The 57,671-nt window shown below is 41.4% G+C and carries 47 protein-coding genes, 1 pseudogene and 1 riboswitch (2 of these 49 running past the window's edge); of the genes and pseudogenes, 14 read left to right on the top strand and 34 right to left on the bottom strand.

What is annotated here, in order from left to right:
• The 7 genes from KR50_RS16440 to KR50_RS16470 form a co-directional block, all read right to left on the bottom strand.
• Positions 1 to 415, bottom strand: the start of a protein-coding gene (locus KR50_RS16440) for a cell wall-binding repeat-containing protein (protein WP_052477181.1). The gene continues 1,829 nt to the left of window position 1, outside the view; 415 of the gene's 2,244 nt are visible here — the first part of the coding sequence; the start codon lies at positions 413 to 415; its stop codon lies off the left edge, out of view.
• A 282-nt stretch (positions 416 to 697) separates the two neighbouring features.
• Positions 698 to 5,329, bottom strand: coding sequence for a cell wall-binding repeat-containing protein (locus KR50_RS16445; RefSeq protein WP_041061215.1), 4,632 nt, complete (start codon positions 5,327 to 5,329; stop codon positions 698 to 700).
• 370 nt (positions 5,330 to 5,699) lie between these two features.
• Entirely contained in the window at positions 5,700 to 7,043 is a 1,344-nt protein-coding gene (locus tag KR50_RS16450) for a cell wall-binding repeat-containing protein (RefSeq protein ID WP_052477182.1), read from the bottom strand.
• Between the two features lie 178 nt (positions 7,044 to 7,221).
• Positions 7,222 to 7,863 carry a hypothetical protein gene (locus tag KR50_RS16455; RefSeq protein ID WP_041061220.1) on the bottom strand — a complete coding sequence of 214 codons (642 nt, stop codon included), beginning with the start codon at positions 7,861 to 7,863 and terminating at the stop codon, positions 7,222 to 7,224.
• Between the two features lie 247 nt (positions 7,864 to 8,110).
• Entirely contained in the window at positions 8,111 to 8,881 is a 771-nt protein-coding gene (locus KR50_RS16460; RefSeq protein ID WP_041061223.1) for a tyrosine-protein phosphatase, read from the bottom strand.
• A gap of 16 nt (positions 8,882 to 8,897) precedes the next feature.
• Entirely contained in the window at positions 8,898 to 9,599 is a 702-nt protein-coding gene (locus KR50_RS16465) for a CpsD/CapB family tyrosine-protein kinase (protein ID WP_041061226.1), read from the bottom strand.
• Positions 9,589 to 10,335, bottom strand: coding sequence for a YveK family protein (locus KR50_RS16470; protein WP_041061229.1), 747 nt, complete (start codon positions 10,333 to 10,335; stop codon positions 9,589 to 9,591). The genes KR50_RS16465 and KR50_RS16470 overlap by 11 nt, the downstream gene beginning before the upstream one ends.
• A gap of 196 nt (positions 10,336 to 10,531) precedes the next feature.
• Here KR50_RS16470 and KR50_RS16475 point away from each other — a divergent pair, with 196 nt between their 5' ends.
• From KR50_RS16475 to KR50_RS16490, 4 genes are all read left to right on the top strand, one after another.
• Positions 10,532 to 11,362, top strand: coding sequence for an SGNH/GDSL hydrolase family protein (locus tag KR50_RS16475; protein WP_041061231.1), 831 nt, complete (start codon positions 10,532 to 10,534; stop codon positions 11,360 to 11,362).
• Between the two features lie 27 nt (positions 11,363 to 11,389).
• Complete coding sequence (locus KR50_RS16480) at positions 11,390 to 12,418, top strand: C40 family peptidase (protein WP_041061234.1); 1,029 nt, start codon at positions 11,390 to 11,392, stop codon at positions 12,416 to 12,418.
• Positions 12,419 to 12,614: 196 nt separating this feature from the next.
• Positions 12,615 to 13,883 (top strand): helix-turn-helix domain-containing protein, encoded by a 1,269-nt coding sequence (locus KR50_RS16485; protein WP_041061235.1) that lies wholly within the window; start codon positions 12,615 to 12,617, stop codon positions 13,881 to 13,883.
• Positions 13,867 to 14,049 carry a hypothetical protein gene (locus tag KR50_RS16490; protein ID WP_041061238.1) on the top strand — a complete coding sequence of 61 codons (183 nt, stop codon included), beginning with the start codon at positions 13,867 to 13,869 and terminating at the stop codon, positions 14,047 to 14,049. Before KR50_RS16485 ends, KR50_RS16490 begins: the two co-directional genes overlap by 17 nt.
• 248 nt (positions 14,050 to 14,297) lie before the next feature.
• On the opposite strand, the gene KR50_RS16495 is transcribed toward KR50_RS16490, so the two are convergent.
• Both KR50_RS16495 and KR50_RS16500 read right to left on the bottom strand, forming a co-directional pair.
• The gene (locus KR50_RS16495) at positions 14,298 to 14,753 is read right to left on the bottom strand and encodes an IDEAL domain-containing protein (protein WP_041061239.1); all 456 of its coding nucleotides are present in this window, start codon (positions 14,751 to 14,753) and stop codon (positions 14,298 to 14,300) included.
• A gap of 421 nt (positions 14,754 to 15,174) precedes the next feature.
• The gene (locus tag KR50_RS16500; protein WP_041061242.1) at positions 15,175 to 16,059 is read right to left on the bottom strand and encodes a 3D domain-containing protein; all 885 of its coding nucleotides are present in this window, start codon (positions 16,057 to 16,059) and stop codon (positions 15,175 to 15,177) included.
• A gap of 220 nt (positions 16,060 to 16,279) precedes the next feature.
• On the opposite strand from KR50_RS16500, the gene serC reads away from it, so the two are divergent.
• Positions 16,280 to 17,392, top strand: a complete 1,113-nt coding sequence (serC, locus tag KR50_RS16505) for a 3-phosphoserine/phosphohydroxythreonine transaminase (protein WP_041061245.1) — start codon at positions 16,280 to 16,282, stop codon at positions 17,390 to 17,392.
• Positions 17,389 to 18,576: a phosphoglycerate dehydrogenase gene (locus KR50_RS16510; RefSeq protein WP_041061248.1), complete on the top strand. Its 1,188-nt coding sequence runs from the start codon at positions 17,389 to 17,391 to the stop codon at positions 18,574 to 18,576. Before serC ends, KR50_RS16510 begins: the two co-directional genes overlap by 4 nt.
• A 179-nt stretch (positions 18,577 to 18,755) precedes the next feature.
• Here KR50_RS16510 and KR50_RS18780 read toward each other — a convergent pair whose 3' ends face one another.
• The gene (locus KR50_RS18780; protein ID WP_232304302.1) at positions 18,756 to 18,860 is read right to left on the bottom strand and encodes a putative holin-like toxin; all 105 of its coding nucleotides are present in this window, start codon (positions 18,858 to 18,860) and stop codon (positions 18,756 to 18,758) included.
• A 292-nt stretch (positions 18,861 to 19,152) separates the two neighbouring features.
• On the opposite strand from KR50_RS18780, the gene tagU reads away from it, so the two are divergent.
• Positions 19,153 to 20,076, top strand: coding sequence for a polyisoprenyl-teichoic acid--peptidoglycan teichoic acid transferase TagU (gene tagU / locus KR50_RS16515; RefSeq protein ID WP_041061250.1), 924 nt, complete (start codon positions 19,153 to 19,155; stop codon positions 20,074 to 20,076).
• A gap of 42 nt (positions 20,077 to 20,118) precedes the next feature.
• Here tagU and KR50_RS16520 read toward each other — a convergent pair whose 3' ends face one another.
• The 4 genes from KR50_RS16520 to KR50_RS16535 all read right to left on the bottom strand — a co-directional run bounded on the left by KR50_RS16520 (position 20,119) and on the right by KR50_RS16535 (position 26,095).
• A complete protein-coding gene (locus KR50_RS16520) occupies positions 20,119 to 21,036 on the bottom strand; it encodes a hypothetical protein (protein ID WP_041061253.1) in 918 nt (305 codons plus the stop codon).
• 452 nt (positions 21,037 to 21,488) lie between these two features.
• A complete protein-coding gene (locus KR50_RS16525; RefSeq protein WP_041061256.1) occupies positions 21,489 to 22,013 on the bottom strand; it encodes a VanZ family protein in 525 nt (174 codons plus the stop codon).
• 501 nt (positions 22,014 to 22,514) lie between these two features.
• A riboswitch (cyclic di-GMP riboswitch) is annotated at positions 22,515 to 22,600 on the bottom strand.
• A 197-nt stretch (positions 22,601 to 22,797) separates the two neighbouring features.
• Positions 22,798 to 24,732 (bottom strand): bifunctional metallophosphatase/5'-nucleotidase, encoded by a 1,935-nt coding sequence (locus tag KR50_RS16530; protein WP_041061259.1) that lies wholly within the window; start codon positions 24,730 to 24,732, stop codon positions 22,798 to 22,800.
• 208 nt (positions 24,733 to 24,940) lie between these two features.
• Entirely contained in the window at positions 24,941 to 26,095 is a 1,155-nt protein-coding gene (locus KR50_RS16535; protein WP_041061262.1) for a glycerate kinase family protein, read from the bottom strand.
• 284 nt (positions 26,096 to 26,379) lie between these two features.
• Here KR50_RS16535 and KR50_RS16540 point away from each other — a divergent pair, with 284 nt between their 5' ends.
• The 3 genes from KR50_RS16540 to KR50_RS16550 all read left to right on the top strand — a co-directional run bounded on the left by KR50_RS16540 (position 26,380) and on the right by KR50_RS16550 (position 30,470).
• Positions 26,380 to 27,366, top strand: coding sequence for a LacI family DNA-binding transcriptional regulator (locus tag KR50_RS16540; protein WP_041061265.1), 987 nt, complete (start codon positions 26,380 to 26,382; stop codon positions 27,364 to 27,366).
• A gap of 192 nt (positions 27,367 to 27,558) precedes the next feature.
• On the top strand, positions 27,559 to 28,956 hold the full coding sequence (locus tag KR50_RS16545) for a sucrose-specific PTS transporter subunit IIBC (protein ID WP_041061267.1): 1,398 nt from the start codon (positions 27,559 to 27,561) through the stop codon (positions 28,954 to 28,956).
• A 62-nt stretch (positions 28,957 to 29,018) separates the two neighbouring features.
• Positions 29,019 to 30,470 carry a sucrose-6-phosphate hydrolase gene (locus KR50_RS16550; protein ID WP_041061269.1) on the top strand — a complete coding sequence of 484 codons (1,452 nt, stop codon included), beginning with the start codon at positions 29,019 to 29,021 and terminating at the stop codon, positions 30,468 to 30,470.
• A gap of 46 nt (positions 30,471 to 30,516) precedes the next feature.
• Here the strand turns inward: KR50_RS16550 and KR50_RS18090 are convergent, their stop codons facing one another.
• The gene (locus tag KR50_RS18090) at positions 30,517 to 32,958 is read right to left on the bottom strand and encodes a cell wall-binding repeat-containing protein (protein WP_052477184.1); all 2,442 of its coding nucleotides are present in this window, start codon (positions 32,956 to 32,958) and stop codon (positions 30,517 to 30,519) included.
• A gap of 321 nt (positions 32,959 to 33,279) precedes the next feature.
• Here KR50_RS18090 and KR50_RS16560 point away from each other — a divergent pair, with 321 nt between their 5' ends.
• Entirely contained in the window at positions 33,280 to 33,744 is a 465-nt protein-coding gene (locus tag KR50_RS16560) for a hypothetical protein (protein ID WP_041061271.1), read from the top strand.
• A gap of 74 nt (positions 33,745 to 33,818) precedes the next feature.
• Here KR50_RS16560 and KR50_RS16565 read toward each other — a convergent pair whose 3' ends face one another.
• The 7 genes from KR50_RS16565 to KR50_RS16595 all read right to left on the bottom strand — a co-directional run bounded on the left by KR50_RS16565 (position 33,819) and on the right by KR50_RS16595 (position 41,025).
• Positions 33,819 to 34,718, bottom strand: a complete 900-nt coding sequence (locus KR50_RS16565; protein WP_041061273.1) for an ROK family protein — start codon at positions 34,716 to 34,718, stop codon at positions 33,819 to 33,821.
• A gap of 72 nt (positions 34,719 to 34,790) precedes the next feature.
• A complete protein-coding gene (locus KR50_RS16570; protein WP_041061274.1) occupies positions 34,791 to 35,885 on the bottom strand; it encodes a Gfo/Idh/MocA family protein in 1,095 nt (364 codons plus the stop codon).
• A 33-nt stretch (positions 35,886 to 35,918) separates the two neighbouring features.
• The gene (locus KR50_RS16575) at positions 35,919 to 36,518 is read right to left on the bottom strand and encodes an SGNH/GDSL hydrolase family protein (protein WP_041061276.1); all 600 of its coding nucleotides are present in this window, start codon (positions 36,516 to 36,518) and stop codon (positions 35,919 to 35,921) included.
• A 172-nt stretch (positions 36,519 to 36,690) separates the two neighbouring features.
• Positions 36,691 to 37,644, bottom strand: coding sequence for a type I phosphomannose isomerase catalytic subunit (locus KR50_RS16580; RefSeq protein WP_041061278.1), 954 nt, complete (start codon positions 37,642 to 37,644; stop codon positions 36,691 to 36,693).
• Positions 37,645 to 37,841: 197 nt separating this feature from the next.
• Positions 37,842 to 38,651 carry a carbohydrate ABC transporter permease gene (locus KR50_RS16585; RefSeq protein WP_041061280.1) on the bottom strand — a complete coding sequence of 270 codons (810 nt, stop codon included), beginning with the start codon at positions 38,649 to 38,651 and terminating at the stop codon, positions 37,842 to 37,844.
• Between the two features lie 16 nt (positions 38,652 to 38,667).
• Positions 38,668 to 39,549, bottom strand: a complete 882-nt coding sequence (locus tag KR50_RS16590) for a carbohydrate ABC transporter permease (RefSeq protein ID WP_232304303.1) — start codon at positions 39,547 to 39,549, stop codon at positions 38,668 to 38,670.
• 222 nt (positions 39,550 to 39,771) lie between these two features.
• Positions 39,772 to 41,025 carry an ABC transporter substrate-binding protein gene (locus KR50_RS16595; protein WP_156969565.1) on the bottom strand — a complete coding sequence of 418 codons (1,254 nt, stop codon included), beginning with the start codon at positions 41,023 to 41,025 and terminating at the stop codon, positions 39,772 to 39,774.
• Between the two features lie 799 nt (positions 41,026 to 41,824).
• Here KR50_RS16595 and KR50_RS16600 point away from each other — a divergent pair.
• Positions 41,825 to 43,261: a carbon starvation CstA family protein gene (locus tag KR50_RS16600; RefSeq protein ID WP_041061289.1), complete on the top strand. Its 1,437-nt coding sequence runs from the start codon at positions 41,825 to 41,827 to the stop codon at positions 43,259 to 43,261.
• A gap of 480 nt (positions 43,262 to 43,741) precedes the next feature.
• Here the strand turns inward: KR50_RS16600 and splB are convergent, their stop codons facing one another.
• The 5 genes from splB to KR50_RS16625 all read right to left on the bottom strand — a co-directional run bounded on the left by splB (position 43,742) and on the right by KR50_RS16625 (position 48,378).
• Positions 43,742 to 44,770 carry a spore photoproduct lyase gene (gene splB / locus KR50_RS16605; RefSeq protein ID WP_041061290.1) on the bottom strand — a complete coding sequence of 343 codons (1,029 nt, stop codon included), beginning with the start codon at positions 44,768 to 44,770 and terminating at the stop codon, positions 43,742 to 43,744.
• The gene (locus KR50_RS16610) at positions 44,763 to 45,023 is read right to left on the bottom strand and encodes a transcriptional regulator SplA domain-containing protein (protein WP_041061292.1); all 261 of its coding nucleotides are present in this window, start codon (positions 45,021 to 45,023) and stop codon (positions 44,763 to 44,765) included. The genes splB and KR50_RS16610 overlap by 8 nt, the downstream gene beginning before the upstream one ends.
• A 794-nt stretch (positions 45,024 to 45,817) precedes the next feature.
• The gene (locus tag KR50_RS16615) at positions 45,818 to 46,456 is read right to left on the bottom strand and encodes a ThuA domain-containing protein (protein WP_041061293.1); all 639 of its coding nucleotides are present in this window, start codon (positions 46,454 to 46,456) and stop codon (positions 45,818 to 45,820) included.
• A gap of 10 nt (positions 46,457 to 46,466) precedes the next feature.
• Positions 46,467 to 47,168, bottom strand: coding sequence for an SDR family oxidoreductase (locus KR50_RS16620; protein ID WP_041061294.1), 702 nt, complete (start codon positions 47,166 to 47,168; stop codon positions 46,467 to 46,469).
• Positions 47,169 to 47,241: 73 nt separating this feature from the next.
• Complete coding sequence (locus tag KR50_RS16625; RefSeq protein WP_041061295.1) at positions 47,242 to 48,378, bottom strand: Gfo/Idh/MocA family protein; 1,137 nt, start codon at positions 48,376 to 48,378, stop codon at positions 47,242 to 47,244.
• Positions 48,379 to 48,697: 319 nt separating this feature from the next.
• Here KR50_RS16625 and KR50_RS18350 point away from each other — a divergent pair, with 319 nt between their 5' ends.
• Positions 48,698 to 48,814 (top strand): YjcZ family sporulation protein, encoded by a 117-nt coding sequence (locus KR50_RS18350; RefSeq protein ID WP_084215649.1) that lies wholly within the window; start codon positions 48,698 to 48,700, stop codon positions 48,812 to 48,814.
• 290 nt (positions 48,815 to 49,104) lie between these two features.
• Here KR50_RS18350 and KR50_RS16630 read toward each other — a convergent pair whose 3' ends face one another.
• The 5 genes and pseudogenes from KR50_RS16630 to KR50_RS16650 all read right to left on the bottom strand — a co-directional run bounded on the left by KR50_RS16630 (position 49,105) and on the right by KR50_RS16650 (position 53,872).
• Positions 49,105 to 49,419, bottom strand: coding sequence for an amidohydrolase family protein (locus tag KR50_RS16630; protein ID WP_156969552.1), 315 nt, complete (start codon positions 49,417 to 49,419; stop codon positions 49,105 to 49,107).
• A gap of 90 nt (positions 49,420 to 49,509) precedes the next feature.
• A complete protein-coding gene (locus KR50_RS16635) occupies positions 49,510 to 50,292 on the bottom strand; it encodes an endonuclease/exonuclease/phosphatase family protein (protein WP_041061297.1) in 783 nt (260 codons plus the stop codon).
• Positions 50,293 to 50,296: 4 nt separating this feature from the next.
• Positions 50,297 to 51,952, bottom strand: a complete 1,656-nt coding sequence (locus KR50_RS16640) for a PTS transporter subunit IIBC (protein ID WP_041061298.1) — start codon at positions 51,950 to 51,952, stop codon at positions 50,297 to 50,299.
• Between the two features lie 293 nt (positions 51,953 to 52,245).
• Positions 52,246 to 52,852 (bottom strand): annotated as a pseudogene (locus KR50_RS16645) (zinc-binding dehydrogenase); the annotation flags it as partial.
• 243 nt (positions 52,853 to 53,095) lie between these two features.
• The gene (locus tag KR50_RS16650; protein WP_041061301.1) at positions 53,096 to 53,872 is read right to left on the bottom strand and encodes a 3-hydroxybutyrate dehydrogenase; all 777 of its coding nucleotides are present in this window, start codon (positions 53,870 to 53,872) and stop codon (positions 53,096 to 53,098) included.
• Positions 53,873 to 54,152: 280 nt separating this feature from the next.
• On the opposite strand from KR50_RS16650, the gene KR50_RS16655 reads away from it, so the two are divergent.
• Positions 54,153 to 55,436 carry a GntP family permease gene (locus KR50_RS16655; protein WP_041061303.1) on the top strand — a complete coding sequence of 428 codons (1,284 nt, stop codon included), beginning with the start codon at positions 54,153 to 54,155 and terminating at the stop codon, positions 55,434 to 55,436.
• A 143-nt stretch (positions 55,437 to 55,579) separates the two neighbouring features.
• Here the strand turns inward: KR50_RS16655 and KR50_RS16660 are convergent, their stop codons facing one another.
• Together KR50_RS16660 and KR50_RS16665 are read right to left on the bottom strand one after the other, a co-directional pair.
• Complete coding sequence (locus KR50_RS16660; RefSeq protein WP_041061305.1) at positions 55,580 to 56,260, bottom strand: N-acetylmannosamine-6-phosphate 2-epimerase; 681 nt, start codon at positions 56,258 to 56,260, stop codon at positions 55,580 to 55,582.
• On the bottom strand, positions 56,244 to 57,671 hold the 3' portion of the coding sequence (locus KR50_RS16665; protein ID WP_041061313.1) for a DUF4127 family protein. It continues 120 nt past the right edge of the window; only the last 1,428 of its 1,548 coding nucleotides appear in the window; its start codon lies off the right edge, out of view; the stop codon is at positions 56,244 to 56,246. Before KR50_RS16665 ends, KR50_RS16660 begins: the two co-directional genes overlap by 17 nt.

Consider the following 57,671-nt stretch of genomic DNA (forward strand, 5'->3'; position numbering starts at 1 on the left):
TTATATCAAAATAGTAGGTTTCATATCCTCTGTAACTAGGGGTTCCTGTTGCATTATGGTGTACAGAAATAAAAACTGCATGGTCATTTCTGCCCTTTACATAGTTATTGGCAAGATTCATTCTTGCTCTTAAATCCGTACTGTTAGGCGATGCAAAATGCCTGTCAGTTTCTCTTGTCATCATGACTTCATATCCGCGTTTTTCCAACTCATCTCTGAGCTTTAAAGAAACCTCCAAATTGGCATGCTTTTCGAAGTAGCCTGTTGACGCACCTGAATAGCCCTTCGTACCTGAATATATACCACCGTGACCTGGATCAATAACAACTAGGTTCTTTTTTGATTCTGCTTCTGATAGATCCGAAAATGACAGAAATAGAATCAAAGTAAGAAGAAACACCTTAATCTTTTGCATAACAGCCTCCTAAATTTACTTCATATACCATTATATTCAATCTGTCTTTACGATTTACCCGTCTAAAATCCTATTTATACACTTAGTCCTTTTAAGCCTAAATAGATTCGAAGTAAGATAAATATTAAAATACAGTTATATAAGAGTATGTAATAGTAATATCGGAAGCACTTTTAAATTGTTAATCTTTAGTTCAAATATTAATAAATAAATTAAGTTAAAAATGAACAAAAAAATACCAAACCTTCTAATAAAAGAAGATTTGGTATTTCAGCTGTATTATTACTCTTCTAAAAAGTCATTCAACTGCTGAACGATGTCTTCGGATACAATCGTTTTGCCTCCGATAACTTTAGCATAGTTGAAATCCTCGTCCTGCAAATGTTGACCAAGGTCGTCTGATACAGAGCTGCCTACAAGGTATAAGCCAGATCCACTCTTAGCTGCAACTGCAGATCCGGAAAGTGCATCAGCAAAATCTCTGCCTGTTGCAACATAAACGGTATCTGAATCTTGACCAAAGAATTTAGCAACTTCAAGTGAAGTAGCGTAACGGTCTTTTCCAGAAATACGATGTGCATTCGGAACTTGACCCATCACTTCATTTGAAACAACCCCAGACCCGCCGACTACAAACGTTCTGTTCGCTTCAAGCTTAGCTAAAGCATCTTTAGTCGCTTTAGGGAGCGATGAGCTCTTTGTCAGAAGGATCGGCATTTTTTGCTGAGCAGCATAGCTTGCTGCTGACAAAGCATCCGGGAAGTTCTGTCCATTAACGACTACTGCGTTACTTGATTTACCGAACTTTTCAGCAATCTTAGCAGCGGTTTCGTAACGGTCTTTACCGGATATACGTTCTACTGTAATTCCTTGATTTTTAAGAGTCTTCACTACGTCTGCAGAAACAGCTCCTTCTCCTCCAAGTACGACTACTTTCTTCGCACCTAGACGCTTAATCTCATCTAAAGTAGAAGATGGAAGAGCTGCAGTTCTTGACAACAATAATGGACCATCATGCATTGAAGTTAATGGAACACCTGCCAACGCATCTGCATAGTTGTCACCGCGCGCAAGAATAACTGTGTCAGCTGAATCCCATTCAGTCTGGCTAAGTTCTACCGCTGTTTCGTAACGATTTTTCCCTGAGATACGCTCTACAAACAATCCAGAATCATTTCGCGTAATGGACAGCTCATAAACCGTTTCGTTTCCTGCTGTGTCAATTGCTTTAAATTCAAATGTGTTGGAGCCTTCCTCAAGGTCAAGTGTAACAGGAACTGTTCCTTCAAACGGCTTTGTTTCATCACTTGTTGTATTCATGCTGCTAAAGAGAACATCGTCTTCGAGTGAAAGTTCAACGCCGTTAAAATTGTCACTGAGAAGAACGTCAACTTCTACCTGATCAGTTGAATTGTTCACCAACTCGTCAGTATTGACAACAACCTGTGGCGCAACCGTATCAACCCAGAAGCCGCGTGCGATGCTTGTAGAATTTCCATTCACATCCGTTGCTTCTATTGTAATATCGTGCTTGCCGTCAGATTCTACTGTTACTTCTGTAGAGAAAACAAATCCGTCAGTCGAAGGAGTGAAAGGTACTTCCTTGCCATTTACCTTGACTGATTCAAGAGCATTTTCTTCTACAATTTTACCTGCTACCGGAATGGTGCGGGTTTTATAGTAGTTGAGCGCGATTGGAGCATTGTCATCGAGGTAGATGATTGGCGCATCTCCATCGTCAACAAAACTTGCTTCATAGCCAACATTGCCGGCTTTATCCACTGGAACAATTTCCAATGACTGAATCTCCTCAGCACTAAAGCCATAATTACTTAGGTTAACAGAAGTTGTATCCCCATTAAGTTTTTCTGTTGGAGTGACATATTGGCCGTTAATGTAAAGATCGTACCATAAAATTCCTACTCCTTCGTCAACGCCTGTAAAGCTAAGTGTGTTAGTGTCTTTGTCAAACGAGACATCGTTTACTTCTGGTGCTGTATTATCCACATAAACTGGCACTTTTTTCGACTGCCATTTTGCACCGTCATAATCCACTCTTGACTTGATTTCATAGAAATACATGCCGTCATCGACGATTTTATCTTTTACAGAGCTATTCCATACTCTTGCACCACTGTAAGAATACTGACCTGCTGCAGCATAATTTTTTCGTATGTTATTTTCGAGAGAAATCGTTTTGAGTTTTGTATTCTCTCCATTTAATACATTAAACTGTACTTCTTTCGCATTTCTCAGGAATGATGGTGCAACATTGATATCATCATATAATCCGTCTTTATTTTTTGTAGATAGCGGGTAGACTATCTCTCCATCCACTTCTATCCCCGATGAAAAGGTTGGGATATTTTCCCTGTTCAACTGTACAACACTAGATGGTGTGTTATAAAAACGATCTTCGCCTTCAAAGCTCATATTATCCACAATATCAGGGTTTTCCCATTTACCATAGAATCCAAGATAAGGAACTGCAAGATCAGGATTTTCTAAATCAGTAGAAACCAACTTAACAAACCCTTCTACGAATTGATCTGCCGGTAGATCAATGAGTTCTTCATTTCCATCCTCATCTATTCCTTTAACTTTTGCATTTGTTAAATCAATAGAAACCGTTACATCTACAGAGCCGTTTGCAGGCACTGTTACTGACTCAGGACCACTTACGACAGCACCTTCTAAATCACCTGCAACAAGGGCATTATAAGTCGAGTCTCCGTCCTTCACAAATGTATCAGCGAGAACAGATGTGTCCACATTATATTCTGCATCTTCTCCCGTAAGGTTCGTTGCAGTTAATGTCATTGATACAGTTTTAGAAGTAAAATCTTTTAAATTTACTTTAGCTTCATTTGTTTCACTATCTGTTACAAATACTGGTGTAGAAACGGCTGCATAGGTTTGCATCATTCCTGCACCCTGTCTTCTAGGTGAGAAAGGCTGCCCATTAAGATCGTGAATAATGTCAGCAGTATTCATTAGCAGCGCTTTAGCAAGTCTGGTGCGCTCATCTGAGTTATACTCGTTAAAGCGATCATCGTCTAGTAAGTACTGCTGTACTAATGCACTTCCTCCTGCTACATGAGGAGCTGCCATGGATGTTCCGCTCATGACGGTATACTCATCATCATTAACAGTTGACAAAATGCCGCCGCCCGGAGCTGTTATTTCAGGCTTGAATTCAAGATCAGGCGTTACACCCCATGAAGTAAAGTCTGTTGCACGGCCTACCTCAGGTCCTTCTTCTTTAGCTGTTTGTGTAACATCCATCATAAGTGAGGATCCATCTGCAAGTACTGCTTCAAGATCAAGCCCTGCCGCTCTCTCTACTTTCATGAAAGGAATATCCCAGCCGCCCTGATCTTTGTAGAAAACAGGGGAAGTAGAGTTATAAACGATGATTCCTGCAGCTCCTGCATTTGCAGCATTGACCGTTTTATCTACAAAAGGCAACCCGCCCCGCTCTACTACCACTACTTTTCCTTTAACGTCAATACCACTGTAATCCGCTGGTGCACCAAGTGCTCCAGAGTTACCGGACAAAGCTTTCAAACTTACTACCTCTACTTCTCCAAGCTTACTCCAGTCATCAATTCCATAGCCTTTAAATTCAGGAACACCTTCTCCATTGACGGAGTGGGTATATAAATCCATGTAATTTCCGGAAGCTGCTACCTGAAGCGTATCCGCATTTAAACCAGGAGCTCCGACAAGGCCAATGTCCGGATTTTCATAATGAGGATTGCTGTATCCTCGTCCGATATGACCTGAATTTCCTGCTGAAACGGTTGAAACAATGCCGTTTTCAACTGCGCGAGTAATAGCTAGATCCTCAGGTGATTCTTCTTCATAGAATGAAGCAGTTGATCCAAGACTCATGTTCAGAACGTCGGCTCCAAGTTTAATAGAATCATCAATCGCTTTTAAATAAATATCTGAATATGTAGATGCGAAATTAGGGTCGTTGGAGAAGACCTTCATTCCAAGGATCTGAGCTTCCGGCGCAACTCCTTTGATCCCGCCGTTTTCAGTGTCGCCGTTTGCAGCAACAGTACCCGCTACGTGCATACCGTGCATGGAAGCATCTGGTCCAAGATCTTCCACGGTATCGTTCAAATCGTAATAATTATAGGCATAAGGAACTTTTTCATTATAGAAGTTTCCTGTTACGGAATTTTCATCTTTTAAAGCAGAAACCTCTTCTTTCGTCAGTTCCCCTTCTACTCCATCGCTCAATACGAAATCACGGTGGTCAACGTCGGTTCCGCTGTCAATAACAGAAACAATCATACCCTCGCCTTTGTATTTAGCATCCGCCCAAGTTTGGTAGGATTGAATAAACTCATGACTTGTAACCATATCCTCCTCAAATTCAGGACGTTCATATTCATTGGCAATATAAACCTTCTTTACGCCAGGAAGTGATTCAATCGCACCAAAATCTTTGTACTGGATGATGCCGCTGAAGCCGTTTACTGAAGCAGAAAATGAATTCTTGTATTCTATATCTACGCCCTTGGACGAGATTGATTGTTTAACAGATTGCTGAGATGATGCAGCTTCCTGCTCAAAGTTTTCTTTCTCTGAATCTGAAAGCTCTTTATACAAAACGCCTTTTTTCGTCGCATGTTCAATAGCCGTTTCACCCGCTACTTCTACAATGACTCTTACCATATCTGACTCTTTTAAAGCAGCTTTATCTGCAGTGACTTTAGCCTTCTGATCAAGTTTAGCCATTTTTGCCTGAGCATTCGATAAAACATTTACCGGCACTTCGCCATTCGCATCTTTCTTCGGCGCATCGTTCTGGTTATCCTGCCCAAGTGCTACTGAAGAATTTCCTAAAACTAATGAAAGCGCCAAGGCTGCAGTTACGTTATTTTTCCACTTCTTTGTCAACTTGTTTCCCCCTTAAGAATATATATACCGTTGCAAAGCTGTAACCAATTTCACCTCTCTTTTCCATTTATATCAGAACACACATAATATTATATAATTTATTCAGAATAGTCAATATAATTTGATATATTTATAATAGATTTGTAATATGAGTAATACGAATCAAATGGTAGCGAATTGAATTCCAAACATTATATAAAATAACGTATAGAGACTAAAGACCTTTTTATTCGTATCCATATACGAATAAAGATCTATAGAATTTTATAGTAGTATAATTGAAGAACAAAAAAACGCCTGCCATTCCAGTTACTCAGCCTGTTCAAAACAGGTGAGCATCAAAGAATGCAAGCGTTTAAGAGCTGTACACTTATTTATTTATTACATCTACTGCACCAATATAAGCGGCTTTCCAGTAGGAGTTGTTTAATGAAGTAATTTCAACACCGTCATTACCCGAATGGATGAACTGATTGTTTCCTATATAGATGCCTCCGTGAGAAGCACCAGGCTTATAGGTTTCAAACATCACAATGTCGCCAACTTTTGGTGAGCTTACTTTCGTGCCGTAGTCCCAAATATCTGCAGTTGTACGAGGAATATAAACATCATGCTTGTTAAACACATAGCCCAGATATCCACTGCAATCAAAGCCTGATGGTGTTGTTCCTCCCCACAAATACGGCACACCGAGATAATCCTTGCCTGTTGAAACTACTGCATCCGATAGATCAATCGATGGTGATGGCTTCGGAGCAGGCGGTTTAGGTGCATCGAAAGCAGAAGCGTTAACCACGGATTCTCCCCCAATTACATTTACAGTGCTTACTTTTTTACTTTTAAGCACGTTTCGCACCGGCGTTGGTAAAGATGTAGGACGTGTTAGCACAACTGGCTGATTTTTTTTAGCAGCGAAAGTTGAACCTGTTAATGCATCAGCAAACCCTTGTCCTGTAGCGGCTGTTACTGTATTCATCGTTGATGGAAATAAACTCTTAGCAACTAGAGCAGATGTCTCGTATCGATCTTTCCCAGCAAATCGTTTCGGCTTAGGGAGTTGACTCGCAACATTCTTCGAAACTGCGCCTGTTCCACCAACAATGATAGTAGAGGACATGCCTTTTACATAATTTTTAACAGATGGATCAATATCATTCTTTGCTGTTAAAAGAATGGGATACTGATTTTTAGCAGCAAACGATGCTATCGATAAACTATCTGCAAACGAACTTCCATTTACGACAATGGCTCTTGTGGCGCCAATTCTCTTTGCAATATTTACAGAAGTTTCATACCGGTTTTTACCTTGAATTCGATCTACTTTAATTCCAAGTGATTGCAGCTGCTTTTCAACTGATGTAGAAATAATAGAAGGCCCGCCTAAAATGACAGCAGTAGAAGGTTTCAGTCTTTTAATCTCTGCCAGAGTATTTGAGCGAATGCCGTTTTGCGCTGTCAATAAAATTGGAGCTTTTAACTTGTGAGCCAGTGGAGCACCTGCTAAAGCATCAGGAAAATTATTCCCTACAGCAAGTACTATATGATTTGTTCCATTCGGAAAATCTTCTTTTGATATTTTTACTGCCGTTTCATATCGGTCAGAACCCGATATTCTATTAATATCGAAAGACGATGCTTCAGCAGAATCTATCTTAATGACTGAGAGGAACATGAGGACAATAACAAAACTTATGATGTTTCTGGTTTTATTCAATCGTATGATCTTCCTTTCAATTATAAATTCTATGTAACGTGTTTTATTGTAGCATTGTCTATTAATCTATTGTTTTACAGTTAGATTACAATTAGATTAAATAGGTTTAAATTCGAGAAACATAAAAATAGACAGCGATTTTACTCGCTGCCCACTATTTACATATTTAATTTGCGATTTATTTGAGCTCACCTTTTGTTCCCTCATAATTATGCAAGTACAAATATTGTGACAGTTTCCACATAAACGTCCGCTCGATTTCACTGACAATCCAGCGTTTTGGTACACTTTCCGGCAGATCCTTCATTGGCTTACTCTGAAGATAAAAGCATGCGTCAATATACCAGGAGTGAAGAACAGAATGATCAATAAATTCTCTTTCCAATCCGTTAATTCCTTCTTCTGTTGCAAGATACTTATGATAATATTTATCATGGTTTGCTGTCAGCAACTCATCCATTGAATGTCTGATGCGTGATTGAAAGGAGAGAATATGCTGATCGAGAGCTGGAACTGAATCGAATTTTTCTCCTCTTAAGAGACTGGACAAGGTTCTTTTAATTTCTTTTTCCACTTCGAGAAAGTAGATTACGTTTTTTAAAAGAGAGTATTTATAGTGGTCTTTAGAGGGATTGGCATACCTTTTTTTATCAATTTGATCTTTGATGCTTCTTTGAATGGATTGAACTGAGTATGGTTTTGTTAATCCTTCAACCATTTCTTCTACCATTACTTTCAATTGTTTTTTCTCTTCTTTTAATCGATCTTCTTCTGTTGCCTCTTGTTTAACTTTATTTTTTCCAAAAGAAAATAAACTCATTGAGTTTTCCACCTCCCTAAACAGAATGAACAGTTACTCACATCTTTGATCATAGCATTTTTGAAATCCATTAAACAGATAAAACGAAATATTCTAATATTAGTAATGATCGTTTCTCAGTTTTCAAGTCTGCTCAAGATCAAGATGGAAGAATGATGGTGCGGTACCGATACCGCTTTCCCTAAAGAAAAAACCCGATTAATTGACGCGAAGAGGTCAAATCGGGTTTATGCTTCAGGAGATTTGTTTATCGATTTAAAAGCTTCGACCAGAATCCCTTCGTTTTCATTTCCATGGGCGGATTCAGCTGAAGAGAATGTCCTTTTAACAGCCTGTCTGCATTTTCAAACACACCAAAATCATGACCGTGTGCTGATTCGATCGCCTTTTGTGCTCTTTTCATCGCAAATCCTCTGTGCCTTGTATCATGTGCATCCGAGGCAATAAAGTGCGCAAGCTGGTGTTCAACCAGTTCGATAGAAAACTTTTGAATTTTCTTTCCGAAGTCTCCTGCTATACTTGCCGCAGTTACTTGGGAGAGTGCTCCCTGATTAATAAGCGAATATAGCTTACCCGGATCTTCCATAATTGCGGAGTTGCGCTCGGGATGGGCAATAATTGGAATCAGCCCCGCTACCTGCATCTCGTATAAAACACGTTCGGTGTAAGCAGGAACCTGACTCGACGGCAGCTCCACCAGCACATAATTAGTTTTTCCTGCTAAGTTTAAAATTTCGTCCCTGGCATAATCTTCAGCGATCTCACCATATATACGGACCTCTTGACCTGGATGGATGGTAATCGAAAGACGATTTTCCTGTGCCAGTGAATTTACTTTATCCACTAATATAAGGACATCTTTTTTTTCATTTATGAAGTGACGGTTTCGATGATGAGGGGTGGCAATAATATCGGTTACCCCGTCCTCAATGGCCTGATGCAGCAGAGCCAGTGTTTCCGTTTCATTTTGAGGACCGTCATCCACACCATACAAAATATGGCAATGAATATCAATCATTTAGCGGTCCCTCCGATCAGTTGTTTCCATAATAGTAGTATTCATCGTTGCTCTTCATTTTTTTATCATTTAAGACGACTCCAAGAATCTTTGCTTTTGCTGAAACAATGGCTTCTTTTGCTTTTGTGACTTTATCTTTATCCGCAATGCCGGCTCGAACGACCAGAATTGTTCCATCACATTGGTGGGAAAGCACCTGGGCGTCTGTTACAGCCAAAACGGGAGGCGTATCAAAGATAATCAGATCATACATGTTTTTTGCTGTATCAAAGAAGCGGTTCATTACCCGTGACGACAAGAGCTCTGAAGGATTTGGAGGAATCGGTCCGGAAGACAGAATATCAAGATTTTCAATATCTGTTTGATTCGCAGTCTTATCAAGTTCTGACTGTCTGGTCAGCACCGTAGTTAAGCCAATCGTATTCATCATATTAAATGTGAAATGAACCGTAGGCTTTCTCATATCAGCGTCTACCAGTAAGACTTTTTTCCCCTGCTGTGCAAATACAATGGCAAGGTTTGCCGCTGTTGTTGACTTTCCTTCACCAGGACTTGATGAACTGACTGTAATCGTACGGATATCTTCATCAATCGCAGAGAATTGTATATTTGTCCGAATAGTCCGGTACTGCTCTGATGCAACAGACTTGGGGTTGTATTCGGCAATTAGATTTCTTTTTTTACTATCCATATTGCTTTTTTTAGGTTTAGCTGCCATATCGTTCACTCCTCACTTGACTTGTCCGTGTGTTTTTCCCCTGAGGATCTTCATCAACGAGATGTGTGATGTTCCCAATTACACCTAAAACGGGCAAATCCAATGTTTTTTCAATATCCTGCTCAGTTTTAATCGTATTATCCAAGTACTCTAATAGGAAAGCGATTCCGACTCCTACCATGAGTCCAACCACAAGAGCGATCGCCATGTTTAAAAACGGCTGCGGGCTGACAGGCGACTGGCCGTCAGAAACGACTGCTGGAGTTAAAATGCTTACATTATCTACACTCATTAAATTTACAATTTTATCCTGAAATACTTCAGCTGTACGATTTGCAATATCTGCTGCAACATACGGATCCGGATCCTGAACGGTAAGATTCACTACTTGAGAATCCTGCTCTGTTTGTACGGTGATCTTTTCATTTAACTGACCGAATGTGAACGATCCATTCAGCTGTTCCGAGACTTTATCGAGAATGACTGGACTTTTAATAATTACATTATATGTATTTATTAATTGCAAATTTGCTTGAATATCTGAAACATTCAAATTTGGCTGGTCACTTTTCTCCTGATTGACTAGCAGTTGTGTCGATGACTGATAAACAGGAGTAATTAAAAAATAGGAGACCGCTGCACTTATTGATACCGCAAGCAGGGCGATTACAATAATCATGACCATACGTTTTCTGAGCGTTCCAAATAACTCCTTCAAGCTAATAGTTTCTTCCATAACAAATGTTTCCTCCTGACATAGATAAAAATAACCACTTTATTATAGCATAGGGATTAACCGCCTAGCTTTATTAATTTCAAAATTCGTTAAAGATTTACAATCATTCTATCAATTGGACAAACTTTCTTATATAATTATAACGTACTTTTTTCTGTACCTTTCATATCACAATAAAAAGGGAGTTTAAACCTATATGCTGAAGAAAGTTCTACTCATTGTAAGTATTGTTTTAACTGGAGCAGTAGTTTATTTTGGACAGGATGCATGGAAAGATTCTCAAAAAGAAGTTCACCGTTCATCTTCCTCTGTGGTAGAATCTACTAGTAATGCCAATTCGGAAGATTCTGCTGATTCTTCTACGTCTATCGAAAACGAGTCTAAAAAGGGTAGCGCCGATGAATTGGAAGACTTGATTGCCAATCAGCCGCAGGACGTTCAGGAATTTTGGATTGAAAGTAAAGAATCTGGTGATACGGTCGATATAACTTTTGTAGCTACAGAATCTGCCGTGGCACTAGAGGAGAATTGGACCACCTTAATAGAAGAAAGCTTCCTTTCTTCGTATGAAGGAATAGACTTTGCTTTCTCCCTGATTACACATGAAAACGAAGGTACATCAGAAGATTGGCTGACCTCTCTTCAATCAGAAGCAGTAACCTTTGAAGGACAGGATATTGTTCTTTACGAACTGCCTGTTATCAATGATAACGGAATGCTCTCAAGCCAGGACCAAATCTATTATACAAATCGTTTTTTAGAAGAAATGCAGTCAAATTTTCCTGAAACGCATTTATTTACGCTTCCTTCACAGCCTCTTTACAACTCAACCTATTATCCTGGCGAATTGGAAACGGTACAAGAAGTTGTGGAAGAACAGGGTATTCCTTTTTTAAATCATTGGGAAGATTGGCCTTCAATAGATGATGAAGAGCTGGAAAACTATTTAACAGATGATAATGATCCCAATGAAGAAGGAAACACCATTTGGGGCACATACCTGGTCGACTATTTTTCTACAAATTAATTAATCTATAGGAGTGTGGGGAAACAAATGAAAAAAACATTATTCGCCGTAGCGGCAACTGCAGCTATCACGAGCTTTTGGGGCTTTGATCAAGAAGCTGAAGCCAGTACAACACATAAAGTTAGCTCAGGTGATTCATTATGGAAGATTGCCAATCAGTACAGCACCACGGTGAATAATTTAAAAACGTTAAATAAGTTATCTTCTGACATGATCCATCCCAATCAAGTGCTGAAGATTTCAGGCAGTTCAGCTTCATCTTCTTCAAACAGACCATCTTCTTCTGTATCCAATTCATCCGGCGGAACGTATACCGTAAAATCCGGTGATACATTAGGCGCAATTGCACAAAAACACGGGATGTCATTATCAACATTGCAAAGTCTCAACAACGTGTCTGGACATCTCATTTATCCAGGTCAAAAATTAAAGGTCAGCGGTTCTTCTCAGGGATCTTCTCCCGCACCTGCTCCTACTATTTCTCAGCCTGGGTCAAGCGCTTCAGGTTCATCTTATACGGTAAAGTCCGGTGATACATTAGGAAGAATTGCATTAAACCATAAGGTAACGGTAGCAAATTTAAAATCCTGGAATAATCTTTCTTCTGATTTAATCCGGGTAGGCCAGCGTTTAACGATCAAGGGCGGCTCAGGTTCATCAGCTCCTTCAACGCCATCAGCTCCTTCAAGCGGCAATACCGGCAGTTCAGTTGTGAATATTGCAATGGCACAAATGGGCGTGCCATATGTTTGGGGCGGCAGTTCTCCTTCAGGGTTTGACTGCAGCGGCTTCATCTATTATGTGTATAAGCAGGCTGGAGTGGATATTTCCCGTACGAATGCAGAAGGCCAGCATGCCCGTTCTTATGAAGTGTCTTCCCCTTCCGTTGGAGATTTAGTATTTTTTGAAAATACATATAAAAGCGGCATTTCTCATGTAGGAGTCTACATAGGAAATAATCAATTTATTCATGCGAACGATGGCGGTGTTCAAATCACCAGCTTGAGTAACAGCTACTGGAATTCAAAGCTTGAAAGCTTTAAACGCTTTTATTAATCTCCTATAGTTAAAAAGCTGCTTCAACAACCGATACCCTCGATTGTTGAAGCAGCTTTTTTCTGCAAGCTTGAATCAACGGTACGATTTCAACTTTAAAACAAAGAGTTCGTTCAGAATATTTAGACGGAAACAGTTTTTCGATATATACTGAGAACAGTTGATCTACTATTCTAAAATCGAAAGGACGATAATTGTGAATGTAGGTTCGATTATAAAGTATTACCGCACCAAAAAAGGATTAACTCAAACTGATTTGGCAGATGGCATCTGTTCCACTTCTCATCTAAGTAAAATCGAAACTAATATGTACACCGCTAACGAAGAAACTCTAAACATGCTTCTTCAACGCCTGGATCTTCGTTTAGAGGATGAGAAAAACAGAATGGGTGAAATTGAGGATCTGTTGCAGGAATTTATTGAATCCTTATTTGCATATGACGATGAACAAATTGATCATCTTTATATTCAGATTTCAGAAATAAAGGACTATATTGAAACAAGCGAATATGTAAACTTATATCATATTTATATGTATCGGTATTATGTGTGGAGTGAATTGCCGGAGAAAGAAAAAGAAATTTTAACTATACTTCAGCGGATTAAAACAACATTTACGCCTGCAGAACAAAACTTGTATTTGTTTATTCAGGCCTTAAATTTATCTTTTTCCAGTGACTATAAAGCCTCCATCAAGCTGTTTAAAAAGTTTTTGGATAACCCTCTTCCTGTTGGAAAGTTTTGGACAGCTGAAGCCTATTACCAGCTGGCGTTATCATATAGTCATATTAACCAGCATGAGGCCTCTGTTATTTATGCGAAGAAGGCTTCAGAAATTTTCGAAACAGAAAGCAACTGGAAGCGGTTAATTCATACGCAAATGATTTTAGGTATTTGCTTTATGGAACTAAGACTTTTTACAGAAGCGGGTGCGCTGTATAAGCCGCTTGTAAGGAATTCCCGCATCTTTTTTCGTGACAGCGTTTATCCACATATATTGTCTAATTATGCCAGATGTCTCCTGACTTCCAAAGAATATAGTAAGGCAAGAAAATTAATGGAGGAAGCCTTGGTATTACTGGGAAAAGGATCGGAACAATATATGGTGGTACTGCTAAACTGGCTTGAAAGCGGCCTGAAAATCGACCTTCTTACAGAAGAATGGGAAAGAAATCTGAATGATTTCCACGATTATAGTCTAAATTTAGACAATAAATATTATTTTTACTACGCTGTTTACTTAAAAAAAATGCAATTTTCCCAAGTCGACGGGATTAAATATGCGATAAAATGGTTGTATCCCTATTTAATCAAACATTCCTTTTATCAAGAAGCAGAAGAACTGCTACCTGGAATCATTGATTACTATAGTGAAAAAGAAGATCACGAAAAAGTTATTCACTATTACGATCAGTGGAGAGAGCTGGTCAAAAAGGAGAGGTCATACAATGAAGAAGGTTTATAAACCGGTTTTGACAGTATCTTTTACAGCAGCTATCCTATTCGCAGGCATCGCTTCAGTCCCTGCTGTAAACGAAGAGTTAGTGGAAAAATTCCGTGTACATGTAGAGAAGGGTGAAGCGCCTGATTCAGGAAAAGTGATTTACCCTCCAGATAAAAGAGTAAGCTAATCATCAGAATTTTCCCAATAGACGAAACGGTTTTTATATTCTACAATAAGAATATGAAATGACCCAGCAATACCCTCTCATTGGCCGCCTGCTAGATGCAGGCGGCACTTTTTTATGCAAAACGGATTATTCATTGATGTAATAATGATCAGGTGCATTTAAATCATAAAAAATAAAACCGCAATCACCCAATCAAAGTAACAGTCTTTGAAGGTGGGATTGCGGTTAAGTTCCGTTCAGCGGAAGCATTAGTGAGTCGCCTCCTCTAGCTTAAGACGATCGGTTAGCGCCATAAATAAGTCTTTATTACCGTCAAGCAGCGCTTTATCAATTAAGCGGTGAAGATTTTGACGTTCTAGAAATAAAATTTCTTCACACAATGCCTCCTCTTCTTCATCCGTCTTGATTTGCTGCACATAAAACGTGATAATCGATTTTAAATGATCCACTAAATCCGAAATTTGCATAAGCTGAAATAATGGAATTCTGAATATGCGCGTTCCTCTTTGAAAAACAAAGATATCGGTTAAATTTTCAATTTGTTTCGTCTTTAAATTTATTCGGATCTCATTAGATTCCACAGGGATAAATTGATACACTTCTTTTCCTTTGACAACAGAGAAATATTGATAGGCAAATACCAGCTTAAGATCGTGTCCTTCTTGCAATGTATAGAAAGGCTTCATCATTTTGATCGTCAGCAACTTAATTTCCTCCTCTCTGTATTATTTTTTAAATATTCAGTTATTTAATTATATTATCAACTATTTTATGAAAAAAATAAAGGGTTAATGCTTAGCAAATCCTTTTCACTTTCATAATGAAAGCAAATATTCACCTTTAAATGAATCAGCCTTTCTTATTTTTTTATATTATTCAATTAGCAATCTATTTGCGTCTTGGTTTTGTTTATTTTTCTAGTACTAATGTATCTTTATGAACTAAATTTAATAAATTATACCATTTAGAGCGTATAAGGTTGTGTACATTCCCCGTAAAAAACTGCGGGATTACACACAATCTGATCGAAAGAACTACCTTTCCTATTCATCAAGCTATACATAATGTAAGAAGATAAAAAAAGCCACCTCCAAATGGAGATGGCATAAATAGGTTTACCCTAGACTATTCAAGGATTTTAACTTGTACTTCTTGAACGCCATAATTAAGCGCGTCTTGCTGAGAAGGAATAAACAAGTCGATTTTGTTGCCTTTAATTGCGCCGCCAGTATCTCCAGCGATCGCTTCACCATAACCTTCAACCCATACTTTTGATCCAAGTGGAATTACGTTAGGGTCTACTGCGATTACTTTTTGGTTTGGATTTGAACGAAGATCAATTCCAGTTCTTGTAATACCTGAACAGCCATTGCAATATGCTGTATAAGCTGTTGCTGTTACAGTTAGTTCCTGAACTGCTTCAGAAGATGGTGCTGCTGATTCAACAGGTGCTGCTGCAACTTCCTCTGCTGGTGCTGCTTCTTCAGCCGGTGCTGCTTCTTCAGCTGGTGCTACTGATTCAGCAGGTGCTGCTTCCTCAGCCGGTGCTGCTGCTTCAGTTGGTGCTGCTGCAACTTCCTCTGCTGGTGCTGCTTCTTCAGCTGGTGCTGCTGCAACTTCCTCTGCTGGTGCTGCTTGAGCAGTACCGCCAGCTACTGTTAATTGATCACCAGGGAAAATCAAGTCGCTTGATAAGCCGTTCCAGCTATAAAGCTTGTCTACTGAAGTTCCGTGCGCTTTAGCGATTTCAGAAAGAGTGTCACCACTAACGACCGTGTATGATTCTTTTACTTCTTCGCTGTGAAACTTGATCTCTTGTCTAGGATATATAAGGTCGGATGATAAGCTGTTCCAATGCATTAGTTCTTGAACCGTGACGTTGTTTTCTTTTGAAATTGCCCACAGCGTGTCGCCTTTTTCTACCGTGTGGGAAGATGATGCTGATGCTTGTCCTGCTGCTCCAGCAGTCAGTGCTGCCATTGCAGTTAGTGCTACAATTTGTTTTTTCATGAAATGAAGCCCTCCTTTTCACTAACAGTACCTATCATATCATCTATAGATTGCAAGAACATATCAATAGAGTTAGAGTGTGGTAACAATTACATTACGTTAAATACTGTTCTCCACTCATTGACACATGTCCGTCATAGAACTATACTAAGACCTATCTTTGTGAAGAATGTTTCATAGTTAAGCATCAACTGGAGAAAATTAGAGGAGTTGAGTGACATTGGATCGCCTAGTTAATTTTTCCGCAGGACCTTCTGCTCTTCCGCTTGAAGTACTGCAGCGAGCGCAATCAGAGCTCGTCAACACAAACGCCAGCGGGATGTCGGTAATGGAAATGAGTCATCGATCAAGAGAATTCGAGCGAATTTTAGTTAATGCGCAATCCCGCCTGAAAAAAATGATGAATATACCGGATTCCTACAAAATTCTTTTTTTACAAGGCGGTGCTTCGTTACAATTCTCTATGATTCCATTAAATTTGTTACAAACAGATCACAAAGCCGCCTATTTAATCACCGGTTCCTGGTCAAAAAAGGCTTTGTTGGAAGCTGAAAAAGTTGGGAAAGCAAAAATATACGCTTCTTCTGAAGAAAATGGATTCAAATCCATTCCTTCATTTTCACAATCAGCACTTTCACCGGACACAGATTATTTACATATCACCGGAAACAATACTATAGAAGGAACTCGTATAACGGAGCTTCCCGACACGGGATCTGTTCCGATCGTTACAGACCTGTCATCTAGTATTTTATCTGAGAGAATCAATGTAGAAGATTATGGGGTTATCTATGCAGGAGCTCAAAAAAACCTTGGCCCTTCAGGTGTAACCGTCGTTATTATTAGAGAAGATTTAATAGGAAGAGCAAGCAAGGCGACTCCTTCCATGCTGGATTATGCCACGCATGTAAAAGCTAATTCTCTATATAACACACCGCCTACATTTGGCATTTATATGATAGGTCTTGTATTGGAGTGGATTGAGTCGTTAGGGGGAATAGATGAGCTGGAAGCTCGAAATCATGAAAAGGCTTCATTCTTATATGATGCTATTGATCAGTCTTCTGTTTTTTCTTCTCCAATAAATAAAAAAGATCGTTCCTTAATGAATATCCCTTTTACATCTCTTGATCCCGATACAGATTCTGCATTTCTTCATTTTGCTGAATCAAAAGGTCTTGTCGAATTAAAAGGACATCGATCAGTCGGCGGAATGAGAGCGAGCCTTTATAATGCGATGCCCTATGAAGGTGTGGAGAGGCTGGTGGATGCCATGAAGCAATTTGAAAAACAAACGGTAGCAACGCTTGATAAAGGAGGAGACAAACTGTGACTTATCAAATTCAGACGTATAATAAAATTGCAGAAGCCGGAACTTCATTATTTCGAGATTCATACGAACTTAATACGGCAGAAGAACCGGATGGAATTTTGCTCCGGAGCCACTCCCTTCACGATCAATCTCTTCCCCCTTCCTTGCAGGCCATTGCCAGAGCAGGTGCGGGAACGAATAATATCCCACTCCATGCCTGCTCAGAAAAAGGCATTGTAGTCTTTAATACACCAGGCGCTAACGCCAATGCAGTAAAAGAATTAGTGCTATCCTGTTTAATTGCCAGTGCAAGAAATTTGTTCTCAGCTATACGGTGGACACATACGCTTGAAGGCACTACAAATGTGGCGTCTCAAGTAGAAGCCAATAAAAAAGCGTTTATCGGGAATGAAATCAGAGGCAAAAAGCTTGGTGTGATCGGCCTTGGTAATATCGGGTCAATTGTAGCAAATGATGCTCTTGCACTCGACATGGATGTAGTGGCCTATGATCCATTTGTGTCAGTCGATGTAGCCTGGACCATTTCAAGGAATGTTCAACGGGTTCATCAGCTTGAAGAACTGCTGTCTACCTGTGATTACATTACGATTCACGTGCCATTGTCTCAAAAAACAACCGGATTTATTGATAAAAAAGCGTTTCGATCCATGAAAAAAGGAATGCAATTTATTAATTTTGCTCGCGGAGAATTAGTGGATGAACAAGCGCTGACCCATGCTTTAGAAGACGGCACCGTTGGAAAATACATTACAGACTTTCCTAATGATCATCTGTTTAATCTGGAGAATGTAGTAGCCATCCCGCATTTAGGGGCTTCAACGACAGAGTCGGAAGAAAATTGTGCCATTATGGCCGCGCAGCAATTAAAGGTGTTTTTGGAAACAGGCAATATTCGCAATTCTGTTAATCTGCCTAATGTCAGCTTACCGCTCATTTCACCGGGAAGGCTGACCATTATGCATCAAAATATCCCCAACATGGTTGGACAATTTTCAACGCTGCTCGCTGAAAGAGAATTTAATATCGCTGACATGCTCAACAGAAGCCGTGGTGACTGGGCTTACACATTAATTGATATTGATAATAAGCTTACCAGTGATCAGGCTGAAGATATTTTAAACCGTCTACAGACGATTAAGGGTGTAGTCAGAGCGAGGCATCTGGTAAACGGCTGGCATGAATAAATTACCTGCATTTTCTCTGCTTTCTAATGGATTTTACTGTATAAAAACGATATAGTAGAAATATAAGTAGAAAATGAGGGGGCTAACCCCCCCATTTCCGCAGCAGCTTTTCTTATAGATTGGCTGACTCGGAATCAGATTATCAGGAAATAACCGTTATCCTTGCCAAGGGGGGACGGTTATTTCTTTTTTTGGCTGATGATCAAGGAAACAACCAGGGTGAGGACACTGATCGCTAAAACGCTAAACTGTGCTACTACACTCACTGCCTCATACACTGTCACCCGCACCACCTCCCTCCATTGGGAAGTAGCCTGCCAACTATTAATTGCTGTGCAGAATCATTATATCATTTTTCGAACATATGTTCTATTTTATGTTGAAATAAGTACCATTTTACTGCTATGTATCTAGTTGACGATCAAAAATGAGAAATTAAGACTATGTTTAGACAGGCAACCTTCAATTTACGACAATATTCTTAAAACTTTCATTTATTCTTTATGAGAAGATATTCCTTTTTCCCCTCCATCATGCTATCTTAAATAGAGATAATGCTGAAATGAGGGACAATGTGTGAGAAGAGAACGCAAGAAAAAGAAATGGCTGAAATGGCTTTTAATCGGTGTTACAATACTGCTGCTTAGTATTGGGGCCTATATTTTTACAGTCTATCAATCTTTAAATACAGCTACTGAAAAAATGCATGAGCCTATAGAACGCGAAGCCTCTAAAAAGAGAACAGAACAAGTTAAATTTAATGAACAAGACCCCTTTTCTGTCCTCATGCTCGGGGTAGATGAGCGGGATGATGATCAGGGAAGATCTGACACAATGATTGTGATGACTGTTAACCCGAAAGAAGAGACGACAAAGCTCTTGAGTATTCCCCGTGATACCATGACTGAAATCGTGGGCAAAGGCATTGACGATAAGATCAATCATGCATACGCTTTTGGCGGAATTCCAATGGCTATGGACACGGTTGAAAATTTTCTCGATATTCCAATTGACTACTATGTACAGGTTAATATGGAAGGCTTTGAGGATATTGTGGATGCAGTCGGCGGTGTGACTGTTAGTAATTCGTTTGCATTTGATTATGACGGTTACAGTTTTCCTGAGGGAGAGCTTACCCTAGATGGACAAAAAGCTTTATCATTCTCGCGCATGCGCTATGAAGATCCAGACGGTGATTTCGGACGCCAGGAAAGACAGCGCCAGATTATTCAAGGGGTTGTCCGTGAAGGCGCCAGCATCAATTCACTCTGGAACTATGGAAACATCTTTAATGCACTTGGCAATAATATCAAAACCAATTTGACATTTGATGAAATGGTAGACATTCAAAGTGAATACCGGGCTGCTGCTTCGAATTTTGAGCAAACCTCGATTCAAAACGGATATGGCGAACGCATAAATAATGTTTATTATTACATTGTTCCTGATAATGAAATTCAATCCATTCAGGCTTCACTAAAAGATCATCTAGATATATAAAACCGGAAAAATCCGCTGCATGAACCACTGCAGCGGATTTTTTTATGTATTGGAAGAGTGAATTAAGTTATTCTTTGAAAGATAGATAGTTCCTTTTTCTGTAAGTTTATAATGGATTTTATTTTCCACTTTAACTTTCATAACCATCGGACGGGCTCTGCTTAGCGCGGTCTGAACCGTACGCGGGCTGCCGTTATATTGTTTGAGCTGAAGCAGAATCTGATAAACCATAATGGTTCGCACTAAATTTGTAATTCCTTTTTCATGAAGATAGTACAAGATTAAGAGGAGCTGTTCTTCAAAATTTCTAAGCTTTTTCAGCTTTTCATACTCAGCAGGTTCAATGGTTTCGACAAAAAGGTCCACCTGTTTTTTTTGCTGATCAGATTCAAACTGATCAAGTAAAATTTTTCCGTTTCTCTCTTTACGACTGTACTGTATGCGATCTTCCACATGCTTAATGCCCAAAGAAGTGATCTTATACGCTTGTTGACTGCTTGAGGTGCCCACAAGTTCAAGAAAACCTTTATCCACGCATTGAAAAATAGAAAAATGAATATTATTTGGCAATGAAATCTCTGCCTCAGGATAAAGATGGCTGAGCGTTCGGGCAGTAATGACCTCATTTTGATGAAATAATGATAGATAATAGGAAAACGACAACACATAAAGCCATTCGGTCGTAGGCTCTATTTCCTCCAGCAAAGCGACAATCTCTTTTTTCCCAGTGTCAGAGGCTGCAGCATCCGAATCCTGTTCAATGCTGTTATCACTTGAACGGCCGGGAGAGGCTATGTTGATTTTTATTTTTATTTCTCTTTCTGAAGGAGATAAGGTACGATCTTCAGATAAATGGTTTACAAGATTTCTTAGGTGGTGTTCAATGACTTGCGGTGAACCTTTTATAGAATGTTCATCATCTAAATATTGAAGGGTAAGAAGAAACTCTTGATTTTTCAAAAAGTAACCTCCTAAATGAGTGATTTACTACCTTTAAATAGAAATGCATGTAGGACTTTCATTAAAGACTTATTTTATCATATTTTTAACTTTTTCGCATTTTTTAATTTTACTTTCTTAAAAACTTTTCCTTTTCCTTAATAAAATAATGAAGAACAGTGCTTGAGCCAGCAGAAGCGAACCGAGCATCTGCCATGCCCGTTTTGCCTGGTACCCTGATTCATCAATAGTTACGGTTTGAGCTCTATGTAAAATTTAAGGGCATGGTCAGCTAATACAGTGTATCCTTATTTCCCCATTACTCCCCCGCTGTCTATTGATGAAACATTTTTATTTTGATGCAGGTTCACTTTCCCAACATCGAAGATAAACAGTTGTCGCTGTCAAATAAAAAACAGCCGTTCCATAGTGAAGCTCGTATGGAAAGGCAGTACAGTTAAATCTAGTATCCTTCAGTTTCTTTTTAACATAGTCCGGTATAGGAAATACACCACGATTGCCAAGACTCCACCCGTCGTATCTAACATTACATCCTGAATGAGCGGAGTTCTTCCTCCAGTCAAGTACTGGCGATATTCATCAAGAGCAGCAAAAAATACGATGAATAGAAAAGTCGCTGTAATAGAAATAAGTAGTTTAGGATATAAATAATGCAGAAAACTGCTTAAAAACAAACCGATCATAAAAAAGAACCCTAAATGCGCACCTTTTCTAATAAAAAATTCCACAAATCCAGCGTAGCCCCTCTCATCAATACTGACAATGGATCCTGCATATGAAAACTGAACCCAGCTGAATTGATCACGGAAAAGTTCCAATGACGTGATCCGGTCCAGTATCGGAATCAGCGACTGCTGTTCATAGGTTTGTGAAGATGAATACCAAATAGCTCCACAAAACAAAATAAAAGGAATTAATCGCAGCAAAGCGCCTCTTACCCTTGATTTCTTATTATTAGCTCTCCTTTGACTTCTCAAACTATAACCTCTTCTCTTTACTGCCAATTGTCCAATCTAGTAGAATATCTCTTTTTCTAGTATATGAAGGGCATTCTATTAAAGTTCTTTAAAAATAAAATCATACCATTAAATGGACAAATTCGCCCTATCTAAATCTATGTATAATAGTTACATTAGCTATGCCGGACCGAAACATAGACAAAACAATTTTACTGATTAAAAATGCCAGTCATCATTGAAGATTATTTCGTTCTAAATCTATACCTTTCCATAAAAAAGAAGCTGCTTAAAAGTTCGTTAACACGACTTTTAAGTCAGCCTCAGTTAGCCACTAGCGGTTACGGCCGGAATTCTCCGGTTTTTTCTTGCCACAGACGATGCAGGTGTCTGTATAAAAATTATACCGATGCTTTTTCTTGAATTTGCAATCCAGCCAGTATTTTATTTTCATAGGTTTATAAACACTTTCATTTTTAAATCGTTCAACTTTATTCCTCCTAAAATACAAGAATATCGTATTTCAGCGGCTCAGCCATCCTAGTTTATCTACCTTAAATCTGTAGCTTTGCAGTCCCAGCTTTTCAACTGGTTTGCCTTTTATTAAAAAAATATTCTTATCTAAGAGTAATAATAGCTTTTTCACAAAAAAACAGCAACTTAAATATACATATTTGTATATCTAACAGGCCTATATAACTAATTAACTATATAAAAATCTTAAAAGCTGGAAAGCACACCGCTGTATCGCAGTGTGCTTTCCAGTTTTTTTTAGTTCATTGTGCAGCGTTTCCTATTTCACTCGTTATTCTGCAACAATACGTCCTTCTACTGACGGTATTTCCTGGCCGGAAGCGATTGCTTCAATCAAAATTGCGCTTAAAAGCTCTCCGCTGTTGTATTCAATAAATTCTTCACCAAACATGGTGTAGCCATCTCCACCAATAGCTGTGAAGTCGTTTGTTGCTACGGTATATTCATTCGATTCATCTAATGGCTCTCCGCCGATCAGAACTTCTTTCACACGGGAACCGGCAGCTTGCGACGGATCATATGTGAAGCTCATTCCGGAGATATGGAGGAATCCTCCATTCTCACCAGGTGCAAGACGCACTGAGTGCTCAAGTGCTGCTTTGATCGCAGCGCCGTCAATTTTCATTTGTACCAATGTATTTACAAACGGAAGCACTTCCTCAACATCTCCACGGGTGACTTCTCCTGCTTCGATGCTTGCGCGGATCCCTCCGCCATTTGTAAAGGCAATATCACTGCCAAGTGTTGAGCGCATTGAGTCTGCGATTAAATTCCCCAGATTTGTTTCCTGCGTCCGTACTAGTCTTCTGTCACCTTCAAGTTTCACATCTGTACTGCCAATAACAACATTAAGTAACGCATCAACCTCATCCTTATAAGGTTGAATGATAGTATTAATTTCTGATTTTCCTTCTATTGAAGAGTCGTCACGGTACAAAAAGCCGTTTACTCCTATTAACTTGTCATCATGAAAGACAAGATTTGTCTGTCCAAGTGCTTTTCCATATTCAAACGCTTGTGAAACATAAGCCTCATTGTATTTCACAGGGGTTTCAAGAGTGTCGTGACTGTGTCCTCCTAGGATTAAGTCTACTCCTTCTACCTGATCTGCAATTCGTTCATCCGTTTCCAGACCGGAATGGGAAAGAAGAATAATATGATCGACTTCATCTTCAATCGCATCGACAATTTCCTGGGTACGAGTTACTTCATCTTCAAAAACGATGCCTTCTAAATTTTTCGGGCTCGTTTTAACGGCAGTATCCGTAGCTGTCATTCCCACTACTCCGTATTTTTTTCCATCCCGTTCTAAAACAATATGGTCTTCCAAATAAGGATCTCCATTTTTTAGAATGTTTCCGGATATAAGCGGAAAGTTCATTTCTTCTGCAGCTTCAAGCAGCTGTTCATTGCCATAATTAAAGTCATGATTTCCTGGAACCATCGCATCAAAGCCCATCTCATTCATCGCTTCAATGGCCGGCTGACCTTCAAAATTATTTACAACAGCCGTTCCGTGCAAAGTATCTCCCATATCAAATAAAAAGGCATCATGATGATCATTTCTGACATTATCCACAATTTCGGCTACCTTCGCCAGACCCATTTCTCCCTGTTCTTCATTGTGCAAAATCCGCCCGTGGAAGTCATTCGTATGAATAATAGGAGTCATTTCAAATGTTTCCTCAAACGTATCCATTAAAGAAGTAAAGTCATAATACGTTAAAGGCTTTTTAGGTTGGATCGTCTTTCTTTGATGGGTTTCTATTAAACCCAGCGCTGCAGCTGCAGACATTTCCTTAATGTACGCTGGCTTAATCGCACGGAAATCTTTGTAGGAATGTAAATGTCTAACAGAATAATAGTCTCGAAGATTTAATGAGCGAATGAGAAATACATACGCCTGTTCTTTCGTGATTTTTTCGTTCGGACCAAATTCTTCAATCATTTTTTCATCAAGAATACCAACTCGCATCGCAGCGTCTATGTAAGGCTCGTCTGCAGGTAAAACATCATCAAAAGGCAATTCTGCAGGAGTTTGCAGGTCAATGCCGAGTGTTGCAACCAGTTCCTTTAAGAATACAGCTCCCGTGATCTTATCGTGCTTGGCAGGTGCCATTGAAGCATCAGTCGAGGCAGTAAATGTTGAAAAAGAAAGTGAAAACGTTAACAAAATAATAAATAAAGCTTTTAATCCAACTTTCAAAATAAACCCTCCGTTTCCTATAAGTAGTATCATACTCATTTATCATAAAGCTTTTACGTAAGTTGAAACAACACTTAATTTGTAAAAAATTTATAAATTTTTGCGATTAATTGGAACGCTTTTCTGGCTGCATTCGACAATTATTTCCCGGTAAATAATCGCGAGCACGTATAAAGTCTACTTTAATGGGTTTACGTCCCGGAGAGTTCTAAACAGTTCCTCTCGCTCTTTGAGCAGCAAGCCATAAACGAGCCAGATTCTCAGAGGTTTGTTCGACATTTTGCGCGCCGACTCTTAAAGCATCCTTCAATGTTACAGCTCCATTTACAATACTAAAGGCAGCATCAATTCCGTGGTCATAAACGGCTTCATAGCCTTTTCCTAAACTGCCGGCCAATGCCACTACCTGAGCACTTCCGCAAATTTTTGCTCTTTTCGCCACGCCCACAGGAGCTTTTCCCTGAACCGTCTGCCTGTCTATTTTTCCTTCACCTGTTATGACGAGATCTGCATCATGAACCTTTTCATCAAATTGAATAACATCTAGCACTAGATCAATTCCACTTGTGAGTTCCCCGTCTAAGAATGCAATAATTCCTGCTCCGAGTCCGCCTGCGGCTCCTGCTCCTTCAAGTCCGTCTACCTTTTTGTCTAAATCCTTTTCTAGTACGCGGGCATAATGAGAAAGACAATGATCGAGCATAGCAACCATATCCGGGTCTGCCCCCTTCTGAGGACCAAACACTACTGAAGCTCCGAACGGACCGGTCAGCGGGTTTGTTACGTCGCAAGCTGCTTTTATGTCCACTTTTTTGAGTCTGGGATCCAGCCCTAATGTATCTACTTGGGCTAAATGAGCCAATGCTGCACCTCCTGCTGGAAGTTCCTGTCCGGTTGAATCGGTGAGTTTTACCCCAAGTGCCTGAGCCATGCCCGCACCTCCATCATTGGTCGAAGAACCGCCCAATCCAAGCACAATCGTTTTCACACCTTGATTAAGTGCATGCAGAATCAGCTCACCGGTCCCCCGGGTAGATGTGATGAGTGGGTTTCGGTCTTTTTCCTCTACAAGGTGCAGACCTGATGCAGCTGCCATTTCAATAATTGCCGTTTTCCTGTCACCTGTTACTCCATAAAACCCCATGACCTTTTCACCAAGAGGACCTGTCACTTCCATTGGGATTACTTCTCCTCCCGTGGCTGCCACTATCGAGTGAACGGTCCCTTCTCCGCCATCTGCGATTGGAAGAGAGACAAATTCAGCCTCAGGAAGCACTTTTTTAAATCCCTTTTCGATTGCGAGGCACACATCGGGTGCTGATAAGCTTTCTTTAAATGAATCTGGTGCACAAATAATCTTCATTTTTTCACCTGCTTCTTAAATTTAGTCTATAATAGAAGAGATCGTAAAGGACCTATTTCATAGACAAAGTCTCTCAACCTATTCTTGACTTGCAAATCCTCTTAAAAAGATCCTGTTTTAAATCTTCTTTAACAGTCCCCGGATATCCTTTATTTTCGGGTGGGTGTAGTTAGTCCCTTTCTTCCACTTTTTTTGTATTCATGCTAACCCTCCTGCAATCCCGCGTGGACAGAAAAGAAAAAGTACCCTAAACTAAACGTAGATATAGTAAGGGAGGCGCTCTAATGACAACCATTAATGATATTGCGAAAATGGCGAACGTGTCCCGCACGACAGTATCCAGAGTTTTTAATAATGGCTATGTAAGTGAGGATGTCCGCAAAAGGATTATGAAAATTGTAGAAGAAACCGGCTATACGCCAAGCCTTTCCGCAAAATCGTTGCGTACGAAAAAATCAGGTGTAATTGGCGTCATTCTCCCGAAAATCAGCACTGAAACCGCAAGTCGTGTTGTAAGCGGAATTAATGAAGTAGTGGCAAAGGAAAACTTTCAAATCCTGTTAACCGACACAGAGCTTAAAAAAGAAAAAGAGATCGAATATATCCGTCTGCTCAAAAGCCGTCATGTCGACGGTATTATTTTGCTTGCAACGAATATTAATGCCGATTTGATAAAGGCGATTTCTGCAGCAGACCTTCCTTTTATTTCGATTGGACAAGACCTGCCAGGTGTCACATCGATATTGTATGACGATTACCATGCTGCTTCTGATCTAACAAACCTGCTCGTGGCGAATCATCATAAGAAAATTGCCTTTATTGGCGTCGGAGAAGAAGATCCTTCCGTTGGCAGGCAGCGTAAAATGGGCTATCTCGATACCTTAGCGAAAACCAATCTTCCTATCAGAGAGGAATGGATTGAAGAAGGTGATTTTAGTATTGAATCCGGTTATGAATGCGCGAAAAAAATTATTAGAAATAGCGAAAAGAATCTTCCCACTGCGATTTTTGCTGTGACGGATAGGATGGCAATTGGAGCCATGGAATATTTGCGTGAGCAGGGCTACTCGATCCCGCAAGACATCGCTGTTGCAGGAATCGGTGCATCAACCATGTCGAAACATCTCACTCCACCGCTCACGACAGTAGATTATTATAATAAGGATGCAGGGAAAAAAGCGGCTCAGCTTTTGCTTGCTCAAATGGTGCAAAAAAAGGACAAAGAAAAATACACACAAACCTATAGACTGATTAAAAGAGATAGTGTATAGTACTAATTACTAAAGGACATGTAATCGATTCCACACATGTTCCTTTTATTTTTTACCTGATGTTACAAACGCTTACATTTTTTATTTAATTTATATGGAATCGATCACATAAATTTCATTTCCAGCGTGATCTTGTGCTTATACATCAATTGTGGAATCGATCACATATTCATACTAAGAGGAGGAGATAAAATGGCTACATATCCTGAAATAGCAAAGCAAGTCATTGATGCCATTGGCGGCGAAGAAAATATACAGTCTATTGCACACTGTGCCACCCGCTTAAGAGTGATGGTGCACGATCAAGAAAAGGTAGATACAGAGGCAATAGAAAATATCGATAAAGTTAAAGGGGCTTTTTATAATTCCGGTCAGTATCAGATTATCTTCGGAACCGGTACAGTCAACCGCGTCTTTGAAGCAGTTGAAGAACTTGGCATAACCGGCAGTACGAAATCGGATATTAAAAAGGAATCTGCTAAGCAGGGAAATGCTTTTCAGCGCGCCATTCGTGTATTCGGTGATGTTTTTGTACCGATCATTCCGGTTCTTGTGGCAACTGGACTTTTCATGGGACTCCGCGGTCTATTGCTTCAAGAAGCGGTACTAGGCTGGTTCGGCTTAACACCTGATAGCGTTCCTGAAAATTTAATTCTCTTTACACAGGTCTTAACAGATACAGCGTTTATTTTCCTTCCGGCGCTGGTTGCCTGGTCCGCTTTTAGAGTCTTTGGCGGTACGCCGATTATAGGACTTGTGCTCGGACTCATGCTCGTTTCTCCCGCCCTGCCAAATGCCTGGGCCGTTGCAGAGGGAGCAGCTGATCCCATTTATTTCTTTGACTTCATTCCAATCATTGGCTATCAGGGATCTGTTCTACCCGCATTTTTTGCCGGATTTGTAGGAGCAAAATTAGAAAAAGCACTGAGAAAAAAAATACCGGAAGCACTGGATTTAATCTTAACTCCTTTTCTCGTATTGCTGATTATGATCGCATTGTCCTTATTCATCATCGGACCTATTCTTCACGCTGCTGAAAACGGAATTTTCGAAGCGATGCTTTTCCTGCTTGACCTGCCATTTGGCTTAAGCGGTCTGATTATTGGTGCTACCCACCAGATTATCGTTATCACAGGAATTCACCATATCTTTAACTTCCTGGAAATACAGCTTTTAGAGAATCTCGGCTTTAATCCGTTTAATCCAATCATTACAGGTGCAATCGCAGCACAAGGTGGAGCAGCTCTCGCTGTTGCAGTGAAAACCAGCTCGAAAAAGTTAAAAGCATTGGCTTTCCCTTCTGCTCTTTCCGCTTTTCTTGGAATTACAGAGCCGGCGATATTCGGTGTAAATCTTCGTTATATGAAGCCATTTGTAATGGGCTTAATTGGCGGCGCTGCATCAGGATTCCTTGCCTCTATTCTTAATCTTCAGGGTACAGGTATGGCGATTACTGTAATCCCGGGAACCCTGTTATACTTAAATGAACAAATCTTTGGCTACTTGCTTGTTAATGCGGTTGCTATTGGCGTTGGTTTTACACTGACTTACTTGTTCGGCTTTACTGACAAAATGCTTGAGAAAAAATAATAAACTAAAAAAGAGACCTGGAGCAGCTTCTAGGTCTTCTTTTATTCCAAGGAGATCTGATTATGAGTCTTGACAAAGAACTTAGGAAACAAGCGTATGAAGCCGTTGAACGGGAAACAATAAAAGTACAGGAAGATACCTTTTTCCCAGGCTTCCATTTAGCTCCACCGACAGGATTGCTCAATGACCCGAATGGCTGGATTCAATGGAAAGGCATCTATCATTTATTTTTTCAGTGGATGCCCTTTAAAACAGGACACGGTGCAAAGTTTTGGGGACATTTCAGCTCAGAAAATTTGACGGATTGGACATTGGAGCCGATCGCTTTGACCCCTGGTGACTGGTACGACAAAAACGGCTGTTATTCAGGCAGCGCGATTATTGATGATAATAAAATGAAACTCTTTTACACAGGGAACGTCAAGGACGAGCATGGTCAGCGCGAAAGCTACCAATGTTTAGCAGAGAGTGCGGACGGCATTACCTTTACAAAAAAAGGGGTTCAAGTCGAACTGCCTGAAGTATATACTCCCCATTTTCGTGACCCAAAGGTTTGGAAACACGGCGGTCGCTGGTATATGGTCATCGGCGCACAAACAAAAGACGAAAAAGGGGCAGTAGCGCTATTAGAATCCACTGATCTAACGGAATGGACAAATAGAGGAACCATCAGTCACGCAAACCATTCTCCTCTCACCAACTTTGGCTATATGTGGGAATGCCCGGATGTCTTTCAATTGGATGGAAAAGAGATACTCCTATTTTCACCACAGGGCCTTGAAGCGGACGGAATTCAGTTTAACAATACCTATCAGTCAGGCTACGTAATAGGTGAATTGGATTATGAGGCAGCGTCCTTTGACCATGGAACGTTTAAAGAAATTGATCACGGCTTCGAGTTTTACGCTCCTCAAACAACAGAGGATGAAAAAGGACGGCGTATCTTGTTTGGCTGGATGGGCGTGCCGGATCAGCAGGAATTCGAACAGCCGACCATTCAAAACGGGTGGGTTCACCAGATGACACTGCCAAGAGAACTGCGCCTGGTCGACGGCTGCTTGCATCAACTCCCATTGCCGGAAATGAAAGACCTGCGCACAGAAAAAACCTATGATGGACCTGTTAAAGACCGGTATGCCGGCTTCATCGCGCGAACTGTGGAAGTTCAGTTAAAAGGACGGGTGAAAAGGCTTGAGCTATTTGGCAATATGACCCTAACCTATGAACCCGATAAGCGCCTTCTAACGCTTGAAAGACCCAACTATGCAAACGGCAAGCCTGAAGCGAGAAGCTCCATTCTTTCAGCAGATCTTTACAGCCTTCAATTATATATCGATCATTCTTCGCTTGAGATTTTTGCCAATGATGGAGAGAGTGTTTTCACTTCAAGGATGTTTGCTAAGCCTGAAAACCATTCGCTTTATGTAGAAGTAGATGGAAGCGTTGAAATGAGCATCTGGACGCTTAAAAATAAAACGGTAGCCTACACGAACGATCAGGATGAACTTAAATGAAAAAAGAGGTTCGAAGACAATGTCTTTGAACCTCTTTTTGTGATTTCTATGAATCTGCCCTTCGATCTAATTCCAGCTTTACTTCTTCTCCGACCACGCCTGCACTGCCGAAAATCGTGAAAGCCTGATAACGGGAAAGAAGGCTTTCCGTCGCTTCAGGAATCAACCGTTTCTTAACAAGCAGAATATCCGCATCTTTTTTTGCCGCAAGAGCTGACCCGGCCAGTGCATCCGGAAAATCCTGTCCTGTGACAGCGTAGGCATTTGTCGTGCCCATCTTTAGATGCTGATTTATTTCAAAAGCGGTGTCATATCGTGATTTGCCGCCGTAACGGACAGGGTTCGGAAATTGTTCCATTGCAAGCTCACTTACAACCCCCGTGCTTCCCACAATGATCGCCTCATCCTTGCCGGACAATGCCGCTGCTGTTTCATCTGGCACTCTATTCTTTTTTGTCAGCAAAATAGGAATTCCATTTCGTGAGGCATAAGGCGAAACGGAGAGTGCATCTGGAAATGCGGAACCGCCAGCTACGACTGCTTTTTGAGAAGGAAGTTTTTTCGCAATGTTTGCTGCAGTTTCATAGCGGTTTTTCCCACCGATTCGCTCTACAGAAAGACCTTTTTGTTTCAATCTAGCCTCCACATCAGCAGAAACGACACCCGTTCCCCCAAGAATCAGCACATTCTTTGCTTTGAGACGGTCGATTTCTTTTTCCGTTTTTGAATGAAGGGAAGTGGATCTTGTTAAAAGAATCGGAGCATTTCTCTGGTAGGCCAGAGGTCCTCCAGCTAAAGCATCCGGAAAATCACTTCCCGTTGCCAGCACGACCGTGTCAGATTCTCTCCAGCCATCCTGTGAAATGTTAACGGCTGTTTCATACCGGTCCACTCCGCCGATACGACCGGTTTTTGAACTGATCGTCAGACTTGCTGCGGGACTTTTATTTCCCGCTTTATCCATTGACGTTACACTTAAAACCGTTCCTGTTTTTTGCGGATTGACCGGGATGGAAAACGTTCCATTAACAGCTGCCTCACCCTCTCCAAGAACTCTGCTGCCGGCTTTTATTGTTACCTTGCTGCCCGCTTCAGCCGTTCCGGATATGGTGCCGGACATGCGATTGGCGCTGTCTATCTTCGGACGGACAGGCGGTGTCACGTCAATCACCCGATACTGCATTGAATCTCCTTTAGATGCAGGCTCTTCAAAACCGGCGGCATTTCCGGCCGGTACATTGATGGCTCCTCCCCCTCTCAGTTTTTGAGGAAGGGTTCCTTGATAAAGAGGACTGGTGATCTCAGAAAGCATCGGTTCACCGTTAAAACCGTACAATCCATCTTCCTCATTCATGAAAAGAGCCTGGCGGAAGTCCGTTAAAAACTGTCCGGCCGTTTTCTTTGGATCAATATGCGTTTGAATTACATCTTCAAGTGCCAGCTTCGTCGATTTTTCGTTTTCAAGCAGCTCTTTGTAAATGTCATTTCCCTGATCTGCCTGAATTCGCATGTACTGCCCAAATAAATAGGACAAGGAGTAATTGGAAAGCACATCCCCATTCCGATCCCAATAAAGCAGGGAATGTCCGTTTGCAATAGATTGAGATCTTTCATAATAGCTTACCCGGCTCCGCAATGGACCGAGATACATATGCTCAGCTGCCATCGAAAGTGCTTCATTCAGCCAAATGTCCATTTCAGGTCCTTTTTCAACCAGCACGTTTTGGTTGTAATTAACCATATGCTGGAATTCATGAGCGATGGTTGAAAAAGCCTTGCTGACATCGTATGAGCCTTTATCAAAGCCCATTGAAGGATACGTATCGATGTAAAAGATCTCCTGATTATTGGACTTTGGTGAAGCAAAAAGGTCCCGATTGTAAAAATAGCCTCCAATATAGCCTCCTCCAAAAGCTGTAAATCCATCTTGAATATCAAAGATTAAAATGGACACTTTGCCGTTGCGGTCGACATCAGATTCGCCTGCAAAGTTCTCTGTGACTAATGGGTAAATTTTTTGATCAAACTCATCGCTGATCTCTTTTGCCTTTGCAGCAGAAATTTCGTTATTATGTACCCATATATCTCCTTGCTCACCACTATGTTTTAGTTCTGCAATAAGCTGATAGTCGCCTTCTGTACGTGCATTATAAACCCAAAAATCCTGCTGATCCCCAACAGAATAGACCTTGCTCTGCTTAGACTGCTTGTTAAACAGGGGAGCATCTGCTTGTTCTGGATCAAAATTAAGCTGCAGGTCAATTTTATAGGCTTCCTGAGATAGTGATTCATGCTTTGTCAGGCTTTCATTCACGTTCTTCATTGAAAATGCTCCGGTAGACTGGGTGACTGCCGGGTTAAAAGATTCGTTGTTAATAATAACTGTGTCCCCATTCCCTGTGTCAGCTCCTTCGACTGAGTGCTGCGACAGCGGTGTCACCACAGCTGCCATTAATAGGAATGAGGAAAATACTTTCAATAGTTTCAAATGAGCCCCTCTTTTCTTCTCTCTATCTTTCTTTCTATAATAAACTATTTATGTATAAAGACATATAGAAATGGGTATATTCCGCTATATTTCTATTGATTCTTTCACTACCGAAATGATTGTCATCCATTTATAAGTGATCTTCCTATTTATATACTAAATTTTTACTTATTTCATATCCTAAGACATACACCCCTTTATTAGATGTGATGCTGATGGCAGCGACGGGATAAGTGGAGCACAGCAGTTTGTTTGCGCTGCAGTTATCTCGGTCGTGCTTAGAAAAATGAGAACTCATCACCTTACCTAAAGGAGGACATCATGAGAAGAAGACATCATCAGAATAGAATCCTTTTGCTTGCGGTTGGTGCGTTTTTTATTTTACTTTTGTTTTTCACTCTTCTATTTCGCATCTTTTCAGATGATTATCAAGCCATTCATGCCGTTGAAGATTTTTATGAGCATGAACAAAAAGGGGATTTCACCGATTCTTGGGAATTGCTGCATTCGTTTATGAAGGATAGGTGGACAAAAGGGTCGTTTATTCAGGATCGTGCACATGTATTTATCAATCACTTTGGGGCGGATACGTTTCAATTTACAATTGAAGAAGTGGAAGAAATAGAGGAGTGGAGAATGGCAAAGGATCTTCCTCCCGTAGTGAAAGCACATAAATTTATCGTGATCCAGACGTATAAAGGGAAATACGGGAAATTCAATTTTATGCAGGAGGTGTACGTTGCCGAGGAACATGGAGAGTGGCGAATTCTTTGGGATTATAATTAGGGAAACGGACAATAAAAAGGGACCGATCACGAGCTTCTGCCCTCATGATCGGTCTTTTGCAGTCAAGGAAATGATCAAGAAAGATTTAATTCCCTGACATACACAGCTGCCCCTAATACGCCTGCTTCATTGCCATGCACAGCATACGCAAAATCAAAAGAGCGCTGAAGACTTGCATACACTCTTGCGTTCGTCTTTTCAGCCAGAATAGGAAGCAGATAATCATGCTGCGTCATCACTCCGCCTCCAAACACAAAGATTGCCGGATTAACAGTATGAACAATGTTTGCGATCGCGATAGATAAATAAGTCATCGTCTCATCTATCAGCTCTACTGCCTCTTTTTCTCCTGCCATAGCACGCTCGATTGCTTCCTTTGCCCCATTCTGCCAGCCGAACCGTTCTCTGCTGATCGCAGAAATGGCTGTTCCGCTCACATATGATTCCAGCGCACCAGGGTTTAAATTCGACTGATGGCGGCCTTCAGGAAGAATAATCATATTCCCAATCTCGCCAGCGCATCCTCTGGCTCCTTGAATCAGCTGTCCATCATTCACATAGCCGCTTCCAACACCTGTGGATACGGTCGTAAACCAAACACTTTCGTAACCCTTTCCTGCTCCGCTTGCAGCTTCTGAAAGAGCGGCAGCATTTGCATCATTCAGCAGACGGACCGGCAGTAAAAAATGCTTCTGTAATACATCCGTAATCGGTACAAGCCCCCAATCTGGCAGGTTTGGCGGGTCAAGTAATACACCGAGCTTATAATCAAGCGGACCAGGCGCACAAATGCCAATTCGCTCAAACGGCATGGTTTCTTTTGCGCGCTCAAGCATATGGATAATGATTGAAAGAGTATGATCAGGTCCTTTTAACACTTCAGAATCCCGCTCTTCCCAATAGTGCATCCGTGCTCCTTCAAGCACCCCCACTCTCACGCGGGTTCCCCCAAGATCGACTCCTGCTGTCAGCATCCTTTTGTCTCCTTTTCGTCTCGAACTTCATGTCCACAAGGCTCATTTTTCAAGAGTACGTTATTTTTCTCTTCAATCGTTGTCCCCGTCTAAATAAACAGCTCTGCCTGTCTTCGCAGATTCGTATAACGCCTCCAAAACCTGTGTAACGACGTAGGCCTCTTCCGGCTTTACGAGCGGCTTTGTATCATGTTGAACGCACTCAATCCATAACCTCGCTTCTAGATCGGCTTCACTTTCCTGCTCTCCTTCATAAAAGGCAATATCTCCGTCATTTAAATCCACTTTGGTGGTGTATAGCTGACTTAAGTTTTCACCGTTTAAACGAAGGCCGTCTTTCATATCCGCTCCGCCTTCTGTCCCGCTTAGCGAGCATTTTGCTTCATCCACATCAAGCGTATTTAGGGCCCAGCTCGATTCTAGTGAAATCGTTGCTCCGTTTTCCATCGTAATAAAGCCAAATGCCGAGTCTTCTACGGTGAATTTCTCAGGATCCCACGAGCCAAACAAATTCGCTGCGTTCTTCTTTTGACCAAGCTTGTGATAGGTTGTCCCGAGCACAGCTTTTGGCTTATAGTTGTTCATCATCCAAAGCGTCAAATCCAGTGCATGCGTCCCGATGTCAATTAACGGACCCCCGCCCTGTTTTTCTTCATCCAGAAATACACCCCAAGTAGGCACGGCTCTTCTGCGGATGGCGTGTGCTTTAGCAAAGTAAATCTCACCAAGGTCCCCGCGCTCACATAATTGTTTTAAATAACGGCTGTCCTGTCTGTACCGGTTATTGTAGCCAATTGTCAGCTTCTTGCCTGTCCGTTTGGCTGCTTCGACCATCGCTTTTGCTTCTTCGGACGTTTTCGCCATCGGTTTTTCACACATAACATGCTTGTCCGCTTCGAGTGCTGTAATGGAGATTTCTGCATGAGAACTATTCGGAGTACAGACATGAATCACATCAAGAGAAGGATCACTGAGCAATTCCTTGTAATTTTCATACACCTTCGCCTCTGGTAAACCGAATTGTGCCGCAGCTTTCTGGGCTTTTTCTAGTTCAATATCACAAAAAGCAGCGATTTCAACCTGATTTAATTTTGCCAGAGACGGCAAATGCTTGGCATTCGCAATTCCTCCGCACCCAATAATTCCAACCTTTATTTTCTTAACCAATACGCTCACCCTTTCGCTTGTTTTTGTTACCTGTTAAAGACTCACATTCGCTTTCCAAATTGCTGCCATAAATCGATTTCCTGCTTCAGTCATATGTACACCATCAGTTGTTAACGGGGGATGGTTCCCTTTTGCCAGCGTTTCCATAAATGCAGCATAAGTCGGCACATAAAAAGCGCGGTACTCTTCTGCCAAAAGGCGCACGATTTCTGCATACACAGCCAGTTCCTGATTTCCTTTTGACACCGGATCTTCTTCAATAATCGTCGGTTCCATCAAAATTAGTCTCGTATCTTTTGAAAGCTGGTTTAATAGTTTACGATATACTTGTTCAAATTCATCCGGCGTAACCTGCTGATCTTCCGGATGATCCAGCTGATGCCAGACATCGTTCACTCCGATGGAAACAGACAGTACATCGGGTTCGTGAGCAAGCACATCTTTATCCCATCTTTTTTCAAGATCCCATACTTTGTCCCCTGAGACACCTCGATTTAAAATGGTCCAGTCTGGATTCTTTCTAAGAATATCATCCTGCAGAAACTTCACGTACCCCGTGCCAATACCATCCGGGTCCTCAAATCTCCCGCTCTCTGTAATACTGTCGCCAATGAACAATAACGTTTTAGACATCCTGATTCCTCCTTACCTTTTCCTATTCATTTATCGTAGCATGAATAGATGGTTACTGGTTATTCATATCTACTTAATTTTTTGATTACTTTTATAATTTGGGATTTAGTTTTCTGTAAACAAAAATGACTTGAAAGCAATAACCGCCTTCAAGTCAACTTCTTCTATTCAATTACGCCTCACTCGTCACCCATTCCATCGACCCTTCTGCAATGATGCGTCCTGATTCTTTCGGCACTAGAAAGTGATCTCCTTTTGCTACAGCTATGGTTTCGCCTGTTTTTTCTACGTGCACCATACCTTCACCCTCAATCACACTCAGTAATTGAAAACGATCGGCATTCGTCAGCTCATAGCCGGAAGTTACGTCATGATGCCAAACCGTAAATTCATTTGTTGAAACGAGCTTGGTCAAGATCCCTTTCTCGAGCGTTTTTATTTCAGGCTCAGGAGTCGGATTGTCGTGCGGTATTTTAGACACCTCGATCGCTTTTTCAATATGCAGCTCGCGCTTATTGCCCTCTACATCCGTACGGTCAAAATCATACACACGATACGTAGTGTCACTCGACTGCTGTATTTCAAGAATCATAATTCCCGCACCAATCGCGTGAATCGTACCGCTTTCTACAAAGAGAAAGTCACCTTTTTGAACAGGCTTTTTCTGCAATAGAGAGGACCATTCACCTGCTTCCACACGGCCGACAAATTCTTCCTTCGTTTGAGCAGTATGTCCAATGATTAATTCAGCACCCGGTTCCGCGTGAAGGACATACCAGCACTCTGTTTTTCCATAAGGCTCCCCTTCAAGCTTCATCGCCTGCTCGTCATTCGGATGTACTTGCACCGATAAATCAGCTGCAGCATCCAATACCTTTACCAATAGAGGAAATTCGTTTAACTCATATTCACCAAATACGTCTTCTTTATGCTGTTCCCACACCTGAGAAAGGCGCATGCCCTTGTAAGGACCTGTTTCCAGCACACTTTCTCCATGTGCATGAGCGGAAATGCCCCAGCACTCGCCAATCGGTCCTTCAGGAATCTTGTAGCCAAATGCTGATTCCAGCTTACGGCCTCCCCAAATTCTTTCTTTAAAAACAGGTGCTAATTTATATAAACTCATTTGTTTTCAATCCTTTCACTCTCAAGGTTAATACTATCCGTATAAACCATAGTCCAGTTGACTCCCCGCTGTCAATTGCCCTTTGAAAAACATGTCTAGCTTAAAATCAAGGTATGTCCCTTTCTTCCCGCCCAATCAAAAAAAGCAGACCCAATTGGATCTGCTTTTCATATTTTTTCTATTGGAATTCCTACACTTTAGCCCTTCACTGCCCCTGCTGTCACGCCTTCTATAAAGTAGCGCTGCAGGAATAAGTAAGCTAGAACCATTGGTGCTGACGCAATTAGAACGCCTGTGAAAAGCATCGGATAATTGGTCGCATACTCACCCTGGAATTCAAGAAGCGCCAGTGGAAGTGTTTTGTATTCATTTTTTGTAATAAACAGCAATGGATACAAGAGATCATTCCAATGCATGACAAAAAGGAAAATCGATGTTGCAGCAATAGAGGGAATTGATAATGGAATCGCGATTTTTCTGTACATTTTCCATTCGCTTGCCCCGTCAATTCTTGCAGCCTCAAACAGCGTCTTAGGAATTGACTTCATGAAGCCGCTCATAATGAAAATCGCAACCGGCATCGTAACCGAAATATTCACCAGAATGAGACCGAGCAGTGAATTGGTTAAGCCAAGATCAAATACAAGCTGATAAAGAGGAATCATATTGACCTGCGCCGGAACCATCATCCCAAGCGTGAACAAGGAAAAAAAGACAACTCCAATCCAGCCGAACATTCTTGTAATCGCATAGGCAATTAAACTTGCAAAAAAGATCGTAAAGGTTACTGAAAATAACGTAACAATAACACTGTTCATAAAGTACCTTGCCATTGGCTGGTCGACAAAAATAGATACATAATTATCGAATCTGAAGGATTCAGGAACGCCAAGAATATTTGCAAACACCTCAGTGGTTGACTTAAAGGTGGTGAAAATGACGGCAATCAACGGAATGATAATCACCAGTGCAAAAAGACTGAGCAAAATAATTTTAAATGCTTTCAACGCTTCTCACTCCTTTCTATTCCTGCACTCTGCTGGCGCGTAATAACCTGAATTGGGCTACTGTAATCAGGGCAATGACAATCATGAAAATCACAGACTGTGCAGAAGCGTACCCAAACTCAAAGCTTCTAAATGCGGTTGAGTAAATTAAAGTCGCCAGAATTTCAGTTGAATAATTGGGACCTCCACGTGTCATGGCAAAGATCAAATCAAATGCTTTAAAGGACTGAATTGTCGTATACGCCATAACAATCGTAGCGGATGGCGCAATCATTGGCCAGGTAACAAAGCGGAATCGATCCCACTTGCGGGCTCCTTCCATATCCGCCACTTCGTACAGATCCTTTGGAATTGCCTGGAGACCAGCAACAAAAATGATGAGCATTTGCCCAGTGTGAAACCATACCTGCGTAACCGCAACAGAAAAGATCGCCAGGTCCTGATTTCCAAGCCAGCTCTGCTTTAAAAATCCTAAATTGATTGAGTCAAGCACCGTATTGAGAACCCCGATGCTTGGATCGTAAATAAATGTCCAAATAAACGCAACGGATACCGAGCTCAGGATGGTTGGGAAAAAGTACAACGCCCTAAGGAAAATATTGGTTTTCGTATTCTTAATTAAAAACATTGCGAAAATAAGGGAAAAAACAGTTTGGAAAATCAGGACAAACAGCATAAATTTAATATTATTGACGAAGGCTTTAAGAAATATAGAATCATTGGTCACAATATTAATATAGTTATCAAATCCAACTACATTAAAATCCGGAGACAACCCGTCCCAATCCGTAAACGAATAAATGACCGCATTAATGGTCGGCACGATAAAGAAGATAGAGTATAAAATAAGGCCCGGTAAAAGAAATAAAAACAGTGATTTATTTTTACGAAAATTCAATGGGGTCCCCCCTTGCATAATTAGAATTGATCTAATAGATCGTTTAGAAAATAAGAATCAGACTGTTGGCCGATGCCTGCACTCTCACTGTTTATAACTGTTTTGCGCATTGCTTTTGACAATTCGCCAAATCAGGAATTCTCAGTAAAATGTGTAAGCGCCAAACCAGCAGTCTGATCTGAAATTGAGTATTATTCTATTCGTTGTACCTTAGACCGCAAATTAGTCCAGATTTTCATCGACGATCTGCTGGGCTTCTTCTGCCGCAGCTTCAGGCGTTTCGCCTCCAACCACAGATTGAATCGAAGCGATCACCGCTCTTTCAATGTCTGCATTTGTGATCAGGAATCGCGGCTGAAATCTTGTATTGCGATCCATCCATTCAGAGGTGGATTTAAGTTCTTCCGATTCATATTCAACATCCTCTACTGTCACATGCTGCCCCGTCTCATTTGCATAGGTCGAAGCATTATCCACATCAGACAAAAATTCAACAAATGTTTTCGCTGCTTCTTTTTTCTCTGAATTGGCATTCACGGCAAGCATAAAGGTAGTCGTGTTGATGCCTTCCCACTCAGCTTCTGCTGCTTCTGTCGTAATTGGGGCAAGCAGACCAAGTTCAATATCCGGATTGATTTCTTTTACACCAGCCATTGCATAAGAGCCGCTCGCTAGCATAGCTGCTTCCTCATTGGCAAGCTGGGCAATCGCGGAAGTATGGTTTGTTCCGAGTGAATCAGCGTTTAAAAAGCCTCTTTCTTCAAGCTCCTGGAACTGAGAAAGTGTTTGAACCCACCACTCATCCGTCAACTTTGCTTCTCCCGCCATAAGCCTTTCAAAAATATCTTCCTCAGGTGCATTATTCATCATCATTGAATTCATGAATTGCCCAGGTCCTATATCAGATCCCGGGAATGCGATCGGTGTATAGCCCGCATCCTTTAGTTCCTGGCAAAGAGCTAAAAAGCCTTCCCAGTCATCCGCAGGCTCAAGTCCGAGCTCTTCGAATAATCCTGCATTATAGACTGGCTGATTAAATACGAGCTGAAGCGGTACTGCCATCTGCTTGTCGTCAATCTGACCAGCCGTTATCAGTTCATCGTTGTAATTTTCTAAAAATTCTTCGCCGCTTAAGTCTTCAAATAGACCTGCCTGATTAATGATTTCCATTTGGGACCCCGGAAAGCTTGTGAAGACATCTCCAGTGGAACCGTCTCTCAGCAGGGTCTGAGCAGTAGATTGATATTGTTCAGACGGATAAATCGTCATATCGACCTGAATGTTCGGATTTTCTTCTTCAAACTTGGCAATTAATTCATCAAAAACCGCCTTATCTTCCCCTCGCCAGTGAATGAAGCTGATGGTGCCTTCTCCGCCGCCGCCTTCTTCAGATTCGTTGCCGCCGCCTGATCCGCCCACACAGCCAGCCAGCATTGTGCCTAAAGCCATCGTACTGATGCATACCCATTTTTTCATCACAATGATTATCCCCCTTAATCTATATTTCTACTATAGTACTCTGGCAAAACTTTTAAAAAATAGTTACCTAACAATTTAGAAGAAAGATGTTCAGCAGGCTGACAGACAGCCATACTGCCCAGCTGGGAAGTAAAAGAATAACGTTAGCTTTGATTATGTAAAATGATTGGTATCCATTATAGTGACATATTAATCACTCTCTATTTTTTAGCCTCCCAGACCGTTCTTTCATTAAATTGCGCTAAAAGACTTATTATGTAATACCTTAAATACATTCCACTTAAACATTTTTCTACAAAATAATTTATATTTCAGATATTTTAAGAAAAAAGACTCAGTTATCAAGCGACATTTTTCCCTTAAATCTCTTATATCAAGGCATATATGATCACTTAAAATGACTAGTTTACTTTTTGATAGGCTCGTCTTTCGGCATACTCCCGACAGCCGCTGCAGATCTTAATTATTTTTCCGCTATCATTTCTGAATGGAACCAAGGGCTTTATTTTCCGTTTGCAAATGGAACAGGAAGTCTTAAAAAACGACAACATATTGATTCTCCTTTTCACTTATTTAAGTTGATTGTATTTAGTCTAATAGAGAAGTAAATAAATTACCAGCTTAATAATAAGTAAATAATATCCATCAAAATAGAGCAATTTATTCATTTTAAACGTGGAAACGCTTAAATTGACGAAATACTGTATTTTTTCTGAAAACGGGGTTCCCCTCCTCACATCCTCGTGTTACTATTCCCTATATTCTATTATTTACTGATGCAGCAGGAGGGATTGTCATGGTAACATTTTTTGCAAGCATTGTTTTACTGATCGCAGGCTATGTTTTTTATTCGAAATTTGTAGAAAGAGTTTTTGTTATTAATGATGAAACCTCCACTCCCGCTTATACAAAGCGCGACAATCTGGATTATGTTCCGATGAGCTGGTGGAAGGGAAACCTGATTCAGCTTCTTAATATCGCCGGACTTGGCCCAATTTACGGCGCAGTAGCGGGTGCACTTTACGGTCCCTCTGCTTTTATTTGGATCGTTGCAGGCACGATTTTTGCAGGAGGCGTGCATGATTATTTCTCCGGCATGCTTTCAATGAGACATGGAGGCGCACAGTATCCTACCTTAGTAGGGAAGTATTTAGGGAAGACCGTGAAATCCATGATAAACGGATTGTCCCTCGTCTTAATGATGCTTGTAGCAGCCGCTTTCACAGCTGGGCCTGCACAACTAATCGCTCAAATTACGCCATTAAGCTTTACCGTTGCTCTTATTTTAATATTCAGCTACTTTTTACTCGCAACCATCCTGCCAATAAACCGTGTGATTGGAAAAATATATCCGGTGCTTGGCGGCATCCTGCTTTTTATGGCAGTAGCAATCGGCGTTGCTTTAATATTCAGCGAAAATCCGATACCCAACCTGACACTCCAAAATCTTCATCCAGGTGAACTGCCAATCTGGCCGCTTCTCATGGTCACGATTTCATGCGGAGCAATCTCAGGTTTTCATAGTACACAAAGCCCGATCATTGCCCGCACGATGAAAAAGGAATCAGATGGAAGAAGAATTTTTTACGGGGCGATGGTGACAGAGGGCGTCATTGCACTAATCTGGGCCGCAGCCGGCATGACATTTTTCAATGGTACAGCAGGTTTGCAGGAAGCCCTTGCAGCAGGAGGACCTTCGGGTGTGGTTAATGAAATTTCTACCACGCTTCTTGGTACACTTGGCGGCATTCTGGCGATCCTTGGGGTCATCATCCTGCCAATCACAACAGGAGATACAGCGTTACGGTCATCCCGAATGATTTTAACGGAACTCATGTCAAAGTTTTTTAATATGGAAAACAAAACAAAAATTATCTTAATTACCATTCCAGTAGCCATCCCGACTTTCTTCCTTGCTACGATCGACTATACGTTCCTTTGGAGATATGTCGGCTGGACCAATCAGGTTGTCGCGTCTGTCATGCTTTGGACCGGTGCAATCTATCTGTTGAGACATAACCGATTTCACTGGATCTGCGGCATTCCGGCTATGTTCATGACCGGCGTAGTCTGCACGTATATTTTTTACGCGCCGGAAGGTCTCGGACTGGATTATCATTTATCAGTCGGCATTGGGCTGGCATTGTCCTTTATCGTCTTGATCTGGTACATCACACAAATCATCAAATATCGCAGCCTTCATCAAAATGAAAAGGCGCTGAAATTAGCTTAAATTACATAATAAAAAGCGATTCTGATCATTTCAGAGTCGCTTTTTATTCTTTATATAGAACGTATAGATTAAAAAAAATCATCTTTTTTATTTAAGCCGATACAATTTTGCTTTTAGAGGGCGTAGTCTCGGATTTTTTCTTGTTGCAAACAATACAGCGGCCTGTATAAATACTGTACCTGTGCTTCTTTTTAAGTCTGCAGTCAATCTTATACTTCAGCTTCATAGGCTTTTACCTCCATTATATCCGCTCGTTTTCATTCTTTCCCTTCCCCCTTGTCTGAAAGTGTAGATCATCTCATCTATCCTACTCGTCTAAGATAACTTGTTCTTTATTAAGAATACTATTAATTACTGGATAAATCAAATAGTTTTTACCATTTTAATTATTTTTTTACGTCTTTTAATTCGCTGCAAGCATACATAAAATGCCTAGTTAAAAAAATAAAACAGTCAGAGTGAAAACTGACTGTTTAAGGATTACGTAAAGTATTCGATTTTCGCTTGAGGGAACATATTGTCAATATAACCTGCTAGCGTACCTTTAATTTGTTCCTGTTCATCATCCTGATAGACATATTTTCCAATGCCGTATCTTCCCCATTTCCACTTACGGGCCGATTCATCAAGCTCGAGCTTTGTCATCGGATAGTTTTTCTCAATCACACGTTTAGCCGGTTTTGTGAAGCGATGCTGAATCATTTCAAATGTTAAGTCTTTTTTTGCAAAGGCGGGAAGCTTGGACTCCAGTTTTTCCATCATCTCCCCGTAGCCTTCCTGCCAGCCGTCATGAAGGTAAATGGGGGCTATGATGAACCCTAGGGGATAGCCTGCCTCTGCTACTTTAACTGCCGCTTCGATCCGTTCATCAAGACGGGAGGTTCCCGGTTCGAAATTCTTTATAATGTAATGATCGTTAATGCTGAAACGAAAGCGGGTTCGTCCATTGTGTTTGGCATCTAACAAATGGTCTACATGGGCAAATTTTGTTACAAATCGGAGTCTTCCATGCTCTGTGGCACCGAAATGTTCAATCGCCCGCTTTAATGTATGCGTTAAATGATCCACCCCCACAATATCAGAAGTACAGGAGGCTTCGAACCTTGTTTCTTCCGGCATCCGTTCTTTCATATATTCGTCTGCCTGGTCAAAAATTTCTTCTACATTTACATAGGTACGGATATACGGCTTGTCTCCCATCGTCGTTTGCAGATAGCAGTAATGGCAATGCCCCATGCAGCCTGTAACAAAAGGGATTGCATATTCTGCAGACGGTTTGGACGTATCAAACTTCAGCGTTTTCCTCACACCAATCACGAGCGTGGATTTTGCCTTCCGATACTTCTGAAAATGGTTGTCACCGGGTAGGTTTCGGATTTGATTATGAGACGTCGTTTCTTTAATTTCGATCCCCATTCCCTTAAATTTTTCAACAAGCTGTTTACCAAGTGGATACTCCATTGCACGGGGCTCGACAAATATCAGCTGCGGTACGAATGGCTTAACCATGGTAGCTCTCCTGATCCGGAATACCGAAAGCTTCCCTGAACGCACGGTCTGCCTCGAATGCTGTAGGATATACTGCTACGTCTTCTGTTAGTGGATAATACGTGTCGTAAAGGTACAATGATTTTTGGTCCGGAAGTTCAGGATGAGGAACGACAAAGGCTTCCTGTACGTTCGCTACTCCTTGCGAGTGAGGATTGCGTAAAATCACAAAAACACTTTCTTCATCAAAGCACTGTTCTTTTTTATCCATCATTCCACCTAACCTTCTTCAATATAGGAGTATTGTTTCCGTAACAAAAGAAAGTTATTTGTTTAAATGGAATTTTTCTGTTTTATTCTGGGATTGACAGTTTTTTTTATAAAGGGGACCGGTTCATTTCCGCTTCAGGCGGAGGCTTTCCGCGTGGCGGGAGGTGAGCCACATTGGTGCTTCGCATCTTCTGTGTCTCACCCTTCCCGCTTCATCACGCTGGAGTCCCCGCCTTACACTCCAATGAACCTATACTTTTTTTAAGAAATCATCCATAAGGTTTATGATTAAAGTGGCAAACGTTATTTTTAGTCCTAAATTCATTAAGAAGAAGACCGGTTCATTTCCGTTCCAGGCGGAGGCTTTCCGCGTGGCGGGAGGTGAGCCTCTTTGATGCTTCGCATCTGCAGTGTCTCACCCTTCCCGCTTCTTCACGCTGGAGTCCCCGCCTTCCGCTGCAATGAACCTATACTTTTTTTAAGAAATCATCCATAAGGTTTATGATTAAAGTGGCAAACGTTATTTTTAGTCCTAAATTCATTAAGAAGAAGACCGGTTCATTTCCGTTCCAGGCGGAGGCTTTCTTACGTGGCGGGAGGTGAGCCACATTGATGCTTCGCATCTGCAGTGTCTCACCTTTCCCGCTTCATCACGCTAAAGTCCCCGCCTTCCGCTGCAATGAACCTATTTTTTTAAAGGATTAGCTCATGGTGAAGCTTTATTAAAATTCTTTTTAATCCCTCGAAACAAGAAACTTTAAATCAGAGAAATACGGATTAAGCCGACAAAACAAGTCATTACAATTGGTGAAGTGCCGCTGCCAATACGCGTGTAAAAGATGGGTCGGTTAAGCCTTCTTCATTATGGGCCGGCGTCAGGCAGACTACTTTGCCTGCACCATAAGCATGGGACCATCCCGCTATGGAGTCGCCGTCGACCGAGGAGGAGTGCATAAAGATCTCTTCCGGTTCTGCGGTACAGTGGACAAAGTAATGTTCATCTACAATAGAGAAGGATTCAAGGGATGAATAAGCGGACCTTTCGTCAATTGAGTAGCGGACGACTTGATGCTTTTTTGGATGATAGTCGAAAGAACCTTTAAGCATATCTGTATATGTATCCACTGAATCATAGGAGGACAGGCCTGAGTGCCAGGCAAGCCAGCTCCCTCCTTTTTTAACGAAAGAGGCAATCGCTTCAGCTGCTTCTTCATTCATCCACGTTTCCACCTGCTCATCCTGCGGGTTTAATCTGTTTTCAGCAAACAAAATAACGCCATCCCACTTATCTGAAAGTTCGTTTTGAAGGTCTAAAACGGTAGCGAAGGTTATGGTTATCGGCTCCTTCATTTGATTAATCGCCAATTCCAGCGATGATCTTGCCCGGTCTTCCTCATGATAAAAATCTCCCAACACTGCAAGCATCTGCTTTGCCATTTTCCCACCTCTACACGTTCATTTTATTTCCTTTAAAATCAACAAACCGGCTGCCTTCGCTCACATGTATTTTTCGTTCAAGCATACGGAAGATTCCATCTGTTGGTTCCATAGGATCCAGCGCAGCCTTTTGTCCGCCCATATCTGTTCTCAGCCACCCCGGATGAATGGAAAGGACTTGAATGTCTTCTTCTTTTAAAGAGCGATCCAATTTTTCACCCAGCATATTTAGTGCTGCTTTTGACATTCCGTACGGATAATTCCCCCCGTTTGCATTTGTTAGGCTTCCGGCATCTGAGGAAATGTTTAAAATGGACGGCTGGCTTCCCTTTTTGAGCAAAGGCAGCAAGTGCTTAATAACGCGCAATGGACCAAGCGTGTTCACATCAAAGGATTGTCTGCATGCTTCTATATCCAGCTCTTCAATTTCGCTTTCCACTTCAAGCAGTGTGCCTGCGTTGTTGATGATGACATCCAAGGATCCGGAATGAGCTAGAATTTTTTCCTTAGCATGAACCACCGAATCTTCGTTTGTCACGTCTACCTGAAGAACGATTAACTGATCTGTTGTTTCCATTTGTTTAATCAATTCTTTCCCGGAAGTGGAGTCCAGTGTCCGTACTCCGGCAAAAATCCGGTGGCCTTCTATCAATCCTTTTTGAACTAAAGCATAGCCAAGTCCTCTGTTCGCACCTGTAATGAAAATATTCATTTTATCCCCCTATTCAAGCAGTTTCATGACCTGCTTATTCTTTGTATGCGTTTTCATTTTGTATCAGCTATATCTAGGATGTTTTTACCTCCACCCATTTTTCCTGTTCGTGACTTTCCAATATGGCATCAATCACACACATAGAAGCATGACCATCCTCAAAGGTAGCGAAATTCGGTTTGTCTTTTAAAGGATCTTTTCCTTCTTTAATATAGGAATAAAAATTTAACATCATATTTTTTAATGCATCCGGCCAGCCTTCATTATGTCCGCCAGGGTGGTGAATCGAGGACCTTGCCTCAGGTGTAAACAACGTAGAATCTGCCAATAGAAGATCATTCGATTTCTCCCGATGGCCAACCCAGAGCTTTTCAGGTTCCTCCTGATTCCAAAATGCAGAACCCAAGCTGCCGTTCATTTCAAAGCTCAAGCGGTTTTTTCTTCCCGCGCTGATTTGTGAAACGGTAAAGACACCTTTTGTTCCATCATGAAACCGTAGCAGGACGGATGCATGATCCTCGGTTTCCACTTTATATTCTTCATAATCCTCCGAATCAGCTGAGATCCGTTTTTTTCTGATTGGCAGAACCGTTGTCATATCCGCAAAAACTGACGTGATCCTCTTGCCTGTCACAAACTGAACCGTATCACACCAATGAGAGCCAATGTCTGCCACTGCCCGCGTCTTTCCGCCTAACTTTGGATCGAGACGCCAATCATAATCCGTGTCATTTAACAGCCAGTCCTGCAAGTAGCTGCCGTGGATCAAATGAACGCTGCCGATCGAGCCATTTTCAACCATATGCTGCAAGTTTTGAACGCTTGGAAATTGTCGGTAATTAAAGTTAACACCATGAACTATTCTTTTTTCGCGGGCTAAATTAAGCAGTTCAAATGATTCTGCACAAGAAACAGCGAGCGGTTTTTCCGACAACACATGCTTGCCTGCTTTAATAATTTCCATACTGATTTCATGATGCAGATAATTAGGTGTGCAATTATGCACGACTTGAATAGTTGGATCGAGCAGCATTTCACGGTAATCCCCATAGGCATGCGGGATGTCCAATTGCTCCGCCTTCATTTTTGCCTTTTCAAGACTGCTGGCAGCCAAAGCCACCACTTCCACAAACCCCAGTCTCCTGACCGCTTCAACATGTGCAGGACCGATAAAACCGGTACCGATGACGCCAGCCTTGATTTTGTCCATCAAATAGTAGCTCCTTTCATGCTTTCGGGCTGCTGAACGAATAATTTAAGTAGTTGAGTATTTTGTCATTTTCAAAAAAGTGAAAGAATATTGAATTAATTGTATTATACCAACATCATCTAGCGAGGCAAACCTAATATGGCAGGGATAAATAAGGAGACTGAGAGCAGGAAGACTTTTTTACATAGACTGTTTGATTGTTTCATGAATGAAAACGTATTTATTTTAAAGCGAACAGAATGATAAAGCAGAGATTTGTAACCGACCCTACTACACCAACATAGGATAAACAATCACCTAATTAAGGAGGTTGGACACATTGAGTAAAGGATTTGGATCTGGATTTGCATTGCTTGTTGTATTGTTTATTTTGTTGATCATCATCGGCTGTTCTTATGGACAGGGCGGTCAGGGCGGCGGACACGGTTATTGTTAATTTGAATAAATAAAAAGAAGCGGCGCCTTGTTCTTGAACTGGGTGCCGCTTTTTTATTTCTGTAATGAAACCAGCTTCTCGGAGAATAAAAGAAAAACGTATTTATACTCTCAGACTTTTAACGGTGAATATCTTGCTAATCGCACCGTCACTTTACAAGATTCATATACTAATAGAAGAACAGGAGTGAAGACAATGGAAGAAAAAATCTGCACGCTTACACTAGATTTACCTTCTGGTTCCGCTGTTCCTGCCGTCACAGACGTCATTACTCCACTCAATTTGTGGATTTAAAGTCCTTCAGCGGGTTGGCTGACCAGAGAAAAAAGGTCAGCATCTTTCCCGACTTCAATTGAGCCGATAGAATCATTGAGGTTCAGGCTTTTTGCTGGTTGGATGGTAATCGACTCCAACGCTTTTTGTTCACTCAGTCCATGTGCGATCGCATGACGGACGGATATGATTAATTCTTCAATAAGAAAAACAGGATGGTCGGTTGTGATGGAAAATGGGATCCCGGCTTGTTCGAGCTGCCGATAGATCTCCCAAGGCTGGTTGGCAAGTTCAACGCTGATTTTGCCGATCATCGTAGGACCAAGTACCACTTATAATAAGAAAAGCAAGGTTAATAGACCAAGAACGATCCAGAAAGTAACACAAAAAAGCGAAAGGCACATGGCCTTTCGCTTCTTTGGTTATTCTGTTGCAAGCTCCACTTCTACCCCAAAGTGATCAGAGACGACAGGTTGATTCTCGCCATTAAAAATTACCCGTGAATAAGCAACACGAACAGGCTGATTGGCAAAGATAAAATCAATCCGAAGCTGCCGCTCATTTTCAGACCACCCGGCAATTTTCCCTGAAATCGTAACACCACTGTCTTTGTTTTCAGCAAGTGTGTACGTATCAAAAAGTCCTTTTTCCACTAAATACGTATAGCCTTCCCCTGTAATGCCGGCATCATTATTGAAATCGCCGAGCAAAATGGACAACCGTTGTGAATCCACTTTCTCCATTAACCGGTCTACCTGCTCCTTATAAGGCTCTTCTAAATCATTCCACCAGCCGAGGTGACAGGAATAAAGATCAATTTCCTGTTTTCCGTATAGCACTGTCGCTCTGACAATGGATCTTGTTTTCCAGACAGCAGGGTCATGTGAAGCTGTAATAAAAAACTCAGAAGTGCGCACGATCGGAAGTCTTGTCAAAATGGCAAGCCCTTCCGCCTGCGTGTCGTAGCTATAATGGCTGAACGTCCACACCATCTCATCTTCCGCTCTGCCAAGCGCCTTTAGCTTGTCTAACAGCACGTAGCCATAATGTTCATCCACTCTGGCATCCGATGCATTTTTTTGGCTCACTTCCTGAAGCGCAATGACGTCGTAATCGTTGTCGACGATCGTCCGAGCGAGTATTTCAATCTTCTCTTCCTGGTTTTCTTCCTGCCACGCATGACAGTTGAGTGTTAATAAGCGCATTTTATCAAGCTCCTAATCGATCCTGAATGTCGGATTTTAATACATCCGCTTTGGGTCCATAGATTGCCTGTACCCCTTTGCCGCGTAAAATTAACCCAAGAGCTCCTTTTTCTTTCCATTCTTTTTCTGTACCAACTGCGTCGGGATCTTTTACCGTCACACGAAGTCTTGTCATACATGCATCCACTTCTTCAATATTTTCCTGACCGCCAAGCAGACGGATAATGGATACAGCAAGTGAACCATCCTCTGCGACGCCCGATGCTGAAGAAGAGGAACCAGCACCTGCATCAGCCGTTTCTTCAATGTAGTTGCCCGCACGGCCCGGTGTTGGGAAGTTAAAGCGTTTAATCAAGAAGTAAGAAACACCAAAGTTTAAACCAAAAACTAAAATAGCCACAAGTGCCAGATTCAGCAAGTCACCGGCAAGTCCCGCATTAATAATCAAAGGCGTTCTCGTTAGAAATTCAATAAATCCAAAAGCATGAATACGCAAATCAATTAAATCCACAAGTGCAAAAGAAACACCTGTCAAGACAGCATATACAATATAAAGAAGAGGTGCTGCAAACATAAACATGAATTCAATCGGCTCAGTAACGCCTGTTAAGAACACAGCAAGACCAGCTGATAAAAACATTGATTTATATTTTGTACGCTTTTCTTTATCAACATTTAAATACATAGCAAGCGCAAGACCCATTAATGCAGCAGATGAAGCAAGAAACTGACCGACTTTAAAACGTGCAGGCACGACATCTTCTGTCAGCTGCTGATAGCCGGCTTGATTGCCCTGCTGCAGCATATTGTATAAATCCGTCACCCAGGCAAGCCAAAGCGGATCCTGTCCTGAAACAACACTTCCTGCATTTGAACCGGTTAAAATCGTGTACGTCCCGCCAAGCTCTGTATAGTTAATCGGAACCGTCAGCATATGATGAAGACCAAATGGCAGCAGCAAACGCTCAACCATACCGAAGACAAACGGCGCAACAATCGGCGCAGTATTTCGTGAAGTCGCAATCCATTGTCCAAATTCATTCAAAAGTCCCTGAATAAACGGCCAAATGATAGACAGCAGCAAGCCAACGACAACAGATCCGGCAATCACAACAAACGGCACGAAACGCTTTCCGTTGAAAAACTCCAATGCCTGAGGCAGTTTATTATAATTATAAAAGCGATTATAAAGATTTGCTCCCAAAAACCCTGAAATAATTCCGACAAAAACACCCATATTCAGTGCCGGCGCTCCAAGGACGGAGATAAAATAATCAGCAACTGTCAGCTGGGCACCAAGTAGTGAAGTGACAGTAGCTTCTGAATCAGCCAGCATGTCAGCGTTTACACCAAAAATAGATCCTGTAATACGATTAATAAGCACAAATGCGATCAATGCTGCGAATGCACCGCCAGCACGATCCTTCGCCCAAGAACCACCAATGGCTACGGCGAAAAGCACATGCAGATTGGTAATTATCGCCCAGCCGATATCCTCCATTACCCGCGCAACCGTTTGCATTATCATAACATCGCCTGTCATCATCGCAAGCAGTTTACCTAATGAAATCATAATTCCAGCAGCCGGCATAACGGCTACTACAACAAGCAGCGCTTTTCCAAACTTCTGCCAAAAATCAAAAGATCCAAAAATTTTCATGTTCACCCTCCGTACTATCTATAATTTTATAAGTATAAAAAAGATCAATAATTCGGTGCAACCGTTTGCACTTTTCTTATTGTATAGACAAGTTAAATAGATTGCAAGCGTTTTTATGAAAATTTATTTTTCTTTAATTTTTAGTATTGGAAATAATTTTTATCTCACTTTCTAACGAATGAGTTGATTCCTTTGTCACCTATAGATGTCAATGTAGGAGTTATTTTACACATCCTAACGTTAAAAACCCACCTCCCTTCAAAAGAGAAGAGTAGATGGGTTTTGGGTTTGAATTATTCTTCAGGCAGCAACACGATTTTGCCTACTTTACCTTTCTTCTTAAAATATACTTGAGCTTCTTTGGCTTTTTCCAAAGGAAAGCTTTTATCTATAACCGGCTTTATTTTTCCTTCAGCAATCGCCTTAAGCATCTCTTTAAACTCTGACCTTGTCCCCAAATTTGGCCGCCAGCAGAACCTGAGATACAGAATTTTCCACCTTTTTCAATACGTGAAGAGAGGTAGGAAACAGGGCATCCCCTACAACGTCTAAAACGGTGTCGATCGGTCCTCCATTTACCGCTAAAATCTCTTCTGCAAGAGTATCGGATTTATAGGATACTACATGTGTGGCTCCTAATTCTTTCATTACTTCCTCAGCATGTAAATCACCAATTATCGCAATAACTTTAGCACCAAACACTTTAGAGGCAATTTGAACAAGTAATGATCCAACTCCTCCATTTCCCCCTGTTACCATAACAGTCTCTCCGGGTTGAACCTAAACTTGTTTGACCATATGCCAAGCCGTTAACCCGCTAACTGAAAAAACGGCACTTTTTGAATAAGCAGCAAGGGGCATATCAAAACATAGGTCAGCAGGCCACACCACATATTCAGCACCTATTATTTTTTACCACAGATTCCACCTGATTTAAAAAGAGTATAGTAAACCAATTATTATTTTTCTCTTTCTGTAGATAATCAATTCTTTTGTTTTACATGGCAGTTTTCAAACCGGACTGTTTAATAAAGTTATCTCCACGTTAAATGCGGGGGTAATATAAACAGAACGTGGGGTTAATAAGGTAAATAAAAAAACTGCACGGAACCATAGAACAGGTTCCGTGCAGTGCAGTCTTGCTTATTGAGCTGTATAGCCGCCATCAATTACGATTGCCTGGCCCGTTACACTTTTTGCTTTTTCACTTGATAGGAATATTGCGTAATCCGCAATCTCCTGAACTTCTAATAATCGTTTTTGAGGTACAAGCGGATAAATGACTTCCTCAAGCACTTTCTCAAGCTCTACCCCGCGTGATTTCGCCAGGTCTTCCATCTGACCGCGGACAAGAGGCGTATCCACATAACCGGGTGCAAGAGCATTTACTGTAATGCCATGCTCTGCGCCTTCTAAAGCAGATACTTTAGTTAATCCGATCAAGCCATGCTTGGCACTATTGTAAGCAGCTTTACCGGCAAAACCAATAAGCCCATTGATCGAAGACATATTTAAAATCCGTCCGAATCCTTGCTTCTTCATTATAGGAAACACTTTTTTCGTTGCAATGAAAGGAGCTGTCAGCATAATGTCCTGCATCATTTTGAACTTGGCAGTTGGAAAGTCTTCAATCGGCGATACATGTTGTAATCCTGCATTGTTTATCAACACATCGATACGACCATAGATTTCTACGGTACGGTCAATTGCCGCTTCGATTTCTTCTTCGCTTGTTACATCTGCTTTAATTCCAGTTGCAGTAAAACCTTTTTGCTCGAGAAGTTTTGCTGATTCCTCAACGCCCTCCTGATTTATATCAGAAAGAACAACCTTTGCTCCATTTTCAGCGAAAGTCTCGCCTATTTCATAGCCAATTCCCTGTGCTGCTCCAGTGATAAATACTACTTTATTTTCGACCATTTTTCTTCATCCCTTCTCTATTTACTTTAGTTGGCTTTTTTTGCGCCGTGTGGTTAATGCATTCCACAATTAAACGGGGAGGAAACATTATTCTGACATAAATAAAATACACACAATTTTCTCCCAAAGCTGAATAAATGGAATTTAATAAAAGACGTTTAAAGCCACCTCTTTAATGGAATGACACAGTTAGCTTGGATTCCTTTAGAAGTAAGCGATAAGAAATAATTGGAATTTATTTTTCCGAAATAATATATTCATTAATCTGGGAGGTTTTTCTATGTTTGCCATTATTGTCGGGCTGGTTGCCTTAATGGCGATGGCTTATATCGGCTGGTCTATTTTATGGATCGCTCCGATCGCTGCCACCATTGTCGCACTTTTGTCCGGAATGAACGTGTTTGATGCGTTCACATCTGATTTCATGTCCGGTTTCGCTTCCTTTGCGAGAGATTTCTTTCCTGTCTTTCTATTTGGAGCTATCTTCGGTAAGCTGATGGAAGTGACGGGAAGCGCCCGCACTGTTGCAACATTCTTATCGAAAATAGTCGGTAAAAAACGTGCCATTTTAGGGGTACTGCTCGGCGCAGCAATCCTAACGTATGGCGGCGTTAGTTTATTCGTTGTTGTTTTTGTTATGTATCCTTTATCACTCAATTTATTCCGTCAAGCAAACATCAGCCGGAAGGTTATTCCCGGTACGATTGTACTTGGTGCTTTTACCTTCACCATGACAGCACTTCCCGGAACAGCACAGGTACAAAACTATATCCCGACAGAATATTTTAATACGACCATGATGGCTGCACCGATTATGGGAACAGTGACGGGTCTGATCATGGCAGTAGGCGGTTATTTCTACTTATCCCGCAGAGCCAATACCCTTACGAAAAATGGAGAAGTATTTACAGAACCTAAGGGTGCAAAAAAAGACGAAGAAAGCAAAGAAAAAGATCCAAATATTATCTTGTCTTTCCTTCCACTCGTCGCAGTCGTTGTTCTCATTAATGTTGTAGACTTGGAAATGCTCACTGCTCTATTAGTGGGGATCGTTCTTACGATGGTCCTAAGCTTCCAGACATTCAAACGCTTCACAGGCGCTATGAACGATGGAGCAAAAGGAGCTGTAACAGCAGTTGTTAATACAGGAGCTGCTGTTGGATTTGGCGCTGTTGTTCAAGCAGCACCTTCTTTCCCTGCCATTCAAAACAGCTTGTTGAATATTAAAGGAGGCCTCGTTGTATCTGACGCACTTGCAACACAGATACTCGCGATGATCACGGGGTCAGCATCCGGAGGGATGAACATTACCCTCAATGCACTAGGTTCCGAATACTACCAGCAGGCAATGGAGATGGGCATGAACCCGGAAATTCTCCACCGGATTACAGCGCTGGCATCGGGCGCATCCATCCTGCCGCATAACGGAGCCCTGCTCACCGTCCTTGCCATCACCGGCATGACGCACAAAGACTCCTACAAGGATATTTTCTTTGTCGCTTTCTTAATTCCGACGATCGCTTTAGCGGTAGGGATTGGAATGTCGTTTATAGGGATTGTTTAATAGAGAAGAAAGCGCAGCTACCGTGTGGCTGTGCTTTTTTTTAACAACAGATATTTATAATAAAAAAGCCGCTATTCATTAATAGATGAATGACGGCTTTTCTTGTATTCACTTGCATAAACGCTTTAATCAACAGAAATTATTTACTTATGAATCTCTTCCACAAAGCGGGCTGTGATCTGTTGCGGGCGAGTAATAGCTCCTCCGACCACCACTGCATGAGCCCCGACTTGAAGCGCTCTTGCTGCCATCTCAGGAGTAAGGATGTTTCCTTCCGCAATGACAGGAAGATCAACTGCATTGATTACTTCTTTTAAGAACTGCAAATCATGGTCGTACAGTTTTCTCCCTTTCGTTTCGTTTGTATAGCCGTAAAGAGTTGTTCCTACACAATGAAAGCCCAGTTGTTGCGCTTCTTTGCATTCTTCAACAGTGGCACAATCAGCCATCCATTTCTGGTCGGGAAAAGCAGCGGTGATTTTTCTCATGAGTGCTGACAAAGAAAAAGAATCCGGTCTCACTCTATTAGTAGCATCAAGTGCAATCATATCAGCCCCACTTTGAACAAGCGCTTCTACTTCAGAAAAAGTTGGCGTGATGTAGACGTCAGAATCTGAGTATTCCTGTTTTATCAGTCCAATGACCGGTAAATCTATGTATTGTTTAATGGCACCAATATCAGCTGTTCCGTTGGCTCGAATGGCTGAAGCACCGCCTCTTGCAGCTGCATCCGCCATTCGCTTCATAATTTCTGATCCGAAAAGAGGTTCATCTTCCAAAGCCTGACAAGAAACAACCAGACCCTTCTTAATGTTGTTTAACATGATTTTCGCCTCTCTTCCTTATCAATTTTAAAGAGACTTTGCACTCAAACATTCGATTCCAGGGGGACGTAATTAGAAGAGAATCGATCTGCATATCTGTAAAACTGTGGCGGATCGTCTCATCGTAGGCTTTTAGCAAGCGAGTTCTTATTTCATTGGTCACAGTATGCGTTTGATCCTTTAAGTCAAAATACGAAAGCTTATATGTTGGAAGAAAATCTTTGACCAGTTCCATTCGAACACAAGCCTGATAAAAGACATCATCGAGAAGATGATATACAAGGTTTTCTTTAACTTTGTCCGGATCTCCATTAAGCGCCACCACACCTTGAGCAATCGAAGTTCCAAGTGTATTACAATTGGTATTCCAGCCTTTATAGGAGGTAAGTTTATCGAGGAGCCGAGCATCATCCAGCATGGCAACCAGTTCCATGTCACCTCCATTAGTAAAAGCCGCGTCCGCTAAAATTACTTTTTTACCAGCAGCCAGGAACGTTTGAATGGAATCAATAAAGTGAAGCAGGCTGCGACAGCTAGTGTACGTTATGTCTTTATTATGCTGATCCCATGACTCCTGCATCATTCTCCCAGGTGTATTATATGCAAGAATTAAGTCTGCTTTCTCCGGAGTCTGAGCGAGCTTGCACCCTGATGCCATAACGTGAGCTTTGAGACTTTCTGCAAACGGACGATCCTCATACATCGGGATGATCCCTGGACCAAGTGTGCTGCTCCAGATCGGGAAAATAGACGGACGTGAATCTGTTAAACTGGAAAATGCTCTTGAAAGCAATGTTGCGCCGACTTCATCTGCTCCGGGATACATGTGGACCTGCTGATGAAGACGCATCTCTTCTTTGGCTGTTGCGACAATTTTCTGGTCTTGTGCTGTATAGCCGAACTCCGCGCTGTCATCCTGAGGGATCACTAAGAAGTCGATAACAGCTTCTTTTACAAGTTCTAAGATCTTAACGTTTATCTCGAGGTTAAACGCTCTTCTCCACTCGTAATCTTCGATATGTTCTGCCGGAAGAAGAACCTTCAGTACGCGCAGCTGCTCCAATTCTTCCTCAGATAAAGTTTCTCTATCCTGCTTATTCATAAGATAAGCACGTAAAAAAAGTTCTCTTCCCCACTTTTCGTAATAGTCCGGCTCTTCGTCATTAGAGCTGTATTTTGGCGTTCTCATAATTAAGTTGGATGCATAAATCGGTAGCTTGGGATGGGACTGACGCAGGGAACGCAACCGGTTCAACCACATTTCCTTTATATTTTCCTGATGATGATGTAGCCTTGAAGGCAGCAAACCTCCATAGAACAACATATCAATACTTATTATGAGTGCATCTGCTTCATTGGCAGCACCCTTGAGCCATTCCCACATTCCTTCACTATCAGCCGGTTCCTTCTT

Source organism: Jeotgalibacillus campisalis, assembly GCF_000829515.1.
Classification (GTDB): domain Bacteria; phylum Bacillota; class Bacilli; order Bacillales; family Jeotgalibacillaceae; genus Jeotgalibacillus; species Jeotgalibacillus campisalis.

Bases quoted from the DNA above. Each gene is read 5' to 3' on its own strand.
- KR50_RS16535 (WP_041061262.1), bottom strand. From the start codon at position 26,095: ATGAAGATTATTTGTGCACCAGATTCATTTAAAGAAAGCTTATCAGCA.
- KR50_RS16475 (WP_041061231.1), top strand. From the start codon at position 10,532: ATGCTGAAGAAAGTTCTACTCATTGTAAGTATTGTTTTAACTGGAGCA.
- KR50_RS16550 (WP_041061269.1), top strand. From the start codon at position 29,019: ATGAGTCTTGACAAAGAACTTAGGAAACAAGCGTATGAAGCCGTTGAA.
- KR50_RS16610 (WP_041061292.1), bottom strand. From the start codon at position 45,023: ATGATGGATAAAAAAGAACAGTGCTTTGATGAAGAAAGTGTTTTTGTG.
- KR50_RS16595 (WP_156969565.1), bottom strand. From the start codon at position 41,025: ATGAAAAAATGGGTATGCATCAGTACGATGGCTTTAGGCACAATGCTG.
- KR50_RS16580 (WP_041061278.1), bottom strand. From the start codon at position 37,644: ATGAGTTTATATAAATTAGCACCTGTTTTTAAAGAAAGAATTTGGGGA.
- KR50_RS16540 (WP_041061265.1), top strand. From the start codon at position 26,380: ATGACAACCATTAATGATATTGCGAAAATGGCGAACGTGTCCCGCACG.
- KR50_RS16490 (WP_041061238.1), top strand. From the start codon at position 13,867: ATGAAGAAGGTTTATAAACCGGTTTTGACAGTATCTTTTACAGCAGCT.
- KR50_RS16660 (WP_041061305.1), bottom strand. From the start codon at position 56,260: ATGTTAAACAACATTAAGAAGGGTCTGGTTGTTTCTTGTCAGGCTTTG.
- KR50_RS16565 (WP_041061273.1), bottom strand. From the start codon at position 34,718: ATGCTGACAGCAGGAGTCGATCTTGGGGGAACCCGCGTGAGAGTGGGG.
- KR50_RS16455 (WP_041061220.1), bottom strand. From the start codon at position 7,863: ATGAGTTTATTTTCTTTTGGAAAAAATAAAGTTAAACAAGAGGCAACA.
- KR50_RS16480 (WP_041061234.1), top strand. From the start codon at position 11,390: ATGAAAAAAACATTATTCGCCGTAGCGGCAACTGCAGCTATCACGAGC.
- KR50_RS16620 (WP_041061294.1), bottom strand. From the start codon at position 47,168: ATGAATATTTTCATTACAGGTGCGAACAGAGGACTTGGCTATGCTTTA.
- KR50_RS16575 (WP_041061276.1), bottom strand. From the start codon at position 36,518: ATGTCTAAAACGTTATTGTTCATTGGCGACAGTATTACAGAGAGCGGG.
- KR50_RS16615 (WP_041061293.1), bottom strand. From the start codon at position 46,456: ATGGCAAAGCAGATGCTTGCAGTGTTGGGAGATTTTTATCATGAGGAA.
- KR50_RS16655 (WP_041061303.1), top strand. From the start codon at position 54,153: ATGTTTGCCATTATTGTCGGGCTGGTTGCCTTAATGGCGATGGCTTAT.
- KR50_RS16460 (WP_041061223.1), bottom strand. From the start codon at position 8,881: ATGATTGATATTCATTGCCATATTTTGTATGGTGTGGATGACGGTCCT.
- KR50_RS16640 (WP_041061298.1), bottom strand. From the start codon at position 51,952: ATGAAAATTTTTGGATCTTTTGATTTTTGGCAGAAGTTTGGAAAAGCG.
- KR50_RS16650 (WP_041061301.1), bottom strand. From the start codon at position 53,872: ATGGTCGAAAATAAAGTAGTATTTATCACTGGAGCAGCACAGGGAATT.
- KR50_RS16545 (WP_041061267.1), top strand. From the start codon at position 27,559: ATGGCTACATATCCTGAAATAGCAAAGCAAGTCATTGATGCCATTGGC.
- KR50_RS16625 (WP_041061295.1), bottom strand. From the start codon at position 48,378: ATGGACAAAATCAAGGCTGGCGTCATCGGTACCGGTTTTATCGGTCCT.
- splB (WP_041061290.1), bottom strand. From the start codon at position 44,770: ATGGTTAAGCCATTCGTACCGCAGCTGATATTTGTCGAGCCCCGTGCA.
- KR50_RS16470 (WP_041061229.1), bottom strand. From the start codon at position 10,335: ATGGAAGAAACTATTAGCTTGAAGGAGTTATTTGGAACGCTCAGAAAA.
- KR50_RS16560 (WP_041061271.1), top strand. From the start codon at position 33,280: ATGAGAAGAAGACATCATCAGAATAGAATCCTTTTGCTTGCGGTTGGT.
- KR50_RS16635 (WP_041061297.1), bottom strand. From the start codon at position 50,292: ATGCGCTTATTAACACTCAACTGTCATGCGTGGCAGGAAGAAAACCAG.
- KR50_RS16465 (WP_041061226.1), bottom strand. From the start codon at position 9,599: ATGGCAGCTAAACCTAAAAAAAGCAATATGGATAGTAAAAAAAGAAAT.
- KR50_RS16500 (WP_041061242.1), bottom strand. From the start codon at position 16,059: ATGAAAAAACAAATTGTAGCACTAACTGCAATGGCAGCACTGACTGCT.
- KR50_RS16600 (WP_041061289.1), top strand. From the start codon at position 41,825: ATGGTAACATTTTTTGCAAGCATTGTTTTACTGATCGCAGGCTATGTT.